Genomic DNA, 53,260 nt, shown 5'->3' on the forward strand with positions numbered 1-53,260 from the left:
GATTGAACTGCACCTGGGCGCCCTCCTGCCAGCTGTAGCGGCCCCGCACCGCGAACCGCGAGCGCAGGCCCTGCTGGACGAGGGAGTCGACATGCATGTCCTGGGCGATGATCTTCCCCGCAGAGGTCATGATCATCTCCAGCCGCTCTTCGAAGCCGGGGCTTTCCATGGCGCCGGGGGCCACCAGGATGCCGGTATCTTGCTCCATGGTCTCTGGACCGGTAGGCCGCAGGATCAGGTAGATGACCATGTCGCTGGTCATCACCAGCGACAGGGTGGGCGGAACGTTGGCGAAGGTAGCGCGGTTGCGGTCCTCGTCGGTCAGCTTGGGGAAGACCGGCAGCACCGCCTTCTGGGTCGGGTTGAAGCTGGCGTCGGCATGGGTGGTGCCGTTGTAACGCAGGAAGCCGGCGTCGCCCTCACCCGCTTCCGGAAAGCTGCACAGCTCGCTGGGAATGAAGTCGTGCAGCGGGCCGCGATGCAGCTTGTTGGCGTGGTACCCGTCGTTGTTGTTCTCGAACATCACCTTCCAGTTCCAGGCGAACTGGCCGGTCATCGGCGGGGTCAGGCCCTCGGCGTTGGCGAGATCAAAATTGGCGATGGCTGTCTCGACGGCGGTCAGGCGCGGGGCCAGCGCCGGCGCTTCAGCGTCGAAATTAATGAAGATGAAGCCCAGCCAGATCTCGACCTTGAAGGTCGGCAACTGCACCGACCCCTTATCGAAATCGCAGGTGCGCTCCATAGCCGGGGCGTTCACCAGCTCGCCGTTCAGCGAATAGACCCAGTGATGATAGGGGCAGACGAAACCGCGGGTGTTGCCCCGGCCCTCGGCCACCAGCATGGCGCGGTGCTGGCACACGGCCGACATCGCCCTGATCTCATCGGAGCGGTTGCGGGTCACGATGATCGGCTCGCCGATAATCGTGGTCGTGAAGTAGTCGCCCTGCGCCTTGACCCAGTCGACCCGGCCCACGCACAGCCATTCGTGATTGAACAACGCGTCCTTTTCGAACTCATAGAAGGCGGCGTCGGTATAGCAGGCCGGCGGCAGGGTCTCGGCCGAACCAACGTCGAGCATCGAACGCGACAGGCCGTTGAAAAAGCCGTCGTCCAGGTGTGTGGAGGCGGGCGGACTGGTGCCCATGATGCAAGCGCTCCCTTCGAGAGATTGTTACGAAGGCTAGGCCCGGCGCGCCCCAGGGTCTTGCACCAGCGCGCACGATAACTTGGCCGTCGCCTGACGCGCGGGCGGGTTCGCCGTCTTCCGGAGCGGAAACGAGCAAAACACGCGCAGCTTTCAGCGAAGAGAAATTGCCTGAGCGCGCACGGAAAGGGATCGGGCGCGCTCAGGCAAGACGCGCCCTAGGACGACGCCTAGTGTCTGATCACGACACCCGCTCTAAGGATCGCCCCGTGGACATGACGCTCGCCGACGACCTCGTCTTTTCGGAACTGAAGCCGGGGTTTGGGGCCCAGATCCTCGGCGTCGACTTACCCACGGCCACGGACGAGAAGATCGACGCGGTGGTCGGCGCCTTCCACCGCCACGGCGCCATCGTGCTGCGCGATCAGACGATGACGCCAGACGATCTGATGCGATTCATCGGCCGGTTTGGCGAGGCCGAAGACCACACCCAGACCCGGTTCACCCTGCCCGGCTATCCGAAGATCTTCATCCTCAGCAACCGGCTCGTCGACGGCCAGCCGATCGGCGCCCACAATGACGGCGTCGGCTGGCACACCGACTACAGCTACAAGCCCGAGCCGGTGATGCTGACAATGCTTTACGCGGTGGAAGTGCCCGACGAAGGTTCCGACACCCTGCTAGCCGATGGCTGCGCGGCCTGGAACGCGCTGTCGGCGGAGAAGCAGGCCGTGCTGCTGCCGCTGAGCCTGCACCACAGCTACAAGCACTTCATGGCCACCCGGCAGTTTGGCCAGCAGCAGACCTTGTCGCCGGAGCTTGAGGCGGCCAATCCCGACGTCGAGCACCCGCTGATCCGCACCCACCCCGCCGACGGCCGCAAGGCGCTGTGGCCGTCGACCGGAACCGTCACCGAGGTGATCGGCAAACCCGGTCCCGAGGGCCTGGCCCTTATCGACGAGTTGGTGGAGTTCATGACCGGCGACGACTTTGTCTACCGCCACAAGTGGCGGGCTGGCGACCTATTGATGTGGGACAACCGCTGCACCCTGCATACCGGCACGCTCTATGACGACACCCAGTACTTCCGGACCATGCACCGCCTGTGGGTGAAGGGCGACAAGCCAGTCTAGGCTCCAGATCACTTTCGGATCCAACTAAAATCCGCTTCCCCGGCGAAGGCCGGGGCCCAGATGAAACCCACGAGCCGCTCTGGGTGAATCTGAGTCCCGGCCTTCGCCGGGAAGACGGATGCGAGTGATGCTTGATTGGAACGACACATGACCAAAACCTGGTTGATCACCGGCGTCTCCGGAGGCCTCGGGCGCGAGATCGCCCTGGCGGCCCTGGCGCGCGGCGACACCGTGGTCGGCACGGTGCGCAAGGCCAGGGACGCCGACGCTTTCGAGCTGCTGGGCGGCCACGCCCTGGTGCTCGACGTCACCGACGAGGCCGCCGTGAAGGCCGGCGTCGCCCAAGTAGCGGCGCTCACGGGCCAGATCGACATCCTGGTCAACAACGCCGGCTACGGCCTGGTCGGGGCGGTGGAAGAGGCCTCGCTGGACGAGGTTCGCGCCCAGTTTGAAACCAACCTCATCGGGCCCTTGGCGATGCTGAAGGCCGTGCTACCGGCCATGCGGGCCCGTCGCGCAGGGCGGATTATCAACATCACCTCTGTGTCAGGGCTGGCGGTCTGGGCCGGCACTGGCGTCTATTGCGCCAGCAAGTGGGCGCTGGAGGGCCTGACCCAGACCCTGGCCGCCGAGGTTTCCGAGTTGGGGATCAAGGTCACCAACGTCGCCCCGGGCGGCCTGCGCACTCGCTTCTCGACGGGCTCCAAGGCGATCGTCGCGATCAAGCTCGCCGACTATGACGGCCTGGCCCGCGACGCCGAGCGGATCATGGCCGACCATGCCGGCCACGAACCGAGCGACCCGGCCAAGGCGGCCCAGGCCGTCCTGGCCATCGCCGACGCCGACGCCCCGCCCCTGCACTTGCTGCTGGGCGGGGATGCGCTGACCTATGCCGGCTACGCCGCCGCCGACCTGCAGGCCGATATCGACGCCTGGAAAAACCTTACCCTGTCGATCGGCTTTGACGACGCCCCCGCCTGACGGAACCGACCATGACCAATACCCTGATCTTCGTCGACCTTGCCTCCGAAGACCCCGACGCCGCTGGCAAGTTCTACGCCGAGGTGTTCGGCTGGGAGAACGACGCCCGGCCCCAGGGCGAATACCACCGCATGGTGCCCGGCGGCTTCTTCAAGAAGCCCGATGGGACCGACAGCGAGATCGGCAACCTGCACCTGGGAATCTTCAAATCCGCCAACGCCCGGCCCCATCCCGAGCCCGCAGGCGTCGCGCCGCGCCACCTGGCGACCGACGGCCGCAAGCCGCGCATCTGGGTGCTGATCGGCGACGACGACACGCCCGAGCGCATCCTCGACACCGCCGTCAAGCTGGGCGCGACCGAGCTGTGGCGCGACCACTACTGGTCGGAGTTCAACGGCTACAACCACGCCTTCCGCGACCCTTGGGGCAACGAGATCCTGCTGTGGGGCAAGGCGGGTCCCAGCCCGGTCATCCCGGAAAGCTTCACGCGGGAATAAGGGTCACGGCTCCAAATCGGTTTCGAACAAGCCCTCGATTTCCTGCGCGCCGTGAACGACCCGAACGATCAGGGCGCCGTCGCCTCGAAGGCGGTAGAGGGCGAGATAGCCGCCAATCACGAGCATGCGGGCGTCCGGAGCGATCTCCGGGCGCGCGGGACCTAGACGAGGATGGTCGCCCAGGGCGTTGCATCGATCGACGATCCTATCGATCAGCAGGTCGGCGGCCGCCGGACTGTCCAGAGCAATCTGCAACCAGATGTCGTCGAGATCGATCTTGGCCCGATGTGTCTGCGTGACCCGCCCCATGGCTAGGCCTTGCGAACTTCCAGCGTCGCCAAGCGCGCGCGGCCGCGTTGCTTGATGTCCTCAGCGTGGAGCGCCGCATCCTCGTTACCGTCAACACCTTCCACCCAAAGGCGGCGCAGACCCTCGACAGCCGCCGCACGGCTCTGGCGAACCTGTTTCCAGGCGCGCAGGGCGTCGCGGATCACTTCGCTGGTCGAGGCATATTCGCCGGTGGAGACCGCCTGCCGAATATCGGCTGTCAGCTCGGGCGTCAGAGCGATGCTGAGCTTTTCGACAGCGGCCATCTGGCGCTCCCATTTTGGTACGACCCAGTCGTACCACAGGCAGGCCTACGCGTCATCGCGATCTTTCAGAACGGCTTGTCGCCCGCCACCGTCACCCGGTACCCCGTGCGCGTATCCGGAAAATAGTCCCAGATCGCCTGGTGCCAAGTGCAGCGATTGTCCCAGAAGGCCACCGAGTTCTTCTTCCAACGGAAGCGCACCTGGAAGTCGGGGTTGCCGGCGTGCTGGTACAGATAGGCCAGGATCGCGGTGCTCTCGGCCTTGGGCAGGCCTATGATCTTGGTCGTGTAGGATGGATTGACGAACAGGCTCTTGCGACCGCTCACCGGGTGGGTGCGCACGATCGGGTGCACCGAGCAATTATATTTGCGGTCGATGTCCGGGAAGATCGCCTTGTAGACCGGATTGGCGTCGTGCTCGGCCGACAGCCCTTCCAGATAGGCCTTCATCTTGTCCGACAGGGTCTCATAGGCCGCGTACATGCTGGCGAAACAGGTGTCGCCGCCTTCGTCGGGCAGGACCTTGATATGCAAGATGCTGCCTAACGGTGGTTCGGGGTCGCAGGTCAGGTCGGAATGCCAGCTCTCGCCAGCCACGAATTTGGAATCAGCGTCAGCGTGGATGGCGACGATCTCGGGGTGGTCGGGCAGGCCCGGCACGCCCGAATGGATGGCAAGGTTTCCGAACTTGCGGCCGAACGCCTTGTGGGCGTCGTGGTCCATCTCCTGGTCACGAAAGAAGATCACCTGATACTGGGTCAAGGCCTGGTGCACCTCCTCGAACTGGCGGTTCGACAGGGGTTGGCTGAGGTCGACGCCGAAGATTTCCGCGCCGATCCGGCGGGTCATCGGCTTCACGTCGAGGACGTCGTAGGTCATGAGCCGGGCTCCCTAAGCGTTCAGAAAGCCGCCGCGCACATAGACGAGCGGGGCCTTGGTTTCGTCGGCCATGACGCGCAGGACGCGGCCGACGAGGATTACGTGATCACCGCCATCATGGGCGGCGTGCAGATCGCATTCGATGACCGCCGCGCAGCCGGCCAGCACCGGCGCGCCGCAGACCCCTGCCTCGACAGCGGTCAGGGCAAAGCGGTCGTCGCAGCCGAACTTGGCGAAGGCGTAGGCCAAAGGCCCCTGGTCGGCGGCTAGGATGTTGACGCAGAACACCTCCGTCGCGCTGACCGCCGCCAGGGTGCGGCTGTCGCGCTTCAGACAGACCAGCACCAGGGGCGGGTTCAGCGACAGGGCGCTGAAGGCGCTGACCGTGGTGCCGACCAGCCGCTCGTCCTGGCAGGTGGTGACCACCGTCACCCCGGCCGCGAAACTGCCCATCGCCTTGCGGAAATCGGCGAGTTCCGGCGGCGGGATCTCTGGCAAGGCGCCCTTTTTCCTCAAGACGCCCATCAGTCGTTTCCGAACGGGTTGTCGGGATAGACCGCCGAGGCCGGACGCTTCGCGCCCTCAGCGGGGCTGGCCCGGCCGCACACCGCCAGAGCGGTCAGGGCATAGACCAAAGCGCTGTCGACCAGATCCTGCGGCGTCGGCCGCCAGCGGCGAAAGCCCGTGGTGATGGCCGGAATGCGGTGCATGTTGAAGACGTTGTGATCGCGCCACATGCTCGAATAGACCGGATTGGCCAGGGCGACAGGATGGCCGAGGCTGAGCTTGGTGGCGTCGTCCACGGCGGCGACCAGGGGCGCCACCTCGCGGGCGTCGGCCTCGAATCCGTGGCGCACGACCACCGGCTCGATGTCGATGCGGCCCAGGCCGTTGTCGCGGACCATGGCCTCCAGCGAATGCTGGATGTCGGCCACGCGCTGCTTCGGGTTCAAACCCACCTCCAGATAGAGGTTCACCAGCTCGGTGCCGGCCCCGAAGGCGAACGGGATGCCGCCGCGGATCGCCGCGATCTGCGACTTGGGATTGGCCACGCCGCCGGGACTGACATACTGGCTCGCCCTCTCCCATTCGCCGCTCCAGGCGTGGATGGCGTCGGTCAGCTTGCCGATCTTGTAGATCGGGTTGGGATGCTGGGCCGAGGCCTCTGGATGGTCGAGCAGCGGGGTGAAGACGCCGTCGCCCCAGACCTGGAACCGGAAGACGGCATAGCCGCAACCCACCCAGGTCAGGCCAAAGTCGCAGCCCTCGGCGGCGATGGCGTAGTCGGGGGCGACGCCCCCGTGGTGGAACAGGTAGTGGGCCCCGATGTCCTTGCCCATATAGGCGATACCGCGGTGCTCCTCGATCGGCTCGGGGCCGATCTCGCCGGGACAGGCCGTAAGGTAAAGTTTGCCGGCCAGCTCGTAGCCGGCGGTCTTCAGCGCCTTGGCGGCGATCATGAAGCAGCTCATCGGGCCGCGGTCATTGGCGATCGGGTATCCATAGAGCTTGCCGTCCTCCAGCCAGCACTTTTCCCATTCGGGATTGGCCAGGGTCTCGGGGCTGTACTTGTAGGCGTCCAGATCGGGGTTCCAGGTCGGCGCCTCTGTGTCGAGGTGGGCGGTAAACAGCAGGTTCTTGCCCCCCACGGTATTGGGACCCTTGCCGCCATACGTGCCGATGATGTTGGGCCGCTCCGGCGTGGCCCAGACCTTGCGCGGCGAAAAGCCCTCGCGCGCCATCCAGTCGTAGACGTAGTTGGCGACCTCCAGCTCCTTGCCCGACGGCGCGGGAATGTTGCCCAGGGTCAGGGCCAACTCGACGATCTCGTCCTGGCTGATCGCGGCGGCGATCGCGACGCGGTCGGCTTCGGTGACTTGGTAGGGCGCGCTGGCGCCCATCTGCGAAAATCCGTCAGCCATGCTCAAGCAGCCCCTTTCCAGGCGAGCGCGATCGCCGCCGTATCGGTCAGGATCGCGCTGTTGAGCTCCATCACCTTCAACGACGCCTCATGGATGTCCGCCTCGTAGGCGGCGCAGGCGTCGGTGGCGACGAAGACGTGGTAGTCGAGGCTGAAGGCGTCGCGCACGGTGCTGTCGATGCAGCACTCGGTGGTCAGGCCAGCCACCACCAACGTATCGACACCAAGCTTGGTCAGTTGGACGTCGAGATCGGTGCCGGCGAAGCCGCTGTATCGGGTCTTGGGCACCACCAATTCGCCCGGCAGCGGCTTGGGACCGTAGAACTCCGACCCCACCTCGCCGGCCCGGCAAAGGGCCGCGTCGATGTTCGGATCGCCCCCGCGCCGGCGCATGCGCTCGTTCCAGGCGGCGGAGTCGGTCTCCGGCGTGGTGTGCAGGCCGATGAACACCACCGGCACGCCGGCCGCGCGGGCGTCAGCCGCCAGTTTCTCGGCGGCCGCCAAGGCGGGCTCTACCACGCTCATGTCGATGAAGCCGCCCAGCCCGCCCTCGGGCGAGGCGAAGTCCACCTGCATGTCGATGATCAGCACCGCCGTGCGGCCCGGGGCGATCCAGCCCGCCAGGTCGTCGCCTTCTTTCGCGTTGGGCGTCTCGGTCACGGCGCTCACGACGTTCACGAATACACCGACCGCAGGCCCGGCAGGATGTCGGCGCCGAACATCGTCAGGCCCTCGACATAGTCGGGGAAGATCAGCATCAGCCCGTCGAGCTCGCAGTAGGTGACGAACTCCTCAACCTGTGCCGCGCAGGAGGCCGGCGTGCCGACCACGGTCTGGGTCATGAAAGCGCCCTGCTGGGCGGCCACCGAATCCAGCTTCTCGGCCGGCACGCCCCAGCTGGCCAGCATGGCCAGGATCGCGCCCAAGTCGGCGCCGTCCTTGTAGTGGTCGACCAGGCCTTGCGCCTTGGCGTCGGTTTCGCCGTGGACGATGGTGCACATGGCGTAGGTCTTGATGGTCTTGCCCATCTCTTCGGCCGCCCGCTTGGCGCGCAGCGAGGCGTCGCGGCGCTCGTCGGGCGTGCGGCCGCCGATGAAGCAGGCGTCGGCCTCGCGCACCGAGAACTGGAAGCCCCGATCGGACATGCCGGCGCAGATGATCTCCGGGCGCGGCTTGGACAGCGGCTTGGGCTTGGACTGGCAGTCCTTCATCGTGAAGAATTTGCCGGCGAAATCGACGCTGTCCTCGGCCCACAGGCGCTTGACCACCGTGGTCCATTCCTCGGTCAGGGCGTAGCGGTCGTCGTGGGACAGGCTATCGTCCCAAGCGCCCATCTGGTCGAACTCGCCCTTGTAGGCGCCCGCCACGATGTTGAGGCCCGCCCGGCCGCCGCTGATGTGATCGAGGGTCGCGATCATCTTGGCTGCGACCGCCGGGTTCTGCAGCAGCGGATGGATGGTGGCCCAGATGCGGACGTTCTTGGTGGCCTCGGCGATGCCTGCCATCATGGTCACGGACTCCAGGGCCGTGCCCCAATGGTCGGTCTCGCCGCCAAAGCCGCGGAACTTGCCCATCGACATCACGAAGTCCATGCCGACCTGATCGGCGGTCACCGCTGCGGCCTTGTTCTGCTGGTAGAGGCCGTCGAGGGTCGGCGTGGTCTTGGAGATGATCCAGCCGCCATTGGCGACCGGCAGGAAGACCCCGAAGTCCTTGTGCTTGGATGGGCTGTGGAACATGGGTTCCTCCTTAGGCGGCGTCTTGAAGCATACTGGGGACCGGTTCGGCGACCAGCTCTTGGGCGATGGCCTTGCGCGGTGGCCGCATGAACAGCGCCGCGATGAAGATTACGCCGATTATCGCCGCGCACACCTGGAAGGTTGGGACGAAGCTGCCCAGGCGGTCGCGCATCACGCCACCGACCACCGGCCCCAGGGCGGAGACCGCGCCGATCAGGCAGACCAGAGAGAAGATCTCCAGGTTGTTCTTGCGACCATAATAGTTGAGCAGAAGGATGCTGACCGCCAGCACCGTCAGGCCAAACCCGACCCCGACCCCGACGGCGAACAGCATCATCAGCGGCCAGGTGGTGGCGTGGGCCAGGGCCAGCAGGCCGACGGCCATCATCCCTTGGGCGCCGGCCAGCAGCCAGCGCGGATCGACCCGGTCGCCCAGCAAGCCGCCGCCCATCCGGGCCACCACCTGCATCAGGGATTCCAGGCTGATGGCGGCCACCGCCACGGCCGAGACCACGCCCAGTTCGCTGAAATGGGTCGGCGCCAGGCTGACGGCGGTCACCCCACCCAGCAGGTGGGCGAAATAGGCGGCCAGGATCACGTAGAACTGCGGTGTGGCGATCGCCTCCTTCACCGACCAGTCCGTGGCGGTGCGGTAGACCTTGGCGTTGACGGGGGCGGCCTGGATGTCTTCGGCCACGGCCTTGTCGGTGACGACCGCCGCGGCCTCGAGCCAGGCCTGGCCACCGACCAAGGCCGCGCACAGGGCGCCGACCACCACCGAAGCGACGGCCCGGGCCCACCAGTAGGGACGCCAGCCGCCATGGGCCAGGTTCATGCCTTCCACCGCCATCCACGGACCGACGACGCCGCCCAGCGAACCGATGGTGAAATAGATTCCGAATGGCAGGGCGCGCTTCTTGAACAGCATCGACAGCACGTGGGTGCCGGGGATCAGGGCCATCATCTGGTAGCCCACGCCCAACAGCGCCGTGCCGACAAGATAAACGGTCAGGCCCGGTGAGGCGGCGAGGCAGGCAAATCCCGCCACCATTACCGCCGAGCCGGCGATGATGGTGCCACGCACCCCGATCTTGCGGATCAGCATGGCCGGCAGCTTGGACGAGGCCCCGCAGAACGCGCCGAGGAAGGTGAAGCCCAGGAAGGCGGGACCAAAGCCCCAGCCCTGCTCCTTGATCATCGCCGGCAGCACGACCCCCAGCGACGAAAAGGTCGAGGCGGTGATCAGGAACAGCAGCAGGCTCAGCGCGCTGAGCAGCAGCCAGGACCTCCACGGGATCGTCGTCGACATGGGCGTGCGAGCCTCCATGCTTAAGCGAGTCCCCGCCGCCCGATCGAGGCGGCGGGGAAAGTGGGAACTAGAACTTGCGGGCCAGGGTCACGCGCCACTCACGGCCCTTGCTGGGCAGCGCGCCGAGGTTGGCGTAGCTGTCGGCGTCGGGCGTGAAGTAGAGCTTGTCGAACAGGTTATCGATGTTGCCTGTCACCGTGTACGGACCATATTCGTAATAGGCCGAGGCGCTGGCGACGTAATAGGCCGGATAGGTCACGGCGTTCTGCACTGTGCCGGCCGTCTTGGTCACATGGGTGACGCCCAACGTGCCGCCGACCTTGCCCCAGTCGTAGTCGTCGCTGGTATAGGCGCCGTGCAGGCTGACCACCGATTTCGGGATCAGGGTGTAGTCATAGTCCCCGCCCCTGCCGGGCAGACCGCTCGGCCCGCCAAAGCTCCAGACCACATAGGTGCCGCCGAACGCCTGCGACCCTGGGACACCGGCGGTATAGGCCGGGATATACTGGAACGAGGTGTCCGGCCCCTTTACCGTGGTGTGCTGGCTGTTGCCCGGGAAGGTGAAGCTGAAGTTCTCGCTGGCCAGCCAGCGGACTTCCAGCTCGACGCCCTTGGCGCGGGTGCCGGTCGGAGTGCCGCTGATGCCGGTCAGTTGGGTGCGGTTCTGGCGATAGCCGGCCAGCGACCCGACCAAGGTGCCCTGGAACCACTGGAACTTCACGCCGGCCTCGGCGAGGTCGCTATCCGACAGCCAGGCGTCGCTGGGATCGGCCACCAGGCTTGCGGCCACGTCGCCCGCCTGGCTCATCTCCAGGGCCGAGGCCTTGGCGTAGGTGATGTAGGGCATCAGGCCGGCCGGCAGCTTGTAGGTGGCGCTGGCGGTATAGGTGCCCTTGCCCTTGCTGGCCTTCTGCTCGCCCGACGCCTGGTAGCTAAGCACGCCAGTGTCGTGCGAGGTGACGTCGTAGTCGTCATAGCGACCACCCAGCATCAGGTTCAGCTTGTCGCCGATCAGGATGTCGGTGGTGAAGAACACGCCCTGCTGGGTCCAGTCGGTCTTGTTGTCGTTCTCCCAGGCCAAGCCCAGCACGCCCGCGCCGGTCTCGGTGGTGAACGGGCTGTCGATGATGTCGGCGGCCGTGGCGCCGTGGGCGATGTCGCGACGATCGAGGGCGATCACGCCGCTGTTGTAGCTCTCGCGCCGACGGCCCGAGAAGTCGCGGTATGAGGCGCCGATGAACGACTTGGCCTTCACCAGGCCGTCCATGAAGTCGTTGGCGAAGTTGTAGGTCAGGCGAGCTTCCCAGACCTGGCTGTCGACCCAGGAAGGGTAGCCATAGGAAACGAAGCGTTTGTTCTCTTGGTCGTCATTGAACAGCTGCGCCTTGATCGCGCTGGTCGGCGATAAGTCCTTGGCGAGGTCGAAATATAGGGTGTTGGTGTCAGTCTTCGAAAAGTCGGCCGGGCTGATATAGACCGTGCGCGGTGACAGCTTGGTCGTGCCCAGGCCGGTGTCCAGGATATGCGCGGCGTTGGTGTTATAGAAGTTGTAATAGGGGATGTAGAGCGGGTTGAAGGTGGGGTCGTAATAGTAGGGGTTGGCGCTGTTGCCGCTGATTTCGTTCAGGGTCATTCGGCCGTTGCCGTCGCTATCCTTCAGCGTGGTGTCGCGGCCCGTCGTGTAGGTCTGATTGTTGATCAGGTTCTGGTCAGGCGGTTCCAGCCAGCGGTCTGCACGTCGCCGTCGGAATGGTACTTCATGCCGCCAAAGGCCGTGCTCCAGCCGTTACCCAGCTCGAAGTCGGCCGAGATTTCGCCGGTCTGGCGGCGCGGATAGATGCCCTTGTAGAAGCTGTGGCTGTCCTCGACCTCGCCATAAGCATAGACGCCGCCGGTCACCGGGCCGAAGTTCACCGGCAGGCCAAGCTGGGCGGTGGCGTTCTTCTTGTTGTACGAGCCGTAGGTCGCCGTGACCTCGGCGGTCGGTTCGCTCAGATAGCCGCCCTCATTCTTCCCGGACTTTGGGATGAAGTTGAGCATGCCGCCCACCTTGCCCGAGCCATAGATCGGGGTGGGCGGACCGCGGACGATCTGGATCTGGTCGGCCGCGCCGATCGGTGTCGAATAGGTGCCGCGGTTTTCGATGCGCTTGAAGCCGCGGAAATAGTTCTCGGCCAGAGTGCCGCGGATGTTGAGTGCGCCCGGCACGCCGTAGAAGCTGGCGGTGTAGGCGCCGGGCGAGACCTTGGTCAGGCCGTCGATGGTCTGGATGCCATAGCGCTGCAGCGTGGTGTCGCTGACGAAGCTGGCCGAGCGCGGGGTCTCCAGCAACGGCTTGTCCAGACCAAAGACCGTATTGTTGGGTCTGGTTTCCAGCAGACCGGCCTTGTCTCGCGCCTTGACGATGATCTCATCGACCGAGGTCGAGGGATCAGCCGGAGCGGTGTCCGCTGCGAAGGCATGGCTCGACGCGGCCACGGTCGAGAGGGCGAGCAGCACAGCGGCGGAAGATCCCGCCATCAAAAGCCGTTGGTTCGACATGACGTCCTCGTTCAAGGCGGTCGCGCCCATCACCCGCGGTGATATCCCCAGGACGACGCCTCTTGAGACCCAGCATCACCCCTCCTCGCCGTTCTGGCCGGATCGTCCTCTGACATTTTGAAGGAAATGTCCTTGTCGCTCGGTTCTTGCCCAGTCGATGGGGTGTTGCGCACGGCGAAGGTCAAGATACTTGATCCTCCGCGCACAAGGCGCCGCCAAAAGCGATCGCTGACGTACCCGCTTTAGCAAGAGGGCGATGTCGCCGCACACGGAACGTTCGGCCGACAATGATGCGTGGCGCCACACCGTCGCGAAACTTTGACAAAAATAGACGGCACTTGATCGTCACGGCCGCGTTCTGGTTAAGACGGGGTGTGTGGTTCGCCGCCAAGTTCTTCAGACCCCAAGCAACAGGATCTCGCCCATGAAAACCCTGCTCGGCGCCACTGCGGCGCTCGCCTTGCTCACTGGGGCGACCAGCGCCCACGCCGCTCGCGACTATGTCTGGGCCGCCGGCTCATCGACCGTGTTCCCGTTCTCCACCCGCACCGCCGAGAACTTCGCCAAGAAGACCGGCAAAAAAGCGCCCAAGGTCGAAAGCCTGGGCACCGGCGGCGGCATCAAGATGTTCTGCGGCGGCATGGGCGAAAAGTTCCCCGACATCGCCAACGCCTCGCGCCCGATGAAGAAGTCCGAATTCGCCGCCTGCAAGGCCGCCGGCGTCAACAACATCGTCGAGCTAAAGATCGGTTTCGACGGCATCGTCGTGGCCATGGACAAGCAAGCCCCCGACTACAATTTCAAGGTCGAGCACCTGTATCTGGGCCTGGCCCAAAACGCCCTGCGCGGCGGCCAATTCGTGGCCAATCCCTACAAATCTTGGAAAGACATCGGCGCGGGCCTGCCGGCCAACCGCATCCTGGTCTACGGCCCGCCGCCCACCTCGGGCACCCGCGACGCCTTCGTGGAACTGGCCATCGAAAACGGCGCCAAGGCGTTCCCGACCGCCAAGAAACTGCATGACGCCGACGAAAAGGCCTTCAAGGCCAAGATCGACCCGCTGCGCACCGACGGCCCCTGGGTGGATGCCGGCGAGAACGACAACGCCATTGTCGGCACCATCGAGAAGACCCCGGGCGCGCTAGGCGTCTTCGGCTACAGCTTCCTCGAAGAAAACGCCAACCGCATCAAGGCCGCCAGCGTCAACGGCGTGAAGCCCTCGGCACAGACGATCGCCAGCGGCCAGTACCCGCTGGCGCGCTCGCTCTACGTCTACGTCAAGAAGGACCAGGTGGGCGTGACCCCAGGCCTGAAGGAATTCATCGCTGAATTGGTCTCCGACTCCGCCAGTGGCCGGGGCGGCTACCTGCAGGGCCGCGGTCTGATCCCCCTACCCCCGGCCCAGCACGAAGCCCAGAAAGCCGCCGCCGGCAAGCTGACGCCGATGGCAGCGCCGAGGTCGTAAGGCTTTCGTTCAAGAACACGGAAACGGCCCCGGAGCGATCCGGGGCCGTTTTCCATTGCGCATGACCAGCGCGAATTAGTTCGTAGGCTGCTCGGAAGGCGCCCGCGACGTCATACCTGCGGCGGCGGCGTCATCAGCCATCTGGGCGTCGACCGGGGCGGCGGGAAGACCGGCGGTCGCCTGGGCCGCAACGGTCGCCACCGGCGGCGGCTCAGCGTGCGGAGCGGTGGTCACCGGCAGGGGGCGAGCGGCCGCTGCAGCAGCATCGTCGGCCTCCGTGCGGATTTCCGTCGGCCCATCTTCATAGCCGCCATCCATATTCATGGAACTGGCCATCAGCAGTACGCCGGCCGTGGCCACGGCCCCGACCAAGGCTCCCAGAAGGATCCATCCGAACGGGTTGCTCTTGCGTTCGGTCTTGGCCATCCGGGTCTTTCCTCTGATCTGCGGCCCCGCCTAGGAGCCGACCCAACGCCGGACAGGTCCGACGTCGAGGTGGACGAATTTACTGTCGGGGTAATAACCCACACCGCCCCGTCCGAGATCCAGGGCCGCGGCCCGAACGCGATCCAAAGCGACGTCCTCCAGATAGATATCAATCGCCTTGCCGTCCATGTGCAGGCTGCGTTTGGCGACCTCACCGCTGCGTTCATGCAACATGGCGTTGGTCTTGGGGGACCGGTAACCCGAGATGACCTGGTAGTGGGCTTTGGTATTGGTCTTCTGGGCGACATCGGCCAGGGTGTCGAACAGGCGGGGGTTCATCGGGTGGACGTCGCCGGTGCGATAGTCGCGCAGCACCTTGTCCAGGGCCTCGACGGCGTCGGGCACGTACTCGCCCTTTTCGAAATAGACCGCCTCGAGTTTTTCCTCAGTGTGAATGTTGCGCAACTTCAGCCAGCGTTGCGCATTTGAAGGAGGACCATAGGACGCGGCCGGAGCCGGCGCGACGTCAGCCAGACCCTCGGGCGGCAAGCCCTCGGACATTTGCGACTGGCGCATCAGCAAGTCGCCGATCAAATCAGCGGCAGAAAGTTTGGCCTGGGCGAACGCCGCCATGGGCCCTACCGCGCTCGCGCCGAGCACACCGAAACCAAGCCCCAAAAGCTTGCGTCGATCGATCATGATACGCTTCCCCGGACTGACCCTGCGAGATTGCCGGAAGGCTGGATCTCCGTACTTGGCGATCCTCAAGCAGACATTAGAACGCACGAGTCCTTTCGGAACTGAAAAGGCTCGTGACGGGGAAGAGGCCCTAAGCGCGCCCTGGGGTCAAGCTGAGCCGGTTCCGGATGCGGCAATACGCTGCACCAGCACCCTATCCCAGCCATAGGGATCATCGCGGAAGTTCACTTGCCCGTCTGGCGTCACATAGGCCGTCCAGTAGAGCAGAAATACGGCGATTGGTTGAGCTAGGGGCGCGCGGACGGTCTTGCCGGCCGCGATAGTCGCGTCGACCACCTCAGGACTCCAGGCCGGATCACTGCCCAGCAGCTGTTTGGCCAGAGGGATCGGCTTCTCCAGACGAACGCACCCGTGGCTGGCCAAACGGCTGAAGCTGGAGAACCGCGCGCGGCTGGGGGTGTCGTGCAGGTAGACGCCGTAAGGGTTGGCGAAGTCGAATTTTACCAAGCCCAAAGCCGCCTTGGGGCCGGCCTTCTGCTGCAGGCGCGAGCCGCCGTCGCCGGTGGGAATGACAATGAAGTCGTTGTTGGCGAAATAGCTCGGGTTGGCCCGCTGCTTGGGCCATAGCTCCTTGGTGGCGATCGAGGACGGCACGTTCCAGGGCGGGTTCAGCACGATGGAGGTGACGGTCGAGGACAGCATTGGCGTCTCGTCGCCTGGACGGCCGGTCACCGCGCGCATGGTCAGGGTCGGGGCGTCGTCATGGAAGACGCTCATCACCGCAGCTGCGATATTGACCTGGATCCGGTCGGCCGGCAGTTGCTGCGGCAGCCAGCGCCAGCGTTCCATATTGGCCAGGATCTGATCGATCCGGCGCTCGACGGGTAGGTTCAGCGCCGCTAGCGTTGCAGGGCCGAGGCCGCCATCGGGATTGAGGCCAAAGCGCTTCTGGGCGCGCATCAGCGCCTGTTGCAAAGCCTCGTCGAACACCGGGGCCGAGTCGACGGCTATGGTCGAGTCTTCAACGGCCAGCCGGGCCTCCAGCGCGGCGATGCGCGGATCATTGGTCGCCCCCAGCTTCAGCGGCGCGCCCCCGGGAACCATCCCCCAACCGCCTCGCATGGCGATCTCGCGATAGGTCACCAGGCCTTTACGCAGGGTCTGATAGCCAGTGTAGGGCGGCGGCAGGCCATCGAGCCACGGACCCAGGCGATCCTGCGCGGCGGCCTGGACGAAGTCCGCACCGGGATCGTACGGCAAGGGACGCAGGCCCCAGTTATTCAGGAACGCCTCGGGCGCCAACCGGCCGGAGTGCACGGCGCGGGCATAGCGCAGGGTCAGAGCGATCAACTGGGTCTGGCCGACCTGGCGCGTGCCGGTATCCCGCGCGCCCAGCATCGGCACGATGGAGTCCGGCGAGAAGGCGGTGGGTTCGAAACCATGGCTTGGCGCCTGGGCCAGGGTCCGCACCAGCATATCGGCTTGATCGGGCCGTAAGACCACGCTGGTCGGAACAGGCGCGAAGCTCAACGGCTGTGGCGGCCCTAGAACGAGCGGCGCGTTCTGAACCTGGGCGCCGACCGCGCCAAGCGTCATGAAGGAAAGCGCGCCGCCAAGCAGTGCGTCACGTTTGGTCCAGGTCTTGATCACCGTCAAAAGGTCTCGCCGCACGCTCGTACGCGGCCAGTCCGCGTACACTCAAATGGCCGTCACGTCGCTCGCGCGTCAACGCAAGTAGCGCGGAAGGCGAACGGTTCAAACCGCTTAAGGTTCTTTATTTTCGTTGCGGAACCTAACGGCCACACTGGCGGTTTCTTCCGGCGTCGGGGCGCGCGAACGCGCCCTTCGAGTTTCAGGACTTCAACCCATGAAGATCGCCCAGGTGCCCCCCCTGTACGAAGCTGTTCCGCCGCGCTTCTATGGCGGCACGGAACGCGTCGTGGCGCATCTGACCGACGCCCTGGTCGATCTGGGCCACGAGGTCACCCTGTTCGCCTCCAGCGACGCCAAGACCAAGGCAGAATTGGTGGCCGTGCGCGATCAGGCCATCCGCCTCGACCCCGCGCCGCTGAAGTCAGATCTGGCCGCCCACATGTCCATGCTGGCGGAGGTCAAGCGCCAGGCGCACCGCTTCGACGTCATCCACTTCCACACCGACATGGTCCAGTTCCCGATGTTCGAGGAGATGGCGGCCAAGACCCTGACCACCCTGCACGGCCGCCTGGATCTGAAGGATCTGCCTGGCGTCTATCGCCGCTGGACCCAATATCCGCTGATCTCCATCTCCGACGACCAGCGCCGCCCGCTGCCCTTTGCGAATTGGGCCGGGACGGTGCTGCACGGCATGGCCGCCGAGGTCTACGACTTCAACGCTAAGCCTGACGGCTACCTGGCGTTCCTCGGGCGCATTTCGCCCGAGAAGGGTCCTGACCGCGCCATCGCCATCGCCAAGCGCCTCGGCAAGAAACTGAAGATCGCCGCCAAGATCGACGCGGCCGATCGCGCCTATTTCCACGCCGAAATCGAGCACCTGCTCGATGATCCGCTGATCGAGTTCGTGGGAGAGATCGGCGATCATCAAAAATCGGAATTCCTCGGCAAGGCTGACGCTTTGCTGTTCCCCATCGCCTGGCCCGAACCCTTCGGCCTGGTGATGATCGAGGCCATGGCCTGCGGCACCCCAGTCATCGCCTACGACTGCGGCTCGGTTCCAGAGGTGATCGAGAATGGCCGGACCGGTTTCATCGTCACAGATGAGGACGGCGCCGTTGAAGCCGTGCGACGCGTGGGTGAAATCGATCGTTTCGGCGTTCGCCAGCGCTTTGAAGAGCGGTTCTCGGCCATCGCGATGGCGAACCGCTATCTGGACATCTACGCTCATCTCGAAAAAGCGACCGCGCCGAAGCGCTTGACGCTGGCTCAAAGCGCCTGAGCATCGCGGCTCCGGGAACGCCCCGTCCGCGACACGATCAGGTTTTAGGACTCGCCAACCCGCCCGCCGCATCATCGCGGCGCGGCGGGCTTTCGAGGGACCTCAGCGCAAGAGGCCAAGTTCATGGATGATATGACGCCGGACGCCCCCACGGGCTCGGTTGAACAGGGCGAGACGGGCGAACCCCGGTCGCCCTCCAACCTTTTCGCCTTAAAGGACAAGGACACCTTCTTGGTGGCCGACGCCTTCGGCGACGTTATGGGCGCGGCCGATGGACTCTTTCATGACGACACGCGCCTGCTGTCCAAGCTGCGCCTGCTGCTGGGCAACCGTTCGCCGGCCCTGCTGAGCGCGTCCGTTTCGCAGGACAATGTGTTCTTCACCTCGCACTCGACCAACGAGCCCCTGCCCGCCTTGGGCGGCGCGGCGGCGCCGCATGGCGCCATCCATGTCGAGCGCAAGCGGTTCCTGTGGGACCAACGGCTCTATGAGCGCCTGCGCTTCGTCAACTACAGCCGCGACATGGTGATCCTGCCCGTCGGCCTCGAGTACGACGCCGACTTCCACGACATGTTCGAAGTGCGCGGGTCCAAGCGCCCCGCGGGCCGTGGCCGCGTTTTGCCAGCGGAGATGGACGGGCGCAGCGTCACCTACGCTTATGATGGGCTGGACGGGGTGCGTCGCACCAGCGTGGTTTCATTTTCCGATCCGCCGGGCCGCCTGGGTCCGCAACGCGCCGACTTCATGTTCATGCTGACGCCGGAAACCCATTTCGATCTCCATATCGAGGTCGGGGTGAAGCCGGACCACCCGCCGACCCGCGAGCGTTGGCGCGACGCCGCCGCTCGGGCCCGGGTCGATATGCGCAAGCGGCGGCGGCGGGGGGCGCGGCTGCACAGCTCGGGCCGGCTCTTCAACGACTGGCTGGAAAAGTCTCGGGCGGATCTGGCCCTGTTGACCACCGAGTTCGCGACCGGCCCCTATCCCTATGCCGGCATTCCCTGGTTCTCGACGCCGTTCGGCCGCGACGCAATCATCACCGCCTGGCAGGTGCTGTGGATCGAGCCGGGCCTGGCCAAGGGCGTGCTGGGCTATCTGGCCGAACACCAGGCCTTGGAGGTCAGCGCCTTCCGCGACAGCGCACCGGGCAAGATAATGCACGAGACCCGCAAGGGCGAGATGACCGCGCTCGGCGAGTTGCCGTTCGGCCGCTATTACGGCGGGGTCGACACCACGCCGCTGTTCGTGGCCCTGGCCTGCGCCTATGCCGAACGTACGGGCGACCTGACCTTCATCGAGAATTTGTGGACGCCGCTGACGGCAGCCATCGCCTGGATCGAGCACTTCGGCGACAGCGACGGCGACGGCCTGATCGACTACGCCAGGGGCCTGGACTCCGGTTTGTCCAACCAGAACTGGAAGGACAGCGAGGACAGCGTCTTCCACGAGGACGGCAAATTTCCCGACGGCCCGATCGCCGTCGTCGAGGTCCAGGGCTACGCCTTCGCCGCTTTCAAGGGCATGGCGGACCTGGCCGAGCGGCGCGGCGATCCGCAGAACGCCGAACGTTGGCGAGCCAAGGCCGAGCATCTGCGCCAACAGGTCGAGGACAAGTTCTGGATGGAGGACAAGGGCTTCTACGCCATGGCCATCGACGGTCACGGCAAGCCCTGCCGGGTCAAGGGCTCCAACCCCGGCCACCTGCTGTTCTGCGGCCTGCCCTCGCCCGACCGCGCCAAGAAGGTGGCCGACACTCTGCTGTCGGCGGCCTTCCACAACGGTTTCGGCGTGCGGACCCTGGCCCAAGGCGAACCGCGATTTAACCCGATGAGCTACCACAACGGTTCGGTCTGGCCGCACGATACCGCGATTTGCGCCATGGGCCTGGCGCGCTACGGCCATCGCGACGGGGTGGTGCAGATGACCTCGGGCCTGTTCGAAACAGCAGCCCACTATGAAATGCGGCTGCCCGAGCTGTTCTGCGGTTTCCCACGCCAGCCGGGCGAGCCGCCCGTGGCCTATCCGGTGGCCTGCCTGCCCCAGGCTTGGGCGGCTGGCTCGGCCTTCATGATGCTGCAGGCGTGCCTGGGGATCACCGTAGACGGCTGGAAGAATGAGGTGCACCTCACCGATCCGCGCCTGCCCATCGGCATCGATCACCTGACCATCGGCGGCCTTGGCGTCGGCGACGCCCTGACCGATATCAGTTTCGAACACAACGGACCGCGCGTCGCGGCCCATGTCGGCAAAGGTTCGACCGTACCACTGCTCATCCGGCGATGACCCGAAGTCAGTATCCTCCGGAAAAAGCCGGGTGCAGGAAAGCCCGCGAGAGACTCCTGACGAGTCTGGGTCCCGACCATTTTCGTCGGGAAAACGGAAACAAGAAACCAGCATAACGAGGCCCCCATGCCCCAAACCCTTGACCTTTTCCCGATCGGCAACTGCGCGGTCAACGCCCTGATCGACCGCGGCGGCCGCTTCGTCTGGACCTGCATGCCGCGCGTCGATTCCGATCCGGTGTTCAGTAGCCTGCTGGGCGGTCTGGAGCCTGAAGATCCCGCCGCGCAGGGGACGTGGGAGGTCGCGGTCGAGGGCAAGCAAACCATCGACCAGGCCTATCTGCGCAACACCCCGATCCTGCGCACGGTGATCACCGACGCCGACGGCGCCAGCCTGGAGATTCTCGACTTCGCACCCCGTTATCGCCAATTCGGTCGAATCTTCCGCCCTACCGCGTTCATCCGTCTGGTCCGGCCAATCAGTGGCGTCTGCCGCATTACTTTGCGGGCCCGCCCCACCGCCGAGTGGGGCGCCAAGCTCGCCGAGCATACGAACGGCTCCAACCACATTCGCTACCTCGGCTCGGACATGACCCTGCGTCTGACCACCGACGTGCCGGTGTCGCACATTCTGGAAGAGCGCACCTTCCGTCTGGAACAGCCGATCGCCATGTTCCTGGGCGCCGACGAGGGGTTCAACGCCGATATCGGGGCCACCTGCACCCGCATGCTGCAACAGACCGAAGAATATTGGCTGGAATGGGTGCGTGGCCTCGCCGTGCCGCTCGACTACCAGAGCGCGGTGATCCGCGCGGCCATCACCTTGAAGCTCTGCACCCACGAGGAGACCGGCGCGATCGTCGCGGCCATGACCACCTCGATCCCCGAACATGCCAACAGTGGTCGCAATTGGGACTACCGCTACTGCTGGATGCGCGACGCCTATTACGTGGTTCAGGCCCTGAACCGCCTGGGCGCGGTCGACATTCTGGAGAACTATCTGGGCTATCTGCGCAACATCGTCGACCGCGCCGACGGCGGCCATATCCAGCCGCTGTTCGGCGTGGGCTTCGAGCCGCAACTGACCGAGCGCTTCGCCCCCGACCTGCCCGGCTATCGCGGCATGGGGCCGGTGCGCATCGGCAACCAGGCCTTCGAGCACCAGCAGCACGACGTCTATGGCCAGATCATCCTGTCCTCCACCCAGGCCTTCTTCGATGAGCGCCTTTTGCGACCCGGAACGGTCGAGGACTTCAAGAACCTGGAGCCGGTGGGCGAACGGGCTTTCCAGCTTCACGACCAGCCGGACGCCAGCCTGTGGGAGTTCCGCGGCCGGGCCAATGTCCACACCTATTCGGCGGTGATGTGCTGGGCGGCCTGCGACAGGCTGGGCAACGCCGCCGCCAAGCTCGGCCTGGCCGACCGGGCCGACTTCTGGAATGCCCGCGCCGCCCAGGTCCGCGCCACCATCGACAAACGCGCCTGGAATGAGGAACTCGGTCGCTTCGCCGCCACCTTCGAGGGCGACGAACTGGACGCCAGCCTGCTGCAGTTGGTCGATCTGCGCTTTCTCGAGGCCAATGACCCGCGCAATGTCGCCACCGTCGAGGCCGTCGAGGCGGGCCTGCGCAAGGGCTCCTACCTGCTGCGCTACGCCATCCCCGACGACTTCGGCGCCCCGCAGACTGCGTTCAACATCTGCACGTTCTGGCTGGTCGAGGCCCTGTACCTGGCCGGTCGCATCGAGGAGGCGCGGGCGCTGTTCGATGAGATGCTGGCGCGCCGCACCACCGCCGGCCTGCTGTCGGAGGACATCGGCTTCGCGGACGGCGAGCTGTGGGGCAACTATCCGCAAACCTACAGCCTGGTCGGCCTGATCAACTGCGCGGTGCTGCTAAGCCGGCCTTGGACGTCGGTGCGGTGAGAGGCAAGACCGCTCGAAAATTAGCGGTCGCTAGCGCCATCTTGCCGTCAGAAAAATATGGCTATCTTGATAGCCATACGGAGGTCCAATGAGCACCTGCAGCCTAGCGGACGCCAAGAATGGCGCCCTCCAAGTGGATGTGGACGGTTTGGGTGTTGCGGCCGTCGATCGAGGCCGGACTGCGATGCTTCTCGGTCCACTCGGTCCCAATCATCACGGGCTGTCGCCGAATTTCATCTCCGAATAGGCGAGGTCGCCCTCGGCGTCCCCAATCAGCGTCACCAGGTCGGAGCCGAACGCCGCCTCCAGGAATTTGAGCGCGGAATTGGGATCTCGATAGCACAGGGCCGAGGTGAGACCGTTGCGGATCAGGCGAAGCTCCATTGCGAATATCCGCAATATTTAACAGATATCGCAACTATGTGAGTAAGGGGGTTTATCGACAGGTCGGCTGGCGCGCCTAGAGCATTTCCCGACCTGACTGCGTCAGGCCGTGAGCTCTAATATTTTGTTTTGACGCATTTTTCTTCACGCGAACCGGAACCACTTCGCTCGAAAAATGCTCTAGCGCAGCGCCGGCCCGATCGGCCAGATCCGCCCATCGCCCTTCTCGCCCCGAACGCCGATCAAGCGCGTCAGCAACGGATAGACAGCGACATTGTCGAACACCGGCAGGACCACGCCGGGCCGGAAGGCTGGGCCGTGGGCGACGAACACCGCGCGCATGTCGGAGTCGGCAGGATCGTAACCATGCGCGCCGCCGTCGCGCGGATGCTCCTCCCAGCGTTTCTTGATCGAGGTCGCGGTGGTGAAGTACCAGCCCTTTTCGGCCAGGCAGACGATCGGTTGAACACGGGGATTGGCGCCGTAACCAAAACGGGCCGGGATCTTGGCCTTCTCCCAGCAGGTCAGGTGGGGGATGGGCTTGAGCAGTGCCGCGCGCACCTCGGCCTCGTGCCCGACCAGCGGCCGAACGCCGACGACCGATCCCGTGCCGACCAGGCGCACCTTGGGGGGATCAACGATCGTCGCCAGATCAACCAACTTGCTCAACGGTTGGGGCGCCATGCCGTGGTCGGCGACGACGACGATATTGGTGGTGTCGTAGAGTCCCCTCACCTTCAGGCCCGCCACCAGGCGCGCCACGGCCGTGTCCACCTCGACGATCGCGGTGTTCACCTCCGGCGAGACCGGGCCGTAATGGTGGCCCTGGGTATCGACGACATCGAAATAGAGGGTGGTGAAGCCCAGCTCGGGTGCGTCGGAATCGATCCAGGACAGCAGGGTGTCGACCCTGTCGTTCGAGGCGAGCTTCTCGTCGAACACCTGCCAGCGGCTGGGCCGAACGCCCTCGATCTCCGACTCCGAGCCAGGCCAGAACAGCGTGCCAGCGTGAACGCCCTGGCGTTCGGCAGTCACCCAGAGCGGCGTTGCCTGGCTCCACCAACGCCCGTCACTGACCGCCTGATGGTTCGACATCTTGAAGGCGACGCCGGGAATTTCGGCGTCCTCCATGGTGTTGTCGACCACGCCATTGTGGTCCGGGCGCTTGCCGGTGATCAGCGTGTAGTGGTTCGGATAGGTCAGGCTGGGAAACGACGGCCGCATCGCGCCGCGCACGCCGTCGGCGGCCAGGGCGCTCAGGGTCGGGGTCTCGCCCCGGTCCAGATAGTCGGGCCGAAAGCCGTCGAGTGACACCAGGATGGTCAGGGCTGACTTGGGTGGCGACGGCGCGGACGTCGCGCATGCGCCCAGCGTCAGCGCCAGAACCAGGGCGAACCAACGACGAGCAGCGAACATCAAGCGCCTCCAACTCAAGCCCCTTGGTCTATAGCTCAGTCATGTGACGGCGCTACGCATGACCGCGACTTAACTTGGCGGGCCCGCTCCGCCCGGCCATAGTCCTCGCGTGTCGCAGGGAGTCGCAGGGAGTCGCCGCCATGACCAACGCCGAAATCGGCTGTCCATGAGTTTCGCCCTGGAGGCCGAGGGCCTGACCAAGACCTATGGCGCGGTGCGCGCCCTGGACGGGCTGTCGCTGAGCATCCCGGCCGGGGGCGTGTTCGGCGTGCTGGGTCCCAACGGCGCGGGCAAGAGCACCTTGTTTCGCATCGCCTTGGGCCTGGTGCGACCCACCAGTGGCTCGGCGAAGCTGTTCGGCGCCAGCGCCGGCGGCACGGCCTCGCTGCGCCGGGTCGGCGCGATGATCGAGACCCCGCGCTATCCGCCCTATCTGACCGCCCGCGACACCCTCAAGATGCTGGCGCTGGAAAGCGGCGCGGCGGGCGCCGACATCGAGTATTGGCTTGAGCGGGTGGGCCTAGGCGGCGCGGCCGACCGCAAGACCGGCGGCTTCTCGGTCGGCATGAAGCAGCGGCTGGGCCTGGCGGCGGCCTTCTTCACCCGCCCTGAACTCGTGATCCTGGACGAGCCGACCAGCGGCATGGACCCTGCCGGCATCCAGGAGATCCGGGCCCTGATCCGCGATCTGGCCGACAGGGAGGGCGTGACCATTATACTGGCCAGCCACCAGTTGGACGAGGTGCGCCGGGTCTGTGACCGGGTGGCGATCCTGTCCAAGGGTAGGCTGGCCTCGGAGGGCTCGGTCGAAAGCCTAACGGGCGGCCGCGCGCGGCTGCGGCTATCGGTGACGCCGATCGACAAGGCCTTGGCCGTGCTCGGCGATCGTGGCGCGCCCGACGGTTCCGACGCCGTGTTGGCCGACCTGCCCCGCGCCGAGACCCCCGCCCTGATCCGCGCCCTGGTCGAGGCCGGCGTCGAGATCACCGAGGTCCGCTGGCGCGAGGCCGATCTGGAGAGCGCCTATCTGGGCGCGCTGGAAGACTCTGACCTCAAGACCGGGAACGCCGCCGATGCTCGCTGACGCCATCGCCGCCGAGCGTTTCCGGCTGATCCGCGACCGAACCGGCGTGTTCTGGGGCTTCCTGTTCGTGCCCCTCGCTTCGCTGTTGTTTAGCCTGGCCACCGACATCTTCGTGCGCGCCGCTTTCCACCGCACCATCCCTGGCGCGACCACCGACCTGGCCAACCGGACCCTGGGCGCGGTGGCGGGCGCGGCGGGGCCCGTCACCGCCCTATTCCTGCTGATCGGCGCGGCGGCCATCGTCGCCGGCGACTATCGCTGGGAGACCTGGCGCCTGGTGACCCCGCGCAACGGCCGCCTCAACCTGCTGACCGCCAAGTTGATCGTCTTCGCCGAAGCCGCCGCCTGGAGCTTGCTGCTCACCGCAGTCGTGGCCGTTCTTGCTGGAGTGTTCAGCAGCGCGGTCAACGCCGCGCCGCTGGTCGGCCCGCCGGCAGGCTCAAACGTCCTGGGCCAGTTCGCGGGCGTGTTCCTGATCACGTGGCTGCAAATGATCCTGGTCGGCGCCTTGGCGGCCATGATCGGCGTGGTGACGCGTTCGACCATGGGCGCGGTCGTGGCGGGCCTGGTGGTGGTGGTGGTCCAGTCCACCCTGGCGACCATGGCTCAGGAAACCACTTGGAAGGCCCTGGCGATCCCAGCCTACGCCGCTCGCACCCTGAAGACCTTTGTCGCCGCTCCGGCAGGCATGCGGCCCGAGGCTGGTCCGGCGGGTCTGGGACTGTTGCTGCTGCTGGTCTGGCTGGTGATCTTGGCTGGCGCCGCCGTGATGCTGTTCAAGCGGCAGGATCTGACGAAGGAATAGCGATGGGGCTTGGACGCATCTCGGTTATCGCGCGGTGGCAGCAGGCCCTGGTTGTCGCTGGGTGTGGCCTATGGCTCTCGGCCTGCGCAACGCCGAAAGCGTCCGTAACGCTTTCTGTCGAGGACCAGCGCACGGCCGACCGGATCGCGCTCGGTCAGGAAGTAGCGGCGCCTGGAGAAGCAGGGCATCGACAGCCCGCTGATCCTCGCGGGTCCAGCCGCGCAACAGCCGGCGCGCCCCGCGCGGCTTCCACGCCAGCGTTCAGGGCCAGCAGGCTGGTCTCGAAAGCGATCTCGTCCATGACGCCCAGGATCTGCGAGACCTTGGCCGAGGAACTTTCGATCTGACCCATGGCCTCGGCGGCCCGGCCGACGACCTGGCTGGAGCGGTGGGCCACGGACCGGCTGTCGATCACCGCCGCATTGGCCTCGTTGGCCCCCTCGGCGGTGCGCTTGACGCTGGCGCTGACCTCGCCCAGGGCCGAGGCCGTCTCGGCCAGGCTGGCGGCCTGCCGCTCTGTGCGCGCCGACAGGTTCTCGATGGCGTCGCTAATTTCGCCCACTCCAGACCGCTGCACGCTGGCCACACCGATCACCTCGCCCAACGCCCCCTCCAGAGTCGCCATCGCCCGGTTGAAATCGCCGCGTAGACCTTCATAGGCTTGCGGGAACGCGGTCTGCAGCCGCGCCGTCAGGTCGCCGGCCGAGAGCCGGGCCACGGCAGCGCCCAAGGCTTCGACGACCTGAAGGCGGCCTGCTTCCTCGGCCTGACGTTCGGCGTCGCGCTGGGCCTTGGTGGACTGGGTTTGCGCCTGTTCGGCGGCGATTCGCGCTTCGGCGGCCTGGCGTTCGACGATCGCCTCGCGGAACACCGCCACCGAGGTGGCCATACCGCCGATCTCGTCGCCCCGTCCCGCGAACGGCACGGCGCTTTCATAGTCCCCGGCCGCCAGCCGGACCACGAAGCCGGTCATGGCCTCGATGGGTTGGACAATGCGGCGGCTCATAAGTGCGACGCCGCCGCCGACCCCGGCCAGCACCAACACGCCGGCCCCGCCCAGCAGCATGAAGGCCAGACGGGTCTGGCGAGCGGCGGCCGCTCGACGGCCTGAGCGTCTCGATTGGCCATCACCACGACCTTGGCGATCACGGCCCGATGGGCCTCGTAGGCGGCGTCGGCGCGGGCCAGGCCCTGGCGGGCGCAGTCCAGGTCGCCGCACCGCACGGCCGGCAGGATCTCCTGGTCGATCACGCGCCAGAAGTCGGCGGCGGGGGCGGCGGACTGGTTGACCAGCATGTCGCGCATGTCCGCGTCGATCGACGCTTTCGTCCAGTAATCGCGGCGGCTGCCGTAATCCTTGCGCAGTTCGCCAGCTTGTCGGTGGCTGCCTGCACGGTCTCGGAATGGGCCACCAGCTTGGTCGCCACTAGAGCATTTTTCGAGCGAAGCGGTTCCGGTTCGCGTGAAGAAAAATGCGTCAAAACAGAAGATTAGAGCTCACGGCCTGACGCAGTCAGGTCCGGAAATGCTCTAGGTCGGCCTCGACAACATAGAGCGGCGGCGGCAAGATGTCGGCGACGATGTCCTTGTTGTTGACGATCTGCTTGAACAAGGGCCCGCCGACCCGCAGGCCCTCGATCGCGAACAGGGCGACGCCGCCCGCCAGGCCTACGCCGAAAGCCAATGCGCAGCCAAAAGCTCGCATGCACCGGAGATTTTCATCCCCTACCTTCCCCAGATCACCCCGGCGAAGGTTGCTCCAGCCAAGTGAATAAAATCTCAACCACGACGCTAAGCGTGCAGGGCCAAACGTCGCGTTGAAGCGGGGAGGATACGAAAAAGGCCCTGGATCGCTCCGGGGCCTTTTCCGTCCAGCTCGCGCTGGAATTTAGTCGTCGGAGTCGTTGGAGAACACCGGGCCGGAGTCCTTGCCCTTGGCCGAGACGTCGCGGTCGACGAATTCGATGACGGCCAGCGGCGCGTTGTCGCCGTAGCGGAAGCCGGCCCTCAGGACGCGGATATAGCCGCCCTGGCGTTCCTGGTAACGCGGGCCGATGGCGGCGAACAGCTTGTGGACCTGCTCGACGTCGCGAACGATGCTGATGGCCTGACGACGGGCGTGCAGGTCGCCGCGCTTGGCCAGGGTGACCAGCTTTTCGACGAAGGGACGCAGTTCCTTGGCCTTGGGCAGGGTGGTGACGATCTGCTCGTGCTTGATCAGCGAGGCCGACATGTTGGCGAACATGGCGGTGCGGTGAGCGGACGTACGACCGAGCTTACGGTGAGCCTTACCGTGACGCATTGTAGTGTCTCCTGGGCCGTGGCCCGCTGTTGCGCATCAAGAGCGCTGATTGTCACCAATCCCAGCTGTGTCCCTGCCAGGGTCAGAACGAAGCGCCGGGACCCTCCACCGCTGTTGCGGCTTCAAAAGGCCCAGGCCGCCCGCCATCCCGAAAGGATGACGAGCGGCCCGGATTAGGCGCGATACGCGTACTTGGTCTTAGATCTGGTCTTCGAACTTCTTGGCCAGGTCTTCGATGTTTTCGGGCGGCCAGTTTGGCACGTCCATGCCCAGGTGCAGACCCATGCCGGCCAGCACTTCCTTGATTTCGTTCAAGGACTTGCGGCCGAAGTTCGGGGTGCGGAGCATCTCGGCTTCGGTCTTCTGGATCAGGTCGCCGATGTAGACGATGTTGTCGTTCTTCAGGCAGTTGGCCGAACGAACCGACAGTTCCAGCTCATCGACCTTCTTCAGGAGCGCCGGGTTAAACGGCAGTTCCGGCTTGGCCTCGTCGGCGGTCTTGGCCTTGGGCTCTTCGAAGGTGATGAAGATCTGCAGCTGGTCTTGCAGGATGCGGGCGGCGTAGGCCACCGCGTCCACCGGCGTAACGGCGCCGTTGGTTTCCACTTCCAGGATCAGCTTGTCATAGTCGAGCGACTGGCCTTGACGGGTGGGCTCGACACGGTAGGCGACGCGCTTGACCGGCGAGTACAGGGCGTCGACGGCGATCAGGCCGATCGGCGCATCTTCCGGACGGTTCTTCTCGGCGGGGACATAGCCCTTGCCGGTGTTGACCGTGAACTCCATGCGTACCGAAGCGCCGTCGTCCAGAGTGCAGAGGACGTGGTCGGGGTTCAGGATTTCGATGTCCGAAGGCGTTTCGATTTGACCAGCGGTCACCGGGCCGGGGCCGGTGGCGCGCAGCGTCATGCGCTTCGGGCCCTCGGCGTGCATGCGCACGGCCAGTTGCTTGATGTTCAGAACGATATCGACGACGTCCTCGCGGACGCCTTCGAGCGAGGAGAATTCGTGCACGACACCATCAATCTGAATGGCGGTGACGGCGGCGCCCTGCAGCGAGGATAGCAGGACACGGCGGAGAGCGTTGCCGAGCGTCACGCCAAAGCCGCGTTCGAGCGGCTCAGCCACGATACGAGCCTTGCGGGTCGCGTCGGCGCCAGTCTCGATTTGCGGCTTCTCAGGACGGATCAGCTCGTTCCAGTTTCTTTCGATCACGTGGTCGATCCCTTGAACGCGGCTCGCCGGCCGCGAATCTCGCAGCCGGCGATGGAGAATAGGATAGTAAAAATACTAGACGCGTCGACGCTTGGGCGGACGGCAGCCGTTGTGCGGAATCGGCGTCACGTCGCGGATCGTCGTAATGGTCATGCCGGCGGCCTGAAGGGCGCGCAGGGCGGACTCACGGCCCGAACCCGGACCCGACACGTTGACCTCGAGGGTCTTCACACCGTGTTCAGCGGCCTTCTTGCCAGCGTCTTCCGCAGCCATTTGAGCGGCATACGGGGTCGACTTGCGCGAGCCCTTGAAGCCCATCGCGCCGGCGCTCGACCAGGAAATAGTGTTTCCCTGAGCGTCGGTGATGGTGATCATGGTGTTGTTGAACGAGGCGTTCACGTGCGCCACGCCCGAGGTGATGTTCTTGCGTTCGCGCTTTTTAACGCGTGCCGGTTCCTTGGCCATCGTTCAGGCTGCCTTACTTCTTCTTGCCGGCGATCGGCTTGGCCGGGCCCTTGCGGGTGCGGGCATTGGTGTGGGTGCGCTGACCGCGGACCGGCAGGCCCTTACGGTGACGCAGGCCGCGATAGCAGGCCAGGTCCATCAAGCGCTTGATGTTCATCGAATTTTCGCGGCGCAGGTCGCCTTCGACGGTGAAGTCCTTGTCGATCGTTTCACGGATCGAAAGCACTTCGGCGTCGGTCAGCTGGTTGACCCGGCGGGCGTCATCGATGCCCACCTTCGTGACGATGTCACGAGCGGACTTCTGGCCAATGCCATGAATATACTGAAGCGCGATCAAAACGCGCTTGTTCGTCGGAATGTTGACGCCTGCAATACGGGCCACGTCTAATGTTCTCCTAGTCACGCACTAAAGACGCGAACGGCGCGCCCGGCCCGGTCTTACGACCCAGTCCGGCGCGCACAGATCGCGCCCTTTCGCGGAAGCGCCCCGTTATAGGGATAGTTGCGCATCCGTCAATGGCGGAATCCGATCGAATGAAAGGATTCCAACGAAGTCTTAAGCCACGACCGAAAGCGCGGCGTCGATGGAGCCGGCGACCGTTTCCACGGAAGCCATGCCATCCAGTTCCGTGAGCTTTCCTTGCTCGCGATAGTAGGGAAGCAGCGGCGCAGTCTGGGCGTTGTAGGCCGCCAGGCGCGTCACAAACACTTCCGGATTGTCATCGGGGCGACTCTGCTCGGCGAATCGCTTGCTGATCCGCGCGATGAGCGCCGGCTCGTCTACCTTGAGTCGGAGAACGGAGTCGATCTTCTGGCCCCGCTTGGCCAGCATGGCGTCCAGAGCCTGCGCCTGAGGCACGGTGCGGGGGAAACCGTCGAAGATGGCGCCACCGGCGGCTTCCGCCTCTGGCAGGCGCTGCTCGATCAGGGCAATCACGATGTCGTCGGGAACCAGGGCGCCCCGGGCCAGTACGTCCTTGACCGCCACGCCCAGCTCCGAGCCCGAGGCGATGGCGGCGCGCAGCATGTCGCCGGTTGAGAGCTGAACCATGCCACGCTCCTCGACCAAGCGCTTGGCCTGTGTGCCCTTCCCCGCCGCAGGCGGCCCGAACAGGATCAAGTTCATCAATGCATTTCCCGCGTGTCCACGAGTCTGCCGCCCGTGTCCGTCAGACCTAGAGTGGGTTCAGCAAAAACGGAAGCCGGTTTGTGACAAACCGGCTTCCGCTTTCTGGCCTTCCGTCGCGTCGGCCCCGTTTTAGGGGTGGGGCTTAGCGCCCCTTGCCGCCGCGCAACTTCGACTTCTTGATCAGACCTTCGTACTGGTGGGCCAGCAGATGCGACTGAATCTGGGCGACCGTGTCCATGGTCACGGTCACGACGATCAGGATCGAGGTGCCGCCCAAGGTGAACTTGGTCGGGCCCATGCTGTTCATCATCAGCTCCGGCAGCACGCAGACGGCGGTGATGTAGGCCGCGCCGATCACGGTCAAGCGGGTCAGGACGTAGTCCAGATATTCCGCCGTGCGCTTGCCTGGACGGATGCCCGGCATGAAGCCGCCGTACTTGCGCAGGTTCTCGGCCGTCTCCTCAGGGTTGAACACCACGGAGGTGTAGAAGAACGAGAAGAAGATGATCAGGGTGGCGTAGAGCACCATGAACAGCGGCTGGCCGTGCTGCAGGGCGCCGACCGCGGTCGGCAGCCACTGGGCCCAGCTCGGCAGGTTGGCGGTGGCCAGGAAGCCCATGGCCGTGGTCGGCAGCAGCAACAGGCTGGAGGCGAAGATCGGCGGGATCACCCCGGCGGTGTTCAGCTTCAGCGGGATAAACGAGGTGTCGCCACCGATCATCCGGTTACCCTGCTGACGCTTGGGGTAATGGATCAGGATCCGGCGCTGAGAGCGTTCGACGAAGACGATGAAGAAGATCACCGCCACGGCCAGGATGGCGACGGCGAGCAAGGCGAAGCCCGACATCGACCCGGTCTGAACCTGGGTGAACATCTGGATCACGGCGCGCGGCAGGGCCGAGACAATGCCAGTGAAAATGATCAGCGAGACGCCGTTGCCGACGCCGCGGCTGGTGATCTGCTCGCCCAGCCACATCAGGAACAGAGTGCCGCCGGTCAGGGCGACAACGGTGGAGACGACGAAGAACGCCGGGGCGATGCCGCCCACCACCATGCCAGCCTGGCTCTGCAAGCCGATAGCGATCGAGAACGACTGCACCACGGCCAGCACGACCGCCAGGTAGCGAGTGTACTGGTTGAGGGTCTTGCGGCCGGCTTCGCCGCCTTCCTTTTTCAGCTTTTCCCACGGCGGATACACCGAGCCCATCAGCTGCACGATGATCGAGGCGCTGATGTAGGGCATGACGTTCAGCGAGAACACGGCCATGCGCTGAACCGCGCCGCCCGAGAACATGTTGAACATCCCCAAGATGCCCTTCGACTGGCCGGCGAAGGCCGCGGCGAAGGCTTCCGGATTGATCCCCGGGATCGGCACATAGGTGCCGAGCCGATAAACGATCAAGGCGATGAGCGTGAACCAGATGCGCTTGTGAAGTTCGGTGGCCTTCTGGAAGGACCCGAAGTTCATGTTGGCTGCGAGTTGTTCGGCGGCCGAGGCCATTCATATCCCCACGTCGAGAGCGCGCGCCGCTTCCGCGGTCATGTGCGCTCCAAGCATAATTCAGAGCCGGACAGCGGATCGGAATGAATCATTCGATCCGGGCCAAACCCAAGTACGGAGCCGTACATAGGTGAGGCTCGCCGTGATGTCACGGCGAGCCTCGTTATTCTGTCATCCCGATGGGAAACCGAGGAAATTATGCAAGGCGTCCGCCCTGCCCTCCCCGCGATCCCAGGCGCCCGGAAAGGACGTCCAGGATGACCATACGGTTCTAGGCCTCGGCTTGAACCTTGACCTTCTTGGTCACGGTCACCGAACCGCCAGCGGCTTCGACGGCCTTGATGGCCGCTTCGGTCGCCGAATAGACGGTCAGCTTGAGGGCGGTCTTGATCTCGCCCTTGCCCAGCAACTTCACGCCGTCCAGTTCGCGACGGATCACGCCGGCCGCGACCAGTTCAGCGACGCCAAGCTCGGCGCCGGCCTTAAACTTGCCAGCTTCCACGGCCTGTTCCAGGCGCCACAGGTTCACTTCGGCGAAGTCGAGGCGGAAAGGGTTGTTGAAGCCGCGCTTAGGCATACGCATGTGCAACGGCATCTGGCCGCCTTCGAAGCCGGCGATGGCGACGCCCGAGCGGGCCTTCTGGCCCTTGACGCCGCGACCGGCGGTCTTGCCCTTGCCCGAACCCGGGCCGCGGCCGACGCGCATGCGGCCCTTGGTCGAACCTGGGGCCGGAGCCAGTTCATTAAGCTTGGTCATGTGTGCCTCTCCTTGGAGATCTGCGCCCGGCCAGCGGCCGGACTCGGCTTTCAAACGATAGAATCTTCAAACGAAAACCACCCCGGCTTTCACCGGGGTGGCGATTTCGACGTCTCGTAGCAGAACTACTCGACGATTTCCAGCAGGTGCGCAACCTTGCGGATCATGCCGCGAACCGAAGGGGTGTCTTCCAACTCGGACTCGCGTCCCAGCTTGTTGAGACCCAAGCCGGTCAGCGTGGCGCGCTGAACGGCGTTGCGACGGATCGGGCTGCCGGTTTGGCGAACCTTGACGGTTTTTGCTTCAGCCATGTCTTAGCCCTCGATGGCGTCCGGAGCCGAGGCTCCGTCGGCGCGGCGGCCGAGAATGTCGCCAACCTTCTTGCCGCGCTTGGCGGCGATCTGGCGAGGCGACGATTGAACCTTCAGGGCCTCGAACGTGGCGCGAACCATGTTGTACGGGTTGCTGGAACCCGTCGACTTGGCCACGACGTCCTGGACGCCCAGGGTCTCGAGAACCGCGCGCATCGGACCACCGGCGATGACGCCCGTGCCGGGAGGGGCGGCGCGCATCATGATCTTGCCAGCGCCCCAACGGCCGTAGCCGTCGTGGTGCAAGGTGCGCGATTCCCGCAGGGGAACGCGAACCATGGTCTTCTTGGCTTCCTCGGTCGCCTTGCGGATGGCTTCCGGCACTTCACGCGCCTTGCCATGACCGAACCCGACGCGACCCTTTTGGTCGCCAACGACCATAAGAGCAGCGAAGCTGAAGCGACGGCCGCCCTTAACGGTGGCGGCGACGCGGTTGATGTGGACGAGCTTTTCGACGATGTCGCTGTCGGCCCGCTCTTCCGGGGCGTTGCGGTCGCGACGGCCACGATTGGGGCCGCCGTCTCCACGCTGTTGATCACCACGAGCCATGCTGTGATTTCCCTTAGAAATTCAGGCCGGCTTCGCGCGCGGCGTCGGCCAGGGCTTTCACCCGACCGTGGAATATATAGCCGCCGCGATCGAAGACGACGTCCTTGACGCCTTTTTCGATGGCGCGTTCGGCGACGAGCTTGCCGACCAGGGCGGCCGCGTCCCTGTCCGCCCCCTTGGTCGCGGCTTCCCCCTCGAGGGTGGAAGCCGAGGCCAAGGTCACGCCGCGTTCATCATCGATGACCTGGGCGTAGATGTTCTTGGACGAACGGAAGACCGACAGACGCGGTCGACCATTGGACAGGGCCTTGAGGCGGGTGCGGGTGCGTTGGGCACGACGCACGGCGGATTCGCGAGGTGAGAGCGCCATGGCTTACTTCTTCTTGCCTTCCTTGCGGCGAACCTTTTCGCCAGCATACCGCACGCCTTTACCCTTGTAGGGCTCGGGCGGACGAATGCGGCGAATTTTCGCGGCAATCTCGCCGACCGCCTGCTTGTCAGCGCCGGCGATCTTGATTTCGGTCTGCTTGGGCACAGCGAAGGTGACGCCAGCCGGAGGCTCGACGTTCACATCGTGGGAGAAACCGAGCTGGATGGAGAGCGCGTCGCCCTTCATCGCGGCGCGATAACCAACGCCTACCAGCTCGAGGGTTTCCTCGAAGCCAGTGGTGACGCCTTGCACCATGTTGGCGACCAGCGTGCGGGACAGACCCCACATCGACTTGGCGCGCTTGCTGTCATCGCGGGCCACCAGCAGAAGGTCGGAACCTTCCTGGCTGATGGTGACCTCTTCCGCGATGGTCCAGGAGAGCTGACCCTTGGGGCCCTTCACCGTGACGGTCTGCCCGTCGAGCGTGATATTCACGCCCGAGGGAATCGCGACGGCTTTCTTACCGATCCGTGACATGTTTTTTCCCTCCCGCGCCTAGTAGACGCGGCAGAGGACTTCGCCACCGACATTAGCGTCGCGGGCGGCGGAGTCCGACATGACGCCCTTCGGCGTCGAAAGGATCGAGATACCAAGGCCGTTCTTGATCGGCTTCAGGTCCTTGATCGACGAATAGACGCGGCGGCCCGGCTTGGACACGCGTGCGATTTCGGCGATCACGGGCTCACCGTCAAAATACTTGAGCTCGATCTCGAATTCGGGGAACGCGCCGGGCTTTTCCACGAGCGAATAACCGCGGATGTAGCCTTCGTCGGCCAGCACGTCTAGGACGCGGGCGCGCAGCTTCGAAGCTGGCGTCGCGACCTTGGCGCGCTTGCGCGTGGCGGCGTTCTTGATGCGAGCGATCATATCGCTCAGGGGATCGTTCATCGACATCTGATCGTCCTCACCAGCTCGACTTGACGAGGCCGGGGATCTGGCCCGACGAGCCAAGCTCGCGGAGCGCAATCCGGCTCATCTTCAGCTTGCGATAATAGGCGCGCGGGCGGCCCGTCACTTCGCATCGGTTACGAATGCGAACGGCGGACGAGCTGCGCGGAAGCTTCGCGAGCTTCAGGCGGGCTTCGAAGCGTTCTTCGAGCGGCAGGCTTTCGTCATTGGCGATCGCCTTCAGCGCGACGCGCTTGCTGGCATACTGCTTGACGAGGGCCTTGACCGCGAGGTTGCGATTTACAGCGCTTTTCTTTGCCATGGTGCTTTTCCCTGCCCGCTCTTAATTCGTGAACGGGAACTGGAATTCCTTCAGGAGAGCCTTGGCTTCCTGATCGGTCTTCGCAGTGGTGCAGACGATGATGTCCATGCCCCAGATCTGTTCAATCTGGTCATAGTTGATTTCCGGGAACACCAGGTGCTCCTTCAGGCCCATGGCGTAGTTGCCACGACCGTCGAAGCTCTTGCCGTTCAGACCGCGGAAGTCCTTCACGCGCGGCAGCGCGATCGTGACCAGACGGTCGAGGAACTCGTACATCTTGTCCTTGCGGAGGGTCACCTTCGCGCCGACCACCATGCCTTCGCGCAGCTTGAAGCCGGCGATCGACTTGCGGGCCTTCGTGGGGACCGGCTTCTGGCCAGCGATGGCCATCAGATCCTTCAGCGCGGTCTGGGCCTTCTTGGAGTCGGCCACAGCTTCGCCGATGCCCATGTTCAGGACGATCTTGTCCAGCTTGGGGATCTGCATTTCGTTGGTGTACGCGAACTGTTCCTTCAAAGCGGCGCGGATGCGCGCGCGATATTCGGACTTCAGCCGCGGCTCGTAAGCTTGATCAACCATTGATCACCTCGCCCGTGGTCTTGGCGAAACGCACCTTCTTGTCGCCTTCAACCTTGAAGCCGACGCGGGTGGGTTTGCCGTTGGAATCCACGATGGCGACGTTCGAGACGTGCAGCGCGGCTTCCTTGCTCTTGATGCCGCCTTGCGGATCGGCTTGGGTGGCCTTGGTGTGGCGTTGAACGAGGTTCACGCCTTGCACCAGGACCCGGTTCGCCTTGACGATGACCTGGGTCACAGCGCCTTGCTTGCCCTTGTCCTTGCCGGCCAGGACGACAACGCGGTCGCCCTTTTTGATCTTGGCAGCCATTACAGCACCTCGGGGGCGAGGGAGATGATCTTCATGTGGTTCTTCGCGCGCAGTTCACGAGGAACCGGGCCGAAGATCCGCGTGCCGACCGGCTCGCTCTGCTTGTTGACGATGACCGCGGCGTTCTTGTCAAAACGGATCAGCGACCCGTCCTTGCGCTTCATGCCTTGGTTGACCCGAACGACGACGGCGCGAAGCACGTCACCCTTCTTCACGCGGCCACGAGGAATGGCTTCCTTCACGGACACGACGATCACGTCACCGACGCTGGCGTAGCGGCGACCCGCCCCACCCAGCACCTTGATGCACATGACCCGGCGAGCGCCGGAGTTGTCGGCGACTTCCAGGTTAGTTTGCATCTGGATCATGGTTCAAACCTTCCAGATTAAGCCGAGACCTTGGGAAGGACTTCCCAGGTCTTCAGCTTTGACTTCGGAGCACATTCGACGATGCGGGCGACTTCACCAGCCTTGTACGAGTTGCTCTCATCGTGTGCGTGGTACTTCTTGGACCGACGCACGATCTTCTTCAGCAAGGGGTGAACGATGGTCCGTTCAACCTTGACCACTACGGTCTTGTCGCCCTTATCGGAGACGACGAGACCCTCGAGGATACGCTTGGGCATATCGTTCTCCTTAAGCCGCGGCCTTGGCGCGCAGCACGGTCTTGATGCGGGCGATGTCCTTGCGGATCTCGCCAACGCGGTGGGTCTTTTCCACCTGACCGGTCGCGGCCTGGAAGCGCAGGTTGAACTGCTCCTTCTTGAGGCTGAGCAACTGCTCGGCGAGTTGGTCAGGCGTCATGCCCCGGATATCAGCAATCTTGGTCATGCCGCTTCGGCCTCCAGAGCCGCACCAGCGTCGATGCGGGTGACGACACGGGTACGGATCGGCAGCTTGGCCGCGCCGAGGCGCAGCGCTTCGCGGGCGACATCGTCCGGCACGCCGTCGATTTCGAACATGATGCGACCCGGAGCCACGCGAGCGGCCCAGTGGTCGACGGCGCCCTTGCCCTTACCCATCCGGACTTCGGCCGGCTTGCCGGTGACCGGCACGTCGGGGAAGATACGGATCCAGACACGGCCTTGACGCTTCATCTGGCGAGTGATCGCGCGGCGAGCCGCTTCGATCTGACGCGCCGTGATGCGCTCCGGCTCAACGGCCTTGAGGCCGTAGGAGCCGAAATTCAGCAGGGTGCCGCCCTTCGAAGTGCCGTGGATACGGCCCTTGAACTGCTTGCGGAACTTGGTTTTTTTCGGTGACAGCATAGCGCTCTATCCTTAGCCCCGATCGCGACGGCCGCGATCACCCCGGTCGGGACGATCGCCGCGCTCGCGTCCGCCACCTTCGCCGGCCGGGCCGGATTCAGTGGCGAGACGCTTGTCGAGCGCCATCGGGTCGTGGTCCAGCACTTCGCCTTTGAAGATCCAGGTCTTCACGCCGATGATGCCGTAGGTGGTCTTGGCTTCCGCGAAACCGTAGTCGATGTCAGCACGCAGGGTGTGGAGCGGCACGCGACCTTCGCGATACCATTCCATCCGCGCGATTTCAGCGCCGCCGAGGCGACCCGACACGTTGATGCGGATGCCCTTGGCGCCAAGACGAACGGCCGATTGGATCGACCGCTTCATGGCGCGACGGAAGGCGATACGGCGCTCAAGCTGCTGGGCGATGGACTCGGCCACCAGCTGGGCGTCGGTTTCGGGCTTGCGGATCTCGACGATGTTCAGGTGAACCTCGCCTTCGGTCATCACCGACAGGTCCTTGCGGAGCTTGTCGATGTCGGCGCCCTTCTTGCCGATGATCACGCCGGGACGCGCCGCATAGATCGTGACGCGGCACTTCTTGTGCGGACGCTCGATGATGATGCGCGACACGCCGGCGAGATACAGGCGCTTCTTCAGCATCGTGCGGACCGCGAGGTCCTGATGAAGAAGCTTGCCGTACTGGGCGCCGTCGGCGAACCAACGGCTGTCCCAGGTACGATTGATGCCGAGCCGCAGCCCGACTGGATTGACTTTCTGACCCATTAGGCGGCCTCACCCAGTTCGCGGACCACGATGGTGATCTCGGAGAACGGCTTTTCAACGCGCGTCGCACGGCCGCGGGCGCGGGGCGAGAAGCGCTTCATAACCAGATTCTTGCCCACATAGGCCTCGGCGACGACCAGCGAGTCGATGTCGAGGTTGTGGTTGTTCTCGGCGTTGGAAATGGCCGAGTACAGCGCCTTGCGGACATCCTGAGCGATACGCTTGTGGCTGAATTCGAGCTCGTTCAGAGCGCGCTGGACGTTCAGACCACGAATGGACTGGGCGACCAGGTTCAGCTTGCGAGCGCTGGTGCGCAGGGTACGAACCTTGCACATCGCCTCGTTGGCCGGCAGGCGGCGAGCTTGTTTAGCTTGGCTCATGGCCTACTTCCTCTTCGCCTTCTTGTCGGCGGCGTGGCCGGGGAAGCTGCGGGTGGGTGCGAACTCACCGAACTTCATGCCGACCATGTCTTCCGACACGGAGACGGGGATGTGCTTGTGACCGTTGTGCACGCCAAACACCAGGCCGACGAACTGCGGCATGATGGTCGAGCGACGCGACCAGGTCTTGATCACATCCTTGCGGCCCGACGCCAGGGCGACATCGGCTTTCTTCAGGAGGTACCCGTCGACAAACGGGCCTTTCCAGACGGAGCGGGTCATGGCTTAGCGGCCCTTTTTCGCTTTGTGGCGCGAACGGATGATATATTTGTCCGTGGCCTTGTTGACGCGGGTCTTGGCGCCCTTGGTCGGCTTACCGGCCGGGGTCACCGGGTTACGACCGCCGGAGGTACGGCCTTCGCCGCCGCCGTGGGGGTGATCGACCGGGTTCATGGCGACGCCACGAACGTGAGGACGACGGCCCATGTGGCGAACGCGACCGGCCTTGCCGAGGTTCTGGTTCGAGTGGTCCGGGTTCGACACGGCGCCCACGGTGGCCAGGCAGGTGTCGAGCACCATGCGCAGCTCGCCCGAGTTCAGACGGATCTGGGCGTAACCGGCGTCACGACCGACCAGCTGGGCATAGGCGCCAGCCGAACGCGCGATCTGGCCACCCTTGGCGGGCTTGAGCTCGACATTGTGGATGATCGTGCCGATCGGCATCGTCCGCAGCGGCGAGCTGTTACCCGGCTTCACGTCGACCTTGTCGGCGGTGACAACTTCGTCACCGGCCTTGAGGCGCTGCGGGGCCAGGATGTAGGAGAGCTCACCATCTTCCTGATACTTGATCAGGGCGATGAAGGCGGTGCGGTTCGGATCATATTCAAGGCGAACGACGGTGGCCGTGCCTTGCTTGCGACGTTTGAAGTCGACCAGACGGTAAAGACGCTTGGCGCCGCCGCCCCGGAAGCGAACCGCGATGCGGCCATTGCCGCCACGGCCGCCCGACTTGGTCAGACCTTCAACCAGCTTCTTTTCCGGGCGGCCCTTGTGGAGCTCGCTGCGGTCGATCAGCACCAGGCCGCGTTGGCCCGGGCTAGTCGGATTATAATGCTTCAAGGCCATCTGGTTAGAGCCCCGTCGTGATGTCGATCGACTGGCCTTCGGCCAGGGTCACGATGGCTTTTTTGACATCGGAACGGCGTCCGATGATGCCGCGGAAGCGCTTGGTCTTGCCCTTGGTAACCATGGTGTTGACCTTGGTGACCTTGACCTTGAACAGCTCTTCGACTGCGGCGGCGATTTCGTCCTTCGACGCATCGGCGGACACCCGGAAGACAACCTTGTTCTGCTCGCTGAGCAGGGTGGCCTTCTCGGTGATCACCGGCGACAGGATCGTGTCGTAGTGGCGGGCGGTAGCGGCCATTACGCGGCTTCCTTCTCAGCGAAGCGCGCCGAGATCGCTTCCACCGCGTCCTTGGTGAGGACCAGGGTATGGCGACGCAGCACGTCATAGACGTTCAGGCCGGCGTTCGGCAGCACGTCGATGTTCGGAATGTTGCGGGCGGCGAGCTTGAAGTTACCGTCCACTTCCGGACCCGCGATGACCAGGGCGTTCTTCAGGCCCATCTTGTCGAAGTTGGCGCGCAGGGCGGCCGTCTTCGGATCGGTCAGAGCCACGTTATCCAGCACGATGATCGAGCCGGCCTTGGCCTTTGACGACAGAGCGTGGCGCAGAGCCATGGCGCGGATCTTCTTGGGAAGATCGAACGCGTGACTACGCACGACGGGGCCGTGAGCCTTGGCGCCGCCGACGAATTGAGCCGCACGGCGCGAACCGTGACGAGCCGAGCCGGTGCCCTTTTGCTTGTACATCTTCTTGCCCGTACGAGAGACCTCGTTGCGAACCTGAATCTTGTGGTTCCCGGAGCGGCGCTTGGCCAGCTGCCAGGTGACGACGCGTTGCAGGATGTCACTGCGGATGTCGGCGATGCCAAAGATGGCGTCGTCGAGATCAACGGAGCCAGCGCTGCCGCCGTCCAGATTGATGACGTCGAGTTTCATTAGCCTTCGCCCTCTTCGGTCGTCGCCGCGGAGGTTTCTTCAGCGGGGGTTTCAGCAGCGGCCTCGGCCGGAGCTGCGCCAGCCGAACGGAAGGCGCCCGGACGCGGCAGATCGGCCGGAGCGGCCTTCTTGATCGCGTCGCGAACCTTGACGTACGAGCCTTCCGAGCCAGGGACGGCGCCCTTGACCAAGATAAGGCCGCGCTCAACGTCCACTTTCCAGACGGTGACGTTCAGGGTGGTGACGGTTTCCTGACCCAGGTGACCGGCCATCTTCTTGCCCTTGAACGTACGACCCGGATCCTGGCGTTGGCCAGTCGAGCCGTGCGAACGGTGCGAGACCGAGACGCCGTGGGTAGCGCGCAGACCGCCGAAGTTCCAACGCTTCATGGCGCCGGCGAAACCCTTACCGACGGTGACGCCTTGGATATCGACCTTCTGGCCAGCGACGTAGTGGTCGGCGGTGAATTCCGCGCCCACTTCGATCAGGGCGGCTTCATCAACGCGGAATTCGGCGACGACCCGCTTGGGCTCGACCGAGTTCTTGGCGAAGTGACCGCGCATGGCGTTCGGGGTGTTCTTCGGCTTCTTGGCGCCGGCGCCGAGTTGCAGGGCGGTGTAACCGTCCTTCTCGACCGTGCGCTGGGCCGTCACCTGGCAGCCGTCCAGCGAAAGGACGGTGACGGGGATGTGCTGTCCGGCTTCGTCAAAGAACCGGGTCATGCCCAGCTTCTTGGCGAGAACGCCTGTGCGTTGTGCGGGGAGAGTCATCTGTTCGGCTCTCCTTACAGCTTGATTTCGACGTCGACGCCGGCCGAGAGGTCGAGCTTCATCAGCGCGTCCACGGTCTGCGGAGTCGGATCAACGATGTCGAGGACGCGCTTGTGCGTACGGATCTCGAACTGCTCGCGCGACTTCTTGTCGACGTGCGGCGAGCGGTTGACGGTGAATTTCTCGATAAGCGTGGGCAGGGGGATAGGACCCCGTACCGTCGCACCCGTGCGCTTGGCCGTATTGACGATCTCGCGCGTGGAATGATCCAACACGCGGTGATCGAAGGCCTTGAGCCGGATGCGGATGTTCTGACGATCCATATCGCTCGGTTTCCTAGTGGGCTGCGCCCGCGTCTCGAACCATTTCAAAGACCAACCCGGAACCCCTCCAAAGAGAGAACTCCGCACGCAGCGTCCGCAAAACAAATAGGCCCCGGCGGTCACCCGCTAGGGCCGGTGACTGAAAACTGCGCCCCAAAAGGCGCTGCTCGAAGTCGTTCGCGGACCGCGTTTGAACCCGAAAGTTCACAGCCGATCCAACAGAGTGGGGCTTTTACGTGCCAGAATCGGTTTCGTCAAGCGGTTCGGGGCCGGTTTTGGGCGACGTTGGGGAGACAGGCCAAGGGCCCCTCTCCTCCCCTCATCCCCGGCGAAGGCCGAGACCAAAGCTGAGTTTGATCGCTCGCTCGCAAGAAGGCCCGCGCCACGGCTTGGGTCCCGGATTTCGCCAGGATGGAGGGAGTTTGGGAACGCGAGGCGACAAATAGCGCTGTCGGACGAAACGTGCGTCCTGCTTGAGAAGAGGAGGCATGAACGTGCGCGCTTAGGCGTAGGGTACGCCAGCCCGTCACCGCAAGTGTCACAAAACTGCATCAATTCGCCGCTCACCCACTGGGCGCGGGTTGTGAACCCAGCCGAAGCTCCATAAATCCGCCCCTCCTCGACGGACGGGCGGCCCTCCCCAAAACGACCGCCCGCCGATCGAGGCCACACAGTAAGGGGATTACCCACTATGAAGACCCAACTCTTTGCCGCCGCCGCCGTCCTGGCGCTGGCCGTCTCCGCCCCAGCCTTCGCCCAGAACATCGGCTCGGTCGGCGCCGCCGTGAACTATACCGACATCGACACCGGCTTTGGCGACGCCAACGGCACCTCGGTCAAGGTCGACGGCAACGTCGCCATCCCGACCGGCGCCTGGACCGTGACCCTGAACGGCGCCGTCACGGTCAACGACAACGACATCAGCGACGAGACCGTCGCCTCCACCGCCGCTCACCTGACCACCAAGGTCGGCGACACCGTTCGCGTCGGCGGCTTCGCGGCCCTGTCGCGTCCGTCGAACGACACCCTCTGGGCCGTCGGCGCTGAAGCCAGCAAGTACTTTACCAACGTCACGCTGAACGGCCTGGTCGCCTATGGCCAGTCGAACGACCTGGACGCCGACCTGTACGCCGTGCGCGGTGAAGCCCGCTACTTCGTCTCGGACGACTTCCGTCTGGACGTGGGCGCCGGCTATTCCAAGCTCGACGCCGACGCCGGCTTCAACGCCGACATCTGGGACGTCAATGCCGGCGGGGAATACAAGTTCGCCAACACCGGCTGGTCGACCTTCGGCAAGTACACCCACACCGAATCCGAAGACCTGGCCGACCTGAAGGCCGACGCCGTGAAGGTGGGCTTCCGCTACACCTTCGGCGGCAGCCTGAAGGCCCGCGACGCGGCCGGCGCCGACCTGATCGACGCCGACAGCCTGTTTGGCTTCGGCGTCCGCTAACACGGACACCGTTGGTCACCAGCGGACAAAGGGACGCCCCGGAGCTCAGGCTCCGGGGCGTTTCGCCCTCTCTATATATAGAGCGTCGTCTAGCGACCGATGATCACGTCGCCAGAGCCGGCGACCGACTTGCTGACCGGACCCTCGGCCTTGGCGATGCGCACGTCGCCCGAACCGGCCACCGACACATCGACCTTGCCGGCCACCCCGCCGAAGTCGACGTCGCCCGAGCCCATTATGCTGACATCCACCGACCGCGCGCGGCCGCCCAGGATGGTCACGTCGCCGGAGCCGGCGATGTTGGCGTCGATGGCCCCCGCGACGCTAGCAGTGTTCACCCCGCCCGAGCCGGCGATATTGACCTCCAGATCGCCGCCGATCTCCTGAGTCTTCACGTCGCCCGAGCCGGCGATATTGATCTCGGCCGAGCCGGCGCTGCCGGCCTTGGTGTCGCCCGAGCCCGCCTGGCTCAGTTCCAGTTTGCCCTTGACGTTGGCGACCGTCCAATCGCCGCAGCCGGCGTTGGCCAGTTCCAGCTTGTCGGTGCGACCGACGCTGCCGAACACCGCGCCGGCGGCGGCGATCTCGGCGTTCATCGGCGTGCGGATGACGATCTGCGGCATGTCTTCCCACTTCACGTCGCCGACCCCGCGCACGTGGACCGTCAGACTGCCCATCACCGAGTTGCAGCCATTGATGCGGTTCATCCTCAGGCCTCCGTCGACGATGGTCTCCGAGCCGTTCTGGCGAACGGTGAGCGGCAGGTTCTGGTTGGTGGTCAGAAATTCGACCTTCACGTCTCCGCGGGCTTCGGGGATCACCACCACCCGGGCGACGGCGTCCTTGATCTTCACGGACGGGTCGGCTTGGGCGGCTCCGGCAAAGCCAAGAGCAGCGGCGCCGGCGGCCAGGATCAGAAGTGCGCGCATGGAAGTCCCTCGAACGAATGGTTTGTTGAGGGAAAGTTAGCCGGGCCCTTATCGAGAAACGACTTAATTCGAGGTCATGACCCTGATGTCATGATCTTGCCAAGGTCGCGGTCGCGGCGCCAAGCCGCCGAGACCGCCTTGCAGGTGGGCGCGTCGCCGCGTCGGTCGTCGCCAACGGGACGGCCGGCACGTTGAAGATGACCTCAACGTTTGCCTGACGCACTCTGTCCCCATGGCCACCATCATCGACACCCGCCGCGACCAGATGTTTCCCCGCCTGACGCCGGAGGAGATCGATCGCATCCGCCGGTTCGGCGACCTCGGCATGGTCGGCAAGCTGGATCCAGACCGGAACTACGACGTCGCTGTGGTCGGAGCCGGTCCGGCGGGCTTGGCCACCGCGGTGTACGCGGCCTCCGAAGGCCTGTCGGTTCTGGTGCTCGACACCCGGGCGCTCGGCGGCCAGGCGGGCGCCTCGGCGTGGATCGAGAACTATCTAGGTTTTCCCACCGGCGTCTCTGGCATGGCCCTGATGGCCTGGGCCTAAAACCAGGCCCAGAAGTTCGGCGCCAATCTGGCGGTCTCCGACGAGGTGGCGACGCTCGACTGTGATGGCGAAAGCACCGGCTATCACCTGCAGCTGACCAGCGGCGAGACCACCCAGGCCAAGGCCGTGGTGATCGCCAGCGGCGCGCGTTACCGGCGGCTGGAGGTCGCCAATCTCGACCAGTTCGAGGGCAGCTCGGTGCATTATTGGGCCTCGCCGCTCGAGGCCAAGCTATGCGCGGGCCAGGAGGTGGCGCTGGTTGGGGCCGGCAAATCGGTGGGCCAGGCGGCGGTCTATCTAACCAGCCAGGTCGCCAAGGTACGGATGGTGATGCACGGCGAAAGCCTGCACGCCAGCATGTCGCGCTACCTGATCGACCGCATCGAGAGCGCGCCCAATATCGAGGTGCTGACCCGCAGCGAGATCATCCAGCTGGATGGTGAGGACGGCCAGCTCAGCGCCATGCACTGCCGCCACCTGGACACCGGCGAGCAACATTGCAGCCCGATCAGCCATCTCTTCCTGTTCATCGGCGCCCAGCCCAACACCGCCTGGCTGGCCCAGCGCCATGTCGAGTTCGACAACCACGACTTCGTGCGCACGGGTCCGGACCTGTCGCCCGGGACCCCGGTGCTGCAGACCAACCGCCACGGCGTGTTCGCGATCGGCGACGTGCGGGCGGGATCGCTCAAGCGGGTCGCCGAGGCGGTGGGTGAAGGGGCGCAGGTGGCGACGGCGATCCACGCGTATCTGGCGGAGCCGGTGACGGCGGCCTAGGTCCTCCCCCTGTGGGGGAGGTGGTCGCGTAGCGACCGGTGGGGGGAGGTTTGGGGACTTGGGGTCCGGGAGGCGGCGCTTTTTAAAGACTCCCCCCGCCGTCGGCTTGGCCGACACCTCCCCCTGTGGGGGGGGAACTTGGTAAAGCAAAAGGCCCCGGGGTTTCCCCCGGGGCCTTCGCAATCTCAGCCGAAGCCTAGAGCGTCGAGACTATTCGACGATCTTGGCCACGACGCCGGCGCCGACCGTGCGGCCGCCTTCGCGGATGGCGAAGCGCAGGCCCTGGTCCATGGCGATCGGGGTGATCAGCTCGACGTCCAGCTCGGCGTTGTCGCCCGGCATGATCATTTCCACGCCTTCGCGCAGCTTGATGATCCCGGTGACGTCCGTGGTGCGGAAGTAGAACTGCGGGCGATAGTTGGTGAAGAACGGGGTGTGACGACCGCCTTCTTCCTTGGTCAGGATATAGGCCTCGGCCACGAACTTGGTGTGCGGGGTGATCGAGCCGGGCTTGCAGAGAACCTGGCCGCGCTCGACGTCTTCGCGCTTGGTGCCGCGCAGCAGCACGCCCACATTGTCGCCGGCCTGACCTTGGTCGAGCAGCTTGCGGAACATTTCGACGCCGGTGCAGGTCGTCTTCTGGACCGGGCGGATGCCGACGATCTCGACTTCTTCACCGACCTTGACGATGCCCTTTTCGATCCGGCCCGTGACCACGGTGCCGCGGCCCGAGATCGAGAACACGTCTTCGACCGGCATCAGGAACGGCAGGTCCAGAGGACGGGCCGGTTGCGGGATGTAGTCGTCGACCGTCTGCATCAGCGCCAGGATCGACTGCTCGCCCACAACGGGGTTGCCGCCGTCGATCGCGACCTTGGCCGAACCCTTGGTGATCGGAATGTCGTCGCCCGGGAAGTCATAGGACGAAAGCAGCTCGCGCACTTCCATCTCGACCAGCTCGAGCAGCTCTTCGTCATCGACCAGGTCGACCTTGTTCATGTAGACGACCAGGGCCGGCACGCCGACCTGACGGGCCAGCAGGATGTGCTCGCGGGTCTGGGGCATCGGGCCGTCGGCGGCCGAGACCACCAGGATCGCGCCGTCCATCTGGGCGGCGCCGGTGATCATGTTCTTCACATAGTCGGCGTGGCCGGGGCAGTCGACGTGGGCGTAGTGACGGTTCTTCGTCTCATATTCCACGTGCGCGGTGTTGATCGTGATGCCGCGGGCCTTTTCTTCCGGCGCGGCGTCGATGTCGGCGTAGTTCATCGCCTTGGCGCCGCCTTGCTTGGCCAGCGTGATCGTGATCGCGGCCGTCAGCGTCGTCTTGCCATGGTCAACGTGACCGATGGTGCCGATGTTGCAGTGCGGCTTGTTACGTTCGAACTTTTCCTTGGCCATTTTTCTCTACCTTAGGACCCCATTCCCCTCAGAAAAGTGGGGGGGCCTCAAATTGAATGGGAATTGCTGGGGTTCTTTTAGGCGTACTTCTTGATCACTTCGTCGGCGACATGCTGCGGCACCGGCTCGTAGTGATCGTATTGCATGGTGAACTGGGCGCGACCTTGGCTCATGCCGCGCAGGGTGTTCACGTAGCCGAACATGTTGGCCAGCGGCACGAAGGCGTTCACCACCGTGGCGTTGCCGCGCATGTCCTGGCCCTGGATCATCCCGCGACGACCGTTCAGGTCGCCGATGACCGAACCCAGATACTCTTCCGGGGTCACAACCTCGACGGCCATGATCGGCTCGAGCAGCTTGGGAGCGCCCTTCTCGCGCAGTTCCTTGAAGGCGGCGCGCGACGCGATTTCGAACGCCAGCACGCTGGAGTCGACGTCGTGGTACTTGCCGTCCGTCAGGGTCGCCTTGAAGTCGATCAGCGGGAAGCCGGCCAGCAGGCCGTTGTCCTTGACCGACAGCAGGCCCTTTTCGACGCCGGGGATATATTCCTTCGGAACCGCGCCGCCGACGATGTCATTCTCGAACACGAAGCCCGAGCCCGGCTCGCCGGGTTCGAACGTGATCATGACGCGGGCGAACTGGCCCGTACCGCCGGTCTGCTTCTTGTGGGTGTAGTCGATGTCGACCTTGCGGCCCAGGCTTTCGCGATAGGCCACCTGCGGCGCGCCGATATTGGCTTCGACCTTGTAGGTCCGCTTCAGGATGTCGATCTTGATGTCCAGGTGCAGTTCGCCCATGCCCTTCAGGATCGTCTGGCCGCTTTCGAAGTCGGTCGAGACGGTGAAGGACGGGTCCTCGGCGGCCAGCTTGGCCAGGGCGACGCCCAGCTTTTCCTGGTCGGCCTTCGACTTGGGCTCGACGGCGATCTCGATGACCGGAGCCGGGAAGATCATGCGCTCGAGGATGACCGGCGACTTCAGGGGATCGCACAGGGTGTCTCCGGTGCGGGTGTCCTTGAGGCCGGCCAGGGCGACGATGTCGCCGGCGAAGGCTTCCTTGATGTCTTCGCGGTTGTTGCTGTGCATCAGCAGCATCCGGCCCACCCGCTCGCGCTTGTCGCGCGTCGAGTTCAGCAGGCCCATGCCGGTTTCCAGCTTGCCCGAATAGATCCGGCAGAAGGTCAGCGAACCGACGAAGGGGTCGTCCATGATCTTGAACGCCAGAACCGACAGCGGCTCTTCGTCCGAGGCCTTGCGAACGATATCTTCTTCGGTCTTGAAGTCGATGCCCTTGGTCGGCGGGATGTCCAGCGGCGACGGCAGGTAATCGACGACGGCGTCCAGCAGCGTCTGCACGCCCTTGTTCTTGAAGGCCGAGCCGCAGAGGATCGGATAGAAGGCGCCCTCCAGCACGGCCTTGCGGATGCACTTCTTCAGCACGGCTTCCGAGGGCTCTTCGCCGCCCAGATAGGCTTCCATCGCCTCGTCGTCCATTTCGACGGCGGCTTCCACCAGATAGGCGTGGGCTTCGATGGCCTTGGCCAGCAGGTCGGCGGGGATTTCCTCGTCGCGGAAATTGGCGCCCAGGGCGTCGTTATCCCAGATGACGGCCTTCATGCGGACCAGGTCGACCAGGCCGCTGAGGGTGTTTTCCGCACCGATCGGGAACTGGATCGGCACGGCCTTGGCGCCCAGGCGGTCGCGGATCGACTCGACCGACTTGTCGAAGTCGGCGCCGATCTTGTCCATCTTGTTGACGAACACGATACGAGGCACGTTGTACTTGTCGGCCTGGCGCCAGACGGTTTCGGTCTGCGGCTCGACACCGGCGTTACCGTCCAGCACGGCGACGGCGCCGTCGAGGACACGCAAGGAACGCTCGACTTCAATCGTGAAGTCGACGTGGCCTGGGGTGTCGATGATGTTGAGGCGCTTTTCTTTCCAAAAAGCGGTCGTCGCGGCCGACGTGATGGTGATGCCGCGCTCTTGTTCCTGGTCCATCCAGTCCATGGTCGCGGCGCCGTCGTGGACTTCGCCAATCTTGTGCGACTTACCTGTGTAATACAGGATCCGCTCCGTTGTCGTCGTCTTCCCGGCGTCGATGTGCGCCATGATGCCGAAGTTACGGTAGTCTTCGATTTTATGCTGGCGGGCCATGGATCTAGCTCTGTGTGACTGCCTCGCGCCAACCTGGAGCGGGGACATTTAAACGTGCGGCGCGGGCGGTTTATCGCAAACCGCCCGCGCCTGAAAGAGTGCTGGTGAGAAAGGTTACCAGCGGTAGTGCGAGAACGCCCGGTTGGCTTCAGCCATCTTGTGGGTGTCTTCACGCTTCTTCACCGCGGTGCCGCGGTTGTTGGAAGCGTCCAGCAGTTCGCCGGCCAGCTTTTCGGTCATGGTGTTTTCGCCACGCTTGCGCGCGGCGGTCACCAGCCAGCGGATGGCCAGGGCGCGACGACGCTCCGGACGGACCTCCACGGGCACCTGATAGGTGGCGCCGCCGACGCGGCGCGACCGGACTTCGATCGCCGGGGCGACGTTGTCCAGAGCGGAGTGGAAGGTTTCCAGGGGGCCCTGGTCCTTGCGCTTGGTCTCGATGATATCGAAGGCGCCATAGATGATGTTTTCAGCGACGGCTTTTTTGCCCTCGTACATCACATAGTTCATGAATTTCGTGACGATCAGGTCTCCGAACTTCGGGTCCGGCAGAACTTGACGTTTCTCGGCGCGACGGCGGCGTGACATGCTTCTTTTTCCTTACTTCGGACGCTTGGCGCCGTAGAGCGAACGACGCTGCTTACGATCCTTGACACCTTGGGTGTCGAGGACGCCGCGCAGGATGTGGTAGCGGACGCCGGGCAAATCCTTGACGCGGCCGCCGCGGATGAGCACCACAGAGTGCTCCTGCAGGTTGTGGCCTTCGCCCGGGATGTAGCACACGGCTTCGATGCCGGTGGTCAAACGGACCTTGGCGACCTTACGAAGCGCCGAGTTCGGCTTCTTCGGGGTGGTCGTGTAGACGCGGGTGCAAACACCGCGACGTTGGGGGCAGCCCTTCAGGGCGGGCACCTTGTTCCGGACCGGCTTGGGCTGGCGCGGCTTGCGGATGAGCTGGTTGACGGTAGGCATTCAGTCTCTGCTCTGATGGAAGCGTGTGCCTGTCGGCCGAAGCGCTTCGGGTCCTTGTTGTTTTTCGTCCGGCTTTCTCGGCCCCCAAGGGGGACCTGATAAACACGAAACTCGCCGGGACGCGAGTGGCGTTCCGGCGGGCTATCCGTCGGGGTAAGGGACGGGCGCTCATCAGGACGGACAGGGTCCGCCTCGAAAAGAGCGCGGAAACTACTCGCGAACGCCTCGTACGTCAATCGGCCCGTTTGCGTTGGTTAAAGACCCCCTAACAGTCACGCTTGCGTCACGTCTTGCGGCAATTGTCGGCCCGTTCGTTCTGCCACGAGGCCTCTCTTGAGCTCACCGGAATCCCAACGCGATTGGCCGCGACTCGGCATGGTCCTGGCCGGCCTGCTCGGGCTGAGCGGGCTGGTCCTGCTGATCCTGGCGCGGCCCACCGTGACGCGCTTTAGCGAGCGTTCAAGCGATCGGAGCGCCGTCGAGATCAGGCGGGTGGCGCGCGATGCGCCATGGCTCGAGCCGGAAGACGGCAGCGCTCCCGTCCCTAGGCCGGTTGTAAGACCAGGGCCCGGGCGGACCGAACCGCCGGCCCCGCCGGCCGCCACGATCGCCGAAACCGCCCCGCCCCGCTCAATTGGCGACCTTGGCGCGGTTCTGCGCGCCAGCAACCAGGCCTGCCTGGACACGCGCGAGGCCCTACTGTCGGCGGCCGAGCGCGACCTCTGCCGGGAGCGGCTGGGCGCCCTCGCCCGCAAGACCCCGTTGCGCCTCACGTCGATCACGCCGGAAAAGCGCGCCGACTACGACGCCGTCGCCCGCGCCCAGGCGCCACGGCGCGCCATCGTCCCCCTCGCGGCTCGCGGCGCCAGCGGCCTGTTTGGAGCCGACGATCGGCTTCGCGCTGGCCGCGGCCCGCGCGTGGGTTGTTCCATGAAGTTTGGGCCCAATGCCGAGCCGCCGTCCTCGGGACCCTGCTTTGTCCGGCCGGCGACAGGCCCGCCAACGCCCGAGACCACGTTGCGCAGATCTTACTAGTCACCCGTTCGGCCTTTGGCCGCCACGGTTTCGCCATGCGCGGTCGCAAGGCTTGGCCGTTCGTCACAGTCGAGTTGCTCTTGTCCCAATCCCGGTCCCTGGCCACGGCCGCGGCGCGCGCAAAGCCCATGCGTCGCGGCGCCGTCCTGGCTGTGTCGCTACTGGCCCACGCTGCGGTTTTGACAGCCCTGGCCTGGCCGGTGATCGGGAGCTTTCCGGACCGCTCCAACGACGAGGACACCATCGACCTGGTGCTGCAACGGCCCCGGCGCTTGGGAGTCGCGACCACCGGAGCCGGTGAGCCCGCCCCTCGACCACGTCCCGCACTTGTCGCGCCTGTCGAGGCCGATCCGTTCGGCCTGGCCCCCGTCGCCACCGCGCCGCCGGGGCCCGTGGCCAGCCCCGGCAAGGGCGGGACCGACCTGCGGGCGTTGTTGCGGGGCAGCGGCCTCGGCTGTTCCAACAGCCATGGCCTGGACCTCAATCGCGAGGAACGCGAGCGTTGCGCCGAGCGACTGGGCGCGCAGGCGCGAAACGCCCAGCCCCTGCCCGCGCCGATCGATCCGGCCAAGCGGGCCTATTACGACGCCGTCGCCGAGGCCTACCGCGACCCGGGCCAGATGGTCCCGCTGACCGCGCGCGGGTCGGGCGGAATGTTCGGCGAGGAACGCAGCGTGCACTCCGGACATGGTCCCCGTGTCGGGTGCTCGGTGAAATTCGGTCCGAACGCCGACAAGGCGCCCAAGGGACCGCCCAACGCTCTCCGGGCCGGGCCTTGCTACATCCAGGCGCCCACCGGATCGCTGACCCCGGAGGGCGACATCCGCAAGCCATACTAGGGCATTTCCCGACCTGACTGCGTCAGGCCGTGAGCTCTAATCTTCTGTTTTAACGCATTCTTCTTCACGCGAACCGGAACCACTTCACGCGAAAAATGCTCTAGCGCGCGCCCACAGGCCTCCCATCTCGCGTTCAGCGGCCACGGTTTCGCCACGCCCAGTGGAAAGTCTGGCCGCCGGTTCTTCCTTGTCGAGTTTGCTCTTGGTCTCGCTGGCTGCACGTCGAAAACGGTTGAAGAACGGCGCGATCCTCGGCGGCTCGCTGCTGTTGCACGGGGCCATGCTGGCGGCCCTGGCCTGGCCTGTGGAGATACCCTTTGCCGACCGCTCGAACGACGACGACGCGCTGTCGATCACGCTGGAGCGGACGCTCTGGCCACCCCATCCGTCGCCCGACCAGATCGCGCCGCGCGCCTCGCCGCTCCAACCTCGGCCCGCTCGACGGACCACGCCCACGGCCATGGCGCCGCTGGTTGCGCCGATCCGCGCCGGGCCGGCCAAGCCGACGATGCAGAATCTCCACCCCGCCCCCTTGCCCGAAGGTCCGCGCGGCGATCTGCGCACGGCCTTGCGTGGCGGCAGCGTCGGTTGCGCCAATGAGCGGGCCGTCGGTCTCA

62 protein-coding genes and 3 pseudogenes (2 of these 65 only partly in view) are annotated in these 53,260 nt (G+C 64.9%); 14 read left to right on the top strand and 51 right to left on the bottom strand.

Going from position 1 to position 53,260, the window contains the following annotated elements; translation table 11 throughout:
* Positions 1-1,144: the 5' portion of an aromatic ring-hydroxylating oxygenase subunit alpha gene (locus ACP7AG_RS05585; protein WP_426030102.1), read on the bottom strand. 71 nt of this gene lie to the left of the window's left edge; the window shows 1,144 of its 1,215 coding nt (coding positions 1-1,144); its start codon is at positions 1,142-1,144; the stop codon falls past the left edge of the window.
* Positions 1,145-1,419: 275 nt separating this feature from the next.
* On the opposite strand from ACP7AG_RS05585, the gene ACP7AG_RS05590 reads away from it, so the two are divergent.
* The 3 genes from ACP7AG_RS05590 (at position 1,420) to ACP7AG_RS05600 (ending at position 3,755) form a co-directional block, all read left to right on the top strand.
* A complete protein-coding gene (locus ACP7AG_RS05590; protein ID WP_426030154.1) occupies positions 1,420-2,277 on the top strand; it encodes a TauD/TfdA dioxygenase family protein in 858 nt (285 codons plus the stop codon).
* A gap of 147 nt (positions 2,278-2,424) precedes the next feature.
* Positions 2,425-3,258, top strand: coding sequence for an oxidoreductase (locus ACP7AG_RS05595; protein WP_426030103.1), 834 nt, complete (start codon positions 2,425-2,427; stop codon positions 3,256-3,258).
* A gap of 11 nt (positions 3,259-3,269) precedes the next feature.
* The gene (locus tag ACP7AG_RS05600; RefSeq protein ID WP_426030104.1) at positions 3,270-3,755 is read left to right on the top strand and encodes a VOC family protein; all 486 of its coding nucleotides are present in this window, start codon (positions 3,270-3,272) and stop codon (positions 3,753-3,755) included.
* Positions 3,756-3,758: 3 nt separating this feature from the next.
* On the opposite strand, the gene ACP7AG_RS05605 is transcribed toward ACP7AG_RS05600, so the two are convergent.
* From ACP7AG_RS05605 to ACP7AG_RS05645, 9 genes and pseudogenes are all read right to left on the bottom strand, one after another.
* Positions 3,759-4,064 carry a type II toxin-antitoxin system RelE/ParE family toxin gene (locus ACP7AG_RS05605; protein ID WP_426030105.1) on the bottom strand — a complete coding sequence of 102 codons (306 nt, stop codon included), beginning with the start codon at positions 4,062-4,064 and terminating at the stop codon, positions 3,759-3,761.
* Between the two features lie 2 nt (positions 4,065-4,066).
* Complete coding sequence (locus ACP7AG_RS05610) at positions 4,067-4,348, bottom strand: type II toxin-antitoxin system ParD family antitoxin (protein WP_426011784.1); 282 nt, start codon at positions 4,346-4,348, stop codon at positions 4,067-4,069.
* A 65-nt stretch (positions 4,349-4,413) separates the two neighbouring features.
* Complete coding sequence (locus tag ACP7AG_RS05615) at positions 4,414-5,226, bottom strand: TauD/TfdA dioxygenase family protein (protein WP_426030106.1); 813 nt, start codon at positions 5,224-5,226, stop codon at positions 4,414-4,416.
* 12 nt (positions 5,227-5,238) lie between these two features.
* Entirely contained in the window at positions 5,239-5,751 is a 513-nt protein-coding gene (locus tag ACP7AG_RS05620; RefSeq protein ID WP_426030107.1) for a flavin reductase family protein, read from the bottom strand.
* Positions 5,751-7,148: a peptidase M20 gene (locus ACP7AG_RS05625; protein ID WP_426030108.1), complete on the bottom strand. Its 1,398-nt coding sequence runs from the start codon at positions 7,146-7,148 to the stop codon at positions 5,751-5,753. Before ACP7AG_RS05625 ends, ACP7AG_RS05620 begins: the two co-directional genes overlap by 1 nt.
* Before the next feature lie 2 nt (positions 7,149-7,150).
* Complete coding sequence (locus tag ACP7AG_RS05630; RefSeq protein ID WP_426030155.1) at positions 7,151-7,816, bottom strand: cysteine hydrolase family protein; 666 nt, start codon at positions 7,814-7,816, stop codon at positions 7,151-7,153.
* A gap of 5 nt (positions 7,817-7,821) precedes the next feature.
* Positions 7,822-8,886: an LLM class flavin-dependent oxidoreductase gene (locus ACP7AG_RS05635; protein WP_426030109.1), complete on the bottom strand. Its 1,065-nt coding sequence runs from the start codon at positions 8,884-8,886 to the stop codon at positions 7,822-7,824.
* Between the two features lie 10 nt (positions 8,887-8,896).
* Positions 8,897-10,195, bottom strand: coding sequence for a CynX/NimT family MFS transporter (locus ACP7AG_RS05640; RefSeq protein ID WP_426030110.1), 1,299 nt, complete (start codon positions 10,193-10,195; stop codon positions 8,897-8,899).
* A 67-nt stretch (positions 10,196-10,262) separates the two neighbouring features.
* Positions 10,263-12,736, bottom strand: a pseudogene (locus ACP7AG_RS05645) (TonB-dependent siderophore receptor).
* 424 nt (positions 12,737-13,160) lie between these two features.
* On the opposite strand from ACP7AG_RS05645, the gene ACP7AG_RS05650 reads away from it, so the two are divergent.
* Positions 13,161-14,201, top strand: coding sequence for a substrate-binding domain-containing protein (locus ACP7AG_RS05650; RefSeq protein ID WP_426030111.1), 1,041 nt, complete (start codon positions 13,161-13,163; stop codon positions 14,199-14,201).
* Positions 14,202-14,276: 75 nt separating this feature from the next.
* Here ACP7AG_RS05650 and ACP7AG_RS05655 read toward each other — a convergent pair whose 3' ends face one another.
* From ACP7AG_RS05655 to ACP7AG_RS05665, 3 genes are all read right to left on the bottom strand, one after another.
* Positions 14,277-14,627 (bottom strand): hypothetical protein, encoded by a 351-nt coding sequence (locus ACP7AG_RS05655; protein ID WP_426030112.1) that lies wholly within the window; start codon positions 14,625-14,627, stop codon positions 14,277-14,279.
* Positions 14,628-14,657: 30 nt separating this feature from the next.
* Positions 14,658-15,326 (bottom strand): DUF882 domain-containing protein, encoded by a 669-nt coding sequence (locus tag ACP7AG_RS05660; RefSeq protein ID WP_426011792.1) that lies wholly within the window; start codon positions 15,324-15,326, stop codon positions 14,658-14,660.
* Between the two features lie 147 nt (positions 15,327-15,473).
* Positions 15,474-16,973 carry a L,D-transpeptidase family protein gene (locus ACP7AG_RS05665; protein WP_426030156.1) on the bottom strand — a complete coding sequence of 500 codons (1,500 nt, stop codon included), beginning with the start codon at positions 16,971-16,973 and terminating at the stop codon, positions 15,474-15,476.
* Between the two features lie 220 nt (positions 16,974-17,193).
* Here ACP7AG_RS05665 and ACP7AG_RS05670 point away from each other — a divergent pair, with 220 nt between their 5' ends.
* The 3 genes from ACP7AG_RS05670 (at position 17,194) to ACP7AG_RS05680 (ending at position 22,464) form a co-directional block, all read left to right on the top strand.
* Positions 17,194-18,258 (top strand): glycosyltransferase family 4 protein, encoded by a 1,065-nt coding sequence (locus ACP7AG_RS05670; protein WP_426030113.1) that lies wholly within the window; start codon positions 17,194-17,196, stop codon positions 18,256-18,258.
* A 123-nt stretch (positions 18,259-18,381) separates the two neighbouring features.
* On the top strand, positions 18,382-20,541 hold the full coding sequence (locus ACP7AG_RS05675) for a glycogen debranching N-terminal domain-containing protein (RefSeq protein ID WP_426011795.1): 2,160 nt from the start codon (positions 18,382-18,384) through the stop codon (positions 20,539-20,541).
* A 126-nt stretch (positions 20,542-20,667) separates the two neighbouring features.
* The gene (locus tag ACP7AG_RS05680; protein WP_426030114.1) at positions 20,668-22,464 is read left to right on the top strand and encodes a glycoside hydrolase family 15 protein; all 1,797 of its coding nucleotides are present in this window, start codon (positions 20,668-20,670) and stop codon (positions 22,462-22,464) included.
* Between the two features lie 213 nt (positions 22,465-22,677).
* On the opposite strand, the gene ACP7AG_RS05685 is transcribed toward ACP7AG_RS05680, so the two are convergent.
* Both ACP7AG_RS05685 and ACP7AG_RS05690 read right to left on the bottom strand, forming a co-directional pair.
* The gene (locus tag ACP7AG_RS05685) at positions 22,678-22,848 is read right to left on the bottom strand and encodes a hypothetical protein (RefSeq protein WP_426030115.1); all 171 of its coding nucleotides are present in this window, start codon (positions 22,846-22,848) and stop codon (positions 22,678-22,680) included.
* A 180-nt stretch (positions 22,849-23,028) separates the two neighbouring features.
* Positions 23,029-24,264, bottom strand: coding sequence for an ectonucleotide pyrophosphatase/phosphodiesterase (locus tag ACP7AG_RS05690; RefSeq protein ID WP_426030116.1), 1,236 nt, complete (start codon positions 24,262-24,264; stop codon positions 23,029-23,031).
* Positions 24,265-24,430: 166 nt separating this feature from the next.
* On the opposite strand from ACP7AG_RS05690, the gene ACP7AG_RS05695 reads away from it, so the two are divergent.
* On the top strand, positions 24,431-25,348 hold the full coding sequence (locus tag ACP7AG_RS05695) for an ABC transporter ATP-binding protein (RefSeq protein ID WP_426030117.1): 918 nt from the start codon (positions 24,431-24,433) through the stop codon (positions 25,346-25,348).
* A complete protein-coding gene (locus ACP7AG_RS05700; protein WP_426030118.1) occupies positions 25,338-26,153 on the top strand; it encodes an ABC transporter permease in 816 nt (271 codons plus the stop codon). Before ACP7AG_RS05695 ends, ACP7AG_RS05700 begins: the two co-directional genes overlap by 11 nt.
* A gap of 154 nt (positions 26,154-26,307) precedes the next feature.
* On the opposite strand, the gene ACP7AG_RS05705 is transcribed toward ACP7AG_RS05700, so the two are convergent.
* The 31 genes and pseudogenes from ACP7AG_RS05705 to ACP7AG_RS05855 all read right to left on the bottom strand — a co-directional run.
* Positions 26,308-27,219: a methyl-accepting chemotaxis protein gene (locus ACP7AG_RS05705; RefSeq protein WP_426030119.1), complete on the bottom strand. Its 912-nt coding sequence runs from the start codon at positions 27,217-27,219 to the stop codon at positions 26,308-26,310.
* On the bottom strand, positions 27,156-27,458 hold the full coding sequence (locus ACP7AG_RS05710; protein ID WP_426030120.1) for a hypothetical protein: 303 nt from the start codon (positions 27,456-27,458) through the stop codon (positions 27,156-27,158). Before ACP7AG_RS05710 ends, ACP7AG_RS05705 begins: the two co-directional genes overlap by 64 nt.
* A gap of 208 nt (positions 27,459-27,666) precedes the next feature.
* Positions 27,667-27,858 carry a hypothetical protein gene (locus ACP7AG_RS05715; RefSeq protein WP_426030121.1) on the bottom strand — a complete coding sequence of 64 codons (192 nt, stop codon included), beginning with the start codon at positions 27,856-27,858 and terminating at the stop codon, positions 27,667-27,669.
* Positions 27,859-28,041: 183 nt separating this feature from the next.
* Positions 28,042-28,455: a 50S ribosomal protein L17 gene (gene rplQ, locus ACP7AG_RS05720; RefSeq protein ID WP_426011804.1), complete on the bottom strand. Its 414-nt coding sequence runs from the start codon at positions 28,453-28,455 to the stop codon at positions 28,042-28,044.
* Between the two features lie 198 nt (positions 28,456-28,653).
* Entirely contained in the window at positions 28,654-29,670 is a 1,017-nt protein-coding gene (locus ACP7AG_RS05725; RefSeq protein WP_426011805.1) for a DNA-directed RNA polymerase subunit alpha, read from the bottom strand.
* A 75-nt stretch (positions 29,671-29,745) separates the two neighbouring features.
* Positions 29,746-30,135, bottom strand: a complete 390-nt coding sequence (gene rpsK / locus ACP7AG_RS05730) for a 30S ribosomal protein S11 (protein ID WP_007662706.1) — start codon at positions 30,133-30,135, stop codon at positions 29,746-29,748.
* 13 nt (positions 30,136-30,148) lie between these two features.
* Complete coding sequence (rpsM, locus tag ACP7AG_RS05735) at positions 30,149-30,517, bottom strand: 30S ribosomal protein S13 (RefSeq protein ID WP_422179256.1); 369 nt, start codon at positions 30,515-30,517, stop codon at positions 30,149-30,151.
* A 174-nt stretch (positions 30,518-30,691) separates the two neighbouring features.
* Positions 30,692-31,261, bottom strand: coding sequence for an adenylate kinase (locus ACP7AG_RS05740; protein WP_426030122.1), 570 nt, complete (start codon positions 31,259-31,261; stop codon positions 30,692-30,694).
* A gap of 145 nt (positions 31,262-31,406) precedes the next feature.
* Positions 31,407-32,765, bottom strand: coding sequence for a preprotein translocase subunit SecY (secY, locus tag ACP7AG_RS05745; protein ID WP_426011807.1), 1,359 nt, complete (start codon positions 32,763-32,765; stop codon positions 31,407-31,409).
* A 271-nt stretch (positions 32,766-33,036) separates the two neighbouring features.
* Complete coding sequence (gene rplO, locus ACP7AG_RS05750; protein ID WP_426011808.1) at positions 33,037-33,522, bottom strand: 50S ribosomal protein L15; 486 nt, start codon at positions 33,520-33,522, stop codon at positions 33,037-33,039.
* 125 nt (positions 33,523-33,647) lie between these two features.
* Positions 33,648-33,833 (bottom strand): 50S ribosomal protein L30, encoded by a 186-nt coding sequence (gene rpmD, locus ACP7AG_RS05755; protein ID WP_426011809.1) that lies wholly within the window; start codon positions 33,831-33,833, stop codon positions 33,648-33,650.
* A gap of 3 nt (positions 33,834-33,836) precedes the next feature.
* Positions 33,837-34,442, bottom strand: coding sequence for a 30S ribosomal protein S5 (gene rpsE, locus ACP7AG_RS05760; protein WP_426011810.1), 606 nt, complete (start codon positions 34,440-34,442; stop codon positions 33,837-33,839).
* A 13-nt stretch (positions 34,443-34,455) separates the two neighbouring features.
* A complete protein-coding gene (gene rplR / locus ACP7AG_RS05765; protein WP_426011811.1) occupies positions 34,456-34,812 on the bottom strand; it encodes a 50S ribosomal protein L18 in 357 nt (118 codons plus the stop codon).
* A gap of 3 nt (positions 34,813-34,815) precedes the next feature.
* The gene (rplF, locus tag ACP7AG_RS05770) at positions 34,816-35,349 is read right to left on the bottom strand and encodes a 50S ribosomal protein L6 (protein WP_426030123.1); all 534 of its coding nucleotides are present in this window, start codon (positions 35,347-35,349) and stop codon (positions 34,816-34,818) included.
* Between the two features lie 18 nt (positions 35,350-35,367).
* Positions 35,368-35,766: a 30S ribosomal protein S8 gene (gene rpsH / locus ACP7AG_RS05775; protein WP_012285676.1), complete on the bottom strand. Its 399-nt coding sequence runs from the start codon at positions 35,764-35,766 to the stop codon at positions 35,368-35,370.
* A gap of 10 nt (positions 35,767-35,776) precedes the next feature.
* Positions 35,777-36,082 carry a 30S ribosomal protein S14 gene (rpsN, locus tag ACP7AG_RS05780; RefSeq protein ID WP_007662736.1) on the bottom strand — a complete coding sequence of 102 codons (306 nt, stop codon included), beginning with the start codon at positions 36,080-36,082 and terminating at the stop codon, positions 35,777-35,779.
* A gap of 21 nt (positions 36,083-36,103) precedes the next feature.
* Positions 36,104-36,661, bottom strand: coding sequence for a 50S ribosomal protein L5 (rplE, locus tag ACP7AG_RS05785; protein WP_426011813.1), 558 nt, complete (start codon positions 36,659-36,661; stop codon positions 36,104-36,106).
* Positions 36,654-36,968 (bottom strand): 50S ribosomal protein L24, encoded by a 315-nt coding sequence (gene rplX / locus ACP7AG_RS05790; protein WP_426011814.1) that lies wholly within the window; start codon positions 36,966-36,968, stop codon positions 36,654-36,656. The genes rplE and rplX overlap by 8 nt, the downstream gene beginning before the upstream one ends.
* Positions 36,968-37,336, bottom strand: coding sequence for a 50S ribosomal protein L14 (gene rplN / locus ACP7AG_RS05795; RefSeq protein WP_007662742.1), 369 nt, complete (start codon positions 37,334-37,336; stop codon positions 36,968-36,970). The genes rplX and rplN overlap by 1 nt, the downstream gene beginning before the upstream one ends.
* Before the next feature lie 17 nt (positions 37,337-37,353).
* Positions 37,354-37,593, bottom strand: a complete 240-nt coding sequence (gene rpsQ, locus ACP7AG_RS05800; protein ID WP_426030124.1) for a 30S ribosomal protein S17 — start codon at positions 37,591-37,593, stop codon at positions 37,354-37,356.
* 10 nt (positions 37,594-37,603) lie between these two features.
* On the bottom strand, positions 37,604-37,798 hold the full coding sequence (gene rpmC / locus ACP7AG_RS05805; RefSeq protein ID WP_035049361.1) for a 50S ribosomal protein L29: 195 nt from the start codon (positions 37,796-37,798) through the stop codon (positions 37,604-37,606).
* Positions 37,795-38,235, bottom strand: coding sequence for a 50S ribosomal protein L16 (gene rplP / locus ACP7AG_RS05810; RefSeq protein ID WP_426011816.1), 441 nt, complete (start codon positions 38,233-38,235; stop codon positions 37,795-37,797). The genes rpmC and rplP overlap by 4 nt, the downstream gene beginning before the upstream one ends.
* Before the next feature lie 12 nt (positions 38,236-38,247).
* Positions 38,248-38,997 carry a 30S ribosomal protein S3 gene (gene rpsC, locus ACP7AG_RS05815; protein WP_426011817.1) on the bottom strand — a complete coding sequence of 250 codons (750 nt, stop codon included), beginning with the start codon at positions 38,995-38,997 and terminating at the stop codon, positions 38,248-38,250.
* Positions 38,997-39,377: a 50S ribosomal protein L22 gene (gene rplV / locus ACP7AG_RS05820; RefSeq protein WP_007662752.1), complete on the bottom strand. Its 381-nt coding sequence runs from the start codon at positions 39,375-39,377 to the stop codon at positions 38,997-38,999. The genes rpsC and rplV overlap by 1 nt, the downstream gene beginning before the upstream one ends.
* 3 nt (positions 39,378-39,380) lie before the next feature.
* A complete protein-coding gene (rpsS, locus tag ACP7AG_RS05825; RefSeq protein ID WP_007662753.1) occupies positions 39,381-39,659 on the bottom strand; it encodes a 30S ribosomal protein S19 in 279 nt (92 codons plus the stop codon).
* 3 nt (positions 39,660-39,662) lie between these two features.
* A complete protein-coding gene (rplB, locus tag ACP7AG_RS05830) occupies positions 39,663-40,502 on the bottom strand; it encodes a 50S ribosomal protein L2 (protein WP_426011818.1) in 840 nt (279 codons plus the stop codon).
* 4 nt (positions 40,503-40,506) lie between these two features.
* Positions 40,507-40,803 (bottom strand): 50S ribosomal protein L23, encoded by a 297-nt coding sequence (locus tag ACP7AG_RS05835; RefSeq protein WP_419251732.1) that lies wholly within the window; start codon positions 40,801-40,803, stop codon positions 40,507-40,509.
* Complete coding sequence (rplD, locus tag ACP7AG_RS05840) at positions 40,803-41,441, bottom strand: 50S ribosomal protein L4 (RefSeq protein ID WP_426011819.1); 639 nt, start codon at positions 41,439-41,441, stop codon at positions 40,803-40,805. The genes ACP7AG_RS05835 and rplD overlap by 1 nt, the downstream gene beginning before the upstream one ends.
* A complete protein-coding gene (gene rplC, locus ACP7AG_RS05845; RefSeq protein WP_426030125.1) occupies positions 41,441-42,211 on the bottom strand; it encodes a 50S ribosomal protein L3 in 771 nt (256 codons plus the stop codon). The genes rplD and rplC overlap by 1 nt, the downstream gene beginning before the upstream one ends.
* A gap of 14 nt (positions 42,212-42,225) precedes the next feature.
* A complete protein-coding gene (gene rpsJ, locus ACP7AG_RS05850; RefSeq protein WP_004616952.1) occupies positions 42,226-42,534 on the bottom strand; it encodes a 30S ribosomal protein S10 in 309 nt (102 codons plus the stop codon).
* Positions 42,535-42,547: 13 nt separating this feature from the next.
* Positions 42,548-42,647 (bottom strand): annotated as a pseudogene (locus ACP7AG_RS05855) (hypothetical protein); the annotation flags it as partial.
* A 578-nt stretch (positions 42,648-43,225) separates the two neighbouring features.
* Between ACP7AG_RS05855 and ACP7AG_RS05860 the strand changes: the two are divergent.
* Complete coding sequence (locus tag ACP7AG_RS05860) at positions 43,226-43,987, top strand: hypothetical protein (protein ID WP_426030126.1); 762 nt, start codon at positions 43,226-43,228, stop codon at positions 43,985-43,987.
* Positions 43,988-44,076: 89 nt separating this feature from the next.
* Here the strand turns inward: ACP7AG_RS05860 and ACP7AG_RS05865 are convergent, their stop codons facing one another.
* Positions 44,077-44,916 carry a GIN domain-containing protein gene (locus ACP7AG_RS05865; RefSeq protein WP_426011822.1) on the bottom strand — a complete coding sequence of 280 codons (840 nt, stop codon included), beginning with the start codon at positions 44,914-44,916 and terminating at the stop codon, positions 44,077-44,079.
* Positions 44,917-45,241: 325 nt separating this feature from the next.
* Here ACP7AG_RS05865 and ACP7AG_RS05870 point away from each other — a divergent pair.
* A pseudogene (locus ACP7AG_RS05870) lies at positions 45,242-46,240 on the top strand (NAD(P)/FAD-dependent oxidoreductase).
* A 210-nt stretch (positions 46,241-46,450) separates the two neighbouring features.
* Here ACP7AG_RS05870 and tuf read toward each other — a convergent pair.
* From tuf to rpsL, 4 genes are all read right to left on the bottom strand, one after another.
* Positions 46,451-47,641 (bottom strand): elongation factor Tu, encoded by a 1,191-nt coding sequence (tuf, locus tag ACP7AG_RS05875; protein ID WP_426030128.1) that lies wholly within the window; start codon positions 47,639-47,641, stop codon positions 46,451-46,453.
* 77 nt (positions 47,642-47,718) lie between these two features.
* Positions 47,719-49,797, bottom strand: coding sequence for an elongation factor G (gene fusA, locus ACP7AG_RS05880; RefSeq protein WP_426009233.1), 2,079 nt, complete (start codon positions 49,795-49,797; stop codon positions 47,719-47,721).
* A gap of 114 nt (positions 49,798-49,911) precedes the next feature.
* Complete coding sequence (gene rpsG, locus ACP7AG_RS05885) at positions 49,912-50,385, bottom strand: 30S ribosomal protein S7 (protein WP_426009236.1); 474 nt, start codon at positions 50,383-50,385, stop codon at positions 49,912-49,914.
* 12 nt (positions 50,386-50,397) lie between these two features.
* The gene (rpsL, locus tag ACP7AG_RS05890) at positions 50,398-50,769 is read right to left on the bottom strand and encodes a 30S ribosomal protein S12 (protein ID WP_007661566.1); all 372 of its coding nucleotides are present in this window, start codon (positions 50,767-50,769) and stop codon (positions 50,398-50,400) included.
* Positions 50,770-51,102: 333 nt separating this feature from the next.
* Here rpsL and ACP7AG_RS05895 point away from each other — a divergent pair, with 333 nt between their 5' ends.
* The 3 genes from ACP7AG_RS05895 to ACP7AG_RS05905 form a co-directional block, all read left to right on the top strand.
* The gene (locus tag ACP7AG_RS05895) at positions 51,103-51,804 is read left to right on the top strand and encodes a hypothetical protein (protein ID WP_426030129.1); all 702 of its coding nucleotides are present in this window, start codon (positions 51,103-51,105) and stop codon (positions 51,802-51,804) included.
* Positions 51,805-51,932: 128 nt separating this feature from the next.
* On the top strand, positions 51,933-52,643 hold the full coding sequence (locus ACP7AG_RS05900; RefSeq protein WP_426030130.1) for a hypothetical protein: 711 nt from the start codon (positions 51,933-51,935) through the stop codon (positions 52,641-52,643).
* 202 nt (positions 52,644-52,845) lie between these two features.
* Positions 52,846-53,260, top strand: the 5' portion of a protein-coding gene (locus ACP7AG_RS05905; RefSeq protein WP_426030131.1) for a hypothetical protein. The gene runs 347 nt beyond the window's last position; only the first 415 of its 762 coding nucleotides appear in the window; its start codon is at positions 52,846-52,848; its stop codon lies off the right edge, out of view.

This window comes from Caulobacter sp. DWP3-1-3b2 (assembly GCF_049896325.1).
In the GTDB taxonomy this organism is placed as follows: domain Bacteria; phylum Pseudomonadota; class Alphaproteobacteria; order Caulobacterales; family Caulobacteraceae; genus Caulobacter.

Coding starts and splice junctions, on each gene's coding strand:
- ACP7AG_RS05590 (WP_426030154.1), top strand. CDS start 1,420: ATGACGCTCGCCGACGACCTCGTCTTTTCGGAACTGAAGCCGGGGTTT.
- ACP7AG_RS05595 (WP_426030103.1), top strand. CDS start 2,425: ATGACCAAAACCTGGTTGATCACCGGCGTCTCCGGAGGCCTCGGGCGC.
- ACP7AG_RS05600 (WP_426030104.1), top strand. CDS start 3,270: ATGACCAATACCCTGATCTTCGTCGACCTTGCCTCCGAAGACCCCGAC.
- ACP7AG_RS05605 (WP_426030105.1), bottom strand. CDS start 4,064: ATGGGGCGGGTCACGCAGACACATCGGGCCAAGATCGATCTCGACGAC.
- ACP7AG_RS05610 (WP_426011784.1), bottom strand. CDS start 4,348: ATGGCCGCTGTCGAAAAGCTCAGCATCGCTCTGACGCCCGAGCTGACA.
- ACP7AG_RS05615 (WP_426030106.1), bottom strand. CDS start 5,226: ATGACCTACGACGTCCTCGACGTGAAGCCGATGACCCGCCGGATCGGC.
- ACP7AG_RS05620 (WP_426030107.1), bottom strand. CDS start 5,751: ATGGGCGTCTTGAGGAAAAAGGGCGCCTTGCCAGAGATCCCGCCGCCG.
- ACP7AG_RS05625 (WP_426030108.1), bottom strand. CDS start 7,148: ATGGCTGACGGATTTTCGCAGATGGGCGCCAGCGCGCCCTACCAAGTC.
- ACP7AG_RS05635 (WP_426030109.1), bottom strand. CDS start 8,886: ATGTTCCACAGCCCATCCAAGCACAAGGACTTCGGGGTCTTCCTGCCG.
- ACP7AG_RS05640 (WP_426030110.1), bottom strand. CDS start 10,195: ATGTCGACGACGATCCCGTGGAGGTCCTGGCTGCTGCTCAGCGCGCTG.
- ACP7AG_RS05650 (WP_426030111.1), top strand. CDS start 13,161: ATGAAAACCCTGCTCGGCGCCACTGCGGCGCTCGCCTTGCTCACTGGG.
- ACP7AG_RS05655 (WP_426030112.1), bottom strand. CDS start 14,627: ATGGCCAAGACCGAACGCAAGAGCAACCCGTTCGGATGGATCCTTCTG.
- ACP7AG_RS05660 (WP_426011792.1), bottom strand. CDS start 15,326: ATGATCGATCGACGCAAGCTTTTGGGGCTTGGTTTCGGTGTGCTCGGC.
- ACP7AG_RS05670 (WP_426030113.1), top strand. CDS start 17,194: ATGAAGATCGCCCAGGTGCCCCCCCTGTACGAAGCTGTTCCGCCGCGC.
- ACP7AG_RS05675 (WP_426011795.1), top strand. CDS start 18,382: ATGGATGATATGACGCCGGACGCCCCCACGGGCTCGGTTGAACAGGGC.
- ACP7AG_RS05680 (WP_426030114.1), top strand. CDS start 20,668: ATGCCCCAAACCCTTGACCTTTTCCCGATCGGCAACTGCGCGGTCAAC.
- ACP7AG_RS05685 (WP_426030115.1), bottom strand. CDS start 22,848: ATGGAGCTTCGCCTGATCCGCAACGGTCTCACCTCGGCCCTGTGCTAT.
- ACP7AG_RS05690 (WP_426030116.1), bottom strand. CDS start 24,264: ATGTTCGCTGCTCGTCGTTGGTTCGCCCTGGTTCTGGCGCTGACGCTG.
- ACP7AG_RS05695 (WP_426030117.1), top strand. CDS start 24,431: ATGAGTTTCGCCCTGGAGGCCGAGGGCCTGACCAAGACCTATGGCGCG.
- ACP7AG_RS05700 (WP_426030118.1), top strand. CDS start 25,338: ATGCTCGCTGACGCCATCGCCGCCGAGCGTTTCCGGCTGATCCGCGAC.
- ACP7AG_RS05705 (WP_426030119.1), bottom strand. CDS start 27,219: ATGCTGCTGGGCGGGGCCGGCGTGTTGGTGCTGGCCGGGGTCGGCGGC.
- ACP7AG_RS05710 (WP_426030120.1), bottom strand. CDS start 27,458: ATGCGCGACATGCTGGTCAACCAGTCCGCCGCCCCCGCCGCCGACTTC.
- ACP7AG_RS05715 (WP_426030121.1), bottom strand. CDS start 27,858: ATGCGAGCTTTTGGCTGCGCATTGGCTTTCGGCGTAGGCCTGGCGGGC.
- rplQ (WP_426011804.1), bottom strand. CDS start 28,455: ATGCGTCACGGTAAGGCTCACCGTAAGCTCGGTCGTACGTCCGCTCAC.
- rpsK (WP_007662706.1), bottom strand. CDS start 30,135: ATGGCCAAGGAACCGGCACGCGTTAAAAAGCGCGAACGCAAGAACATC.
- ACP7AG_RS05740 (WP_426030122.1), bottom strand. CDS start 31,261: ATGAACTTGATCCTGTTCGGGCCGCCTGCGGCGGGGAAGGGCACACAG.
- secY (WP_426011807.1), bottom strand. CDS start 32,765: ATGGCCTCGGCCGCCGAACAACTCGCAGCCAACATGAACTTCGGGTCC.
- rplO (WP_426011808.1), bottom strand. CDS start 33,522: ATGACCAAGCTTAATGAACTGGCTCCGGCCCCAGGTTCGACCAAGGGC.
- rpmD (WP_426011809.1), bottom strand. CDS start 33,833: ATGGCTGAAGCAAAAACCGTCAAGGTTCGCCAAACCGGCAGCCCGATC.
- rpsE (WP_426011810.1), bottom strand. CDS start 34,442: ATGGCTCGTGGTGATCAACAGCGTGGAGACGGCGGCCCCAATCGTGGC.
- rplR (WP_426011811.1), bottom strand. CDS start 34,812: ATGGCGCTCTCACCTCGCGAATCCGCCGTGCGTCGTGCCCAACGCACC.
- rplF (WP_426030123.1), bottom strand. CDS start 35,349: ATGTCACGGATCGGTAAGAAAGCCGTCGCGATTCCCTCGGGCGTGAAT.
- rpsH (WP_012285676.1), bottom strand. CDS start 35,766: ATGTCGATGAACGATCCCCTGAGCGATATGATCGCTCGCATCAAGAAC.
- rpsN (WP_007662736.1), bottom strand. CDS start 36,082: ATGGCAAAGAAAAGCGCTGTAAATCGCAACCTCGCGGTCAAGGCCCTC.
- rplE (WP_426011813.1), bottom strand. CDS start 36,661: ATGGTTGATCAAGCTTACGAGCCGCGGCTGAAGTCCGAATATCGCGCG.
- rplX (WP_426011814.1), bottom strand. CDS start 36,968: ATGGCTGCCAAGATCAAAAAGGGCGACCGCGTTGTCGTCCTGGCCGGC.
- rplN (WP_007662742.1), bottom strand. CDS start 37,336: ATGATCCAGATGCAAACTAACCTGGAAGTCGCCGACAACTCCGGCGCT.
- rpsQ (WP_426030124.1), bottom strand. CDS start 37,593: ATGCCCAAGCGTATCCTCGAGGGTCTCGTCGTCTCCGATAAGGGCGAC.
- rpmC (WP_035049361.1), bottom strand. CDS start 37,798: ATGACCAAGATTGCTGATATCCGGGGCATGACGCCTGACCAACTCGCC.
- rplP (WP_426011816.1), bottom strand. CDS start 38,235: ATGCTGTCACCGAAAAAAACCAAGTTCCGCAAGCAGTTCAAGGGCCGT.
- rpsC (WP_426011817.1), bottom strand. CDS start 38,997: ATGGGTCAGAAAGTCAATCCAGTCGGGCTGCGGCTCGGCATCAATCGT.
- rplV (WP_007662752.1), bottom strand. CDS start 39,377: ATGAGCCAAGCTAAACAAGCTCGCCGCCTGCCGGCCAACGAGGCGATG.
- rpsS (WP_007662753.1), bottom strand. CDS start 39,659: ATGACCCGCTCCGTCTGGAAAGGCCCGTTTGTCGACGGGTACCTCCTG.
- rplB (WP_426011818.1), bottom strand. CDS start 40,502: ATGGCCTTGAAGCATTATAATCCGACTAGCCCGGGCCAACGCGGCCTG.
- ACP7AG_RS05835 (WP_419251732.1), bottom strand. CDS start 40,803: ATGGCCGCTACCGCCCGCCACTACGACACGATCCTGTCGCCGGTGATC.
- rplD (WP_426011819.1), bottom strand. CDS start 41,441: ATGAAACTCGACGTCATCAATCTGGACGGCGGCAGCGCTGGCTCCGTT.
- rplC (WP_426030125.1), bottom strand. CDS start 42,211: ATGACTCTCCCCGCACAACGCACAGGCGTTCTCGCCAAGAAGCTGGGC.
- rpsJ (WP_004616952.1), bottom strand. CDS start 42,534: ATGGATCGTCAGAACATCCGCATCCGGCTCAAGGCCTTCGATCACCGC.
- ACP7AG_RS05860 (WP_426030126.1), top strand. CDS start 43,226: ATGAAGACCCAACTCTTTGCCGCCGCCGCCGTCCTGGCGCTGGCCGTC.
- ACP7AG_RS05865 (WP_426011822.1), bottom strand. CDS start 44,916: ATGCGCGCACTTCTGATCCTGGCCGCCGGCGCCGCTGCTCTTGGCTTT.
- tuf (WP_426030128.1), bottom strand. CDS start 47,641: ATGGCCAAGGAAAAGTTCGAACGTAACAAGCCGCACTGCAACATCGGC.
- fusA (WP_426009233.1), bottom strand. CDS start 49,797: ATGGCCCGCCAGCATAAAATCGAAGACTACCGTAACTTCGGCATCATG.
- rpsG (WP_426009236.1), bottom strand. CDS start 50,385: ATGTCACGCCGCCGTCGCGCCGAGAAACGTCAAGTTCTGCCGGACCCG.
- rpsL (WP_007661566.1), bottom strand. CDS start 50,769: ATGCCTACCGTCAACCAGCTCATCCGCAAGCCGCGCCAGCCCAAGCCG.
- ACP7AG_RS05900 (WP_426030130.1), top strand. CDS start 51,933: ATGCGTCGCGGCGCCGTCCTGGCTGTGTCGCTACTGGCCCACGCTGCG.